Annotated in this window: 54 protein-coding genes and 2 tRNA genes (1 of these 56 only partly in view); 36 read left to right on the top strand and 20 right to left on the bottom strand. The window is 69.5% G+C overall.

From position 1 onward, the window contains the following. Positions 1-532, top strand: partial view of a DMT family transporter gene (locus MHY30_RS03110; protein ID WP_239275042.1) — the 3' portion only. 413 nt of this gene lie to the left of the window's left edge; only the last 532 of its 945 coding nucleotides appear in the window; its start codon lies off the left edge, out of view; its stop codon occupies positions 530-532. Positions 533-554: 22 nt separating this feature from the next. Here MHY30_RS03110 and MHY30_RS03105 read toward each other — a convergent pair whose 3' ends face one another. Together MHY30_RS03105 and msrB are read right to left on the bottom strand one after the other, a co-directional pair. Further along, positions 555-1,124, bottom strand: a complete 570-nt coding sequence (locus tag MHY30_RS03105) for a nitroreductase family protein (RefSeq protein ID WP_239275041.1) — start codon at positions 1,122-1,124, stop codon at positions 555-557. Beyond that, positions 1,121-1,528 carry a peptide-methionine (R)-S-oxide reductase MsrB gene (gene msrB, locus MHY30_RS03100; protein WP_239275040.1) on the bottom strand — a complete coding sequence of 136 codons (408 nt, stop codon included), beginning with the start codon at positions 1,526-1,528 and terminating at the stop codon, positions 1,121-1,123. Before msrB ends, MHY30_RS03105 begins: the two co-directional genes overlap by 4 nt. A gap of 73 nt (positions 1,529-1,601) precedes the next feature. On the opposite strand from msrB, the gene MHY30_RS03095 reads away from it, so the two are divergent. The 5 genes from MHY30_RS03095 to groL all read left to right on the top strand — a co-directional run bounded on the left by MHY30_RS03095 (position 1,602) and on the right by groL (position 5,604). Continuing rightward, a complete protein-coding gene (locus tag MHY30_RS03095) occupies positions 1,602-2,594 on the top strand; it encodes a DUF2332 domain-containing protein (protein ID WP_239275039.1) in 993 nt (330 codons plus the stop codon). A gap of 9 nt (positions 2,595-2,603) precedes the next feature. Continuing rightward, positions 2,604-2,858, top strand: a complete 255-nt coding sequence (locus tag MHY30_RS03090; RefSeq protein WP_239275038.1) for a DUF3263 domain-containing protein — start codon at positions 2,604-2,606, stop codon at positions 2,856-2,858. A gap of 35 nt (positions 2,859-2,893) precedes the next feature. Further along, the gene (locus MHY30_RS03085; RefSeq protein ID WP_239275037.1) at positions 2,894-3,478 is read left to right on the top strand and encodes a LytR C-terminal domain-containing protein; all 585 of its coding nucleotides are present in this window, start codon (positions 2,894-2,896) and stop codon (positions 3,476-3,478) included. A 131-nt stretch (positions 3,479-3,609) separates the two neighbouring features. After that, on the top strand, positions 3,610-3,813 hold the full coding sequence (locus tag MHY30_RS03080) for a cold-shock protein (protein WP_013585848.1): 204 nt from the start codon (positions 3,610-3,612) through the stop codon (positions 3,811-3,813). Positions 3,814-3,984: 171 nt separating this feature from the next. Beyond that, a complete protein-coding gene (groL, locus tag MHY30_RS03075; protein ID WP_239275036.1) occupies positions 3,985-5,604 on the top strand; it encodes a chaperonin GroEL in 1,620 nt (539 codons plus the stop codon). 63 nt (positions 5,605-5,667) lie between these two features. Here groL and MHY30_RS03070 read toward each other — a convergent pair whose 3' ends face one another. The 5 genes from MHY30_RS03070 to MHY30_RS03050 form a co-directional block, all read right to left on the bottom strand. Further along, on the bottom strand, positions 5,668-7,419 hold the full coding sequence (locus MHY30_RS03070) for a cell wall metabolism sensor histidine kinase WalK (RefSeq protein WP_239275035.1): 1,752 nt from the start codon (positions 7,417-7,419) through the stop codon (positions 5,668-5,670). A 73-nt stretch (positions 7,420-7,492) separates the two neighbouring features. Next, positions 7,493-8,185 carry a response regulator transcription factor gene (locus MHY30_RS03065; RefSeq protein WP_128216810.1) on the bottom strand — a complete coding sequence of 231 codons (693 nt, stop codon included), beginning with the start codon at positions 8,183-8,185 and terminating at the stop codon, positions 7,493-7,495. Between the two features lie 69 nt (positions 8,186-8,254). Further along, positions 8,255-9,904: a DNA repair helicase XPB gene (locus tag MHY30_RS03060; RefSeq protein WP_239275034.1), complete on the bottom strand. Its 1,650-nt coding sequence runs from the start codon at positions 9,902-9,904 to the stop codon at positions 8,255-8,257. A gap of 51 nt (positions 9,905-9,955) precedes the next feature. After that, on the bottom strand, positions 9,956-11,677 hold the full coding sequence (locus MHY30_RS03055) for a helicase-associated domain-containing protein (RefSeq protein WP_239275033.1): 1,722 nt from the start codon (positions 11,675-11,677) through the stop codon (positions 9,956-9,958). Position 11,678: 1 nt separating this feature from the next. After that, complete coding sequence (locus tag MHY30_RS03050; RefSeq protein ID WP_239275032.1) at positions 11,679-11,948, bottom strand: multidrug ABC transporter ATPase; 270 nt, start codon at positions 11,946-11,948, stop codon at positions 11,679-11,681. Positions 11,949-12,053: 105 nt separating this feature from the next. Here MHY30_RS03050 and MHY30_RS03045 point away from each other — a divergent pair, with 105 nt between their 5' ends. Together MHY30_RS03045 and MHY30_RS03040 are read left to right on the top strand one after the other, a co-directional pair. Beyond that, the gene (locus tag MHY30_RS03045) at positions 12,054-12,437 is read left to right on the top strand and encodes a cold-shock protein (protein WP_239275174.1); all 384 of its coding nucleotides are present in this window, start codon (positions 12,054-12,056) and stop codon (positions 12,435-12,437) included. Then, on the top strand, positions 12,421-13,113 hold the full coding sequence (locus MHY30_RS03040; RefSeq protein WP_239275031.1) for a DUF3027 domain-containing protein: 693 nt from the start codon (positions 12,421-12,423) through the stop codon (positions 13,111-13,113). Before MHY30_RS03045 ends, MHY30_RS03040 begins: the two co-directional genes overlap by 17 nt. Positions 13,114-13,210: 97 nt before the next feature. Here the strand turns inward: MHY30_RS03040 and serC are convergent, their stop codons facing one another. Further along, positions 13,211-14,332, bottom strand: a complete 1,122-nt coding sequence (gene serC, locus MHY30_RS03035) for a phosphoserine transaminase (RefSeq protein ID WP_239275030.1) — start codon at positions 14,330-14,332, stop codon at positions 13,211-13,213. Positions 14,333-14,428: 96 nt separating this feature from the next. Here serC and MHY30_RS03030 point away from each other — a divergent pair, with 96 nt between their 5' ends. From MHY30_RS03030 to MHY30_RS03000, 7 genes are all read left to right on the top strand, one after another. After that, positions 14,429-15,127, top strand: coding sequence for a metal-dependent transcriptional regulator (locus MHY30_RS03030; RefSeq protein ID WP_239275029.1), 699 nt, complete (start codon positions 14,429-14,431; stop codon positions 15,125-15,127). 370 nt (positions 15,128-15,497) lie between these two features. Next, positions 15,498-16,292, top strand: a complete 795-nt coding sequence (locus tag MHY30_RS03025) for a M23 family metallopeptidase (protein ID WP_239275028.1) — start codon at positions 15,498-15,500, stop codon at positions 16,290-16,292. Between the two features lie 340 nt (positions 16,293-16,632). Continuing rightward, positions 16,633-17,130, top strand: coding sequence for an HNH endonuclease (locus MHY30_RS03020; protein WP_239275027.1), 498 nt, complete (start codon positions 16,633-16,635; stop codon positions 17,128-17,130). 143 nt (positions 17,131-17,273) lie between these two features. Continuing rightward, complete coding sequence (locus MHY30_RS03015) at positions 17,274-18,002, top strand: hypothetical protein (protein WP_239275026.1); 729 nt, start codon at positions 17,274-17,276, stop codon at positions 18,000-18,002. Further along, positions 18,002-19,546: a DNA polymerase Y family protein gene (locus MHY30_RS03010; protein ID WP_239275025.1), complete on the top strand. Its 1,545-nt coding sequence runs from the start codon at positions 18,002-18,004 to the stop codon at positions 19,544-19,546. The genes MHY30_RS03015 and MHY30_RS03010 overlap by 1 nt, the downstream gene beginning before the upstream one ends. Positions 19,547-19,588: 42 nt before the next feature. Next, positions 19,589-23,026 (top strand): error-prone DNA polymerase, encoded by a 3,438-nt coding sequence (locus MHY30_RS03005; protein WP_239275024.1) that lies wholly within the window; start codon positions 19,589-19,591, stop codon positions 23,024-23,026. A 67-nt stretch (positions 23,027-23,093) separates the two neighbouring features. Next, positions 23,094-23,951 (top strand): DUF2510 domain-containing protein, encoded by an 858-nt coding sequence (locus MHY30_RS03000; protein ID WP_239275023.1) that lies wholly within the window; start codon positions 23,094-23,096, stop codon positions 23,949-23,951. Positions 23,952-23,954: 3 nt separating this feature from the next. Here the strand turns inward: MHY30_RS03000 and coaBC are convergent, their stop codons facing one another. Then, a complete protein-coding gene (coaBC, locus tag MHY30_RS02995; RefSeq protein ID WP_239275022.1) occupies positions 23,955-25,157 on the bottom strand; it encodes a bifunctional phosphopantothenoylcysteine decarboxylase/phosphopantothenate--cysteine ligase CoaBC in 1,203 nt (400 codons plus the stop codon). Positions 25,158-25,318: 161 nt separating this feature from the next. Between coaBC and MHY30_RS02990 the strand changes: the two genes are divergently transcribed. The 3 genes from MHY30_RS02990 (at position 25,319) to MHY30_RS02980 (ending at position 27,042) form a co-directional block, all read left to right on the top strand. Continuing rightward, on the top strand, positions 25,319-26,053 hold the full coding sequence (locus tag MHY30_RS02990) for an NRDE family protein (protein WP_239275021.1): 735 nt from the start codon (positions 25,319-25,321) through the stop codon (positions 26,051-26,053). 15 nt (positions 26,054-26,068) lie between these two features. Beyond that, positions 26,069-26,141: transfer RNA gene (locus MHY30_RS02985), tRNA-Arg, on the top strand. A 37-nt stretch (positions 26,142-26,178) separates the two neighbouring features. Further along, entirely contained in the window at positions 26,179-27,042 is an 864-nt protein-coding gene (locus MHY30_RS02980) for a DUF4436 family protein (RefSeq protein WP_239275020.1), read from the top strand. Positions 27,043-27,125: 83 nt separating this feature from the next. Here the strand turns inward: MHY30_RS02980 and MHY30_RS02975 are convergent, their stop codons facing one another. Beyond that, positions 27,126-27,410, bottom strand: coding sequence for a Fe-S cluster assembly protein HesB (locus MHY30_RS02975; protein ID WP_239275019.1), 285 nt, complete (start codon positions 27,408-27,410; stop codon positions 27,126-27,128). 122 nt (positions 27,411-27,532) lie between these two features. Beyond that, a complete protein-coding gene (locus MHY30_RS02970; protein ID WP_239275018.1) occupies positions 27,533-28,384 on the bottom strand; it encodes a LuxR family transcriptional regulator in 852 nt (283 codons plus the stop codon). 138 nt (positions 28,385-28,522) lie between these two features. On the opposite strand from MHY30_RS02970, the gene MHY30_RS02965 reads away from it, so the two are divergent. Together MHY30_RS02965 and MHY30_RS02960 are read left to right on the top strand one after the other, a co-directional pair. Further along, entirely contained in the window at positions 28,523-28,873 is a 351-nt protein-coding gene (locus tag MHY30_RS02965; RefSeq protein ID WP_239275017.1) for a DUF485 domain-containing protein, read from the top strand. Continuing rightward, on the top strand, positions 28,870-30,486 hold the full coding sequence (locus tag MHY30_RS02960; RefSeq protein WP_239275016.1) for a cation acetate symporter: 1,617 nt from the start codon (positions 28,870-28,872) through the stop codon (positions 30,484-30,486). The genes MHY30_RS02965 and MHY30_RS02960 overlap by 4 nt, the downstream gene beginning before the upstream one ends. A gap of 67 nt (positions 30,487-30,553) precedes the next feature. Here MHY30_RS02960 and MHY30_RS02955 read toward each other — a convergent pair whose 3' ends face one another. Then, positions 30,554-31,081 (bottom strand): methylated-DNA--[protein]-cysteine S-methyltransferase, encoded by a 528-nt coding sequence (locus MHY30_RS02955; protein WP_239275015.1) that lies wholly within the window; start codon positions 31,079-31,081, stop codon positions 30,554-30,556. A gap of 200 nt (positions 31,082-31,281) precedes the next feature. Here MHY30_RS02955 and MHY30_RS02950 point away from each other — a divergent pair, with 200 nt between their 5' ends. Both MHY30_RS02950 and MHY30_RS02945 read left to right on the top strand, forming a co-directional pair. Then, a complete protein-coding gene (locus MHY30_RS02950) occupies positions 31,282-34,989 on the top strand; it encodes an AAA family ATPase (RefSeq protein ID WP_239275014.1) in 3,708 nt (1,235 codons plus the stop codon). Beyond that, positions 34,986-35,246 (top strand): hypothetical protein, encoded by a 261-nt coding sequence (locus MHY30_RS02945; protein ID WP_239275013.1) that lies wholly within the window; start codon positions 34,986-34,988, stop codon positions 35,244-35,246. Before MHY30_RS02950 ends, MHY30_RS02945 begins: the two co-directional genes overlap by 4 nt. A gap of 111 nt (positions 35,247-35,357) precedes the next feature. On the opposite strand, the gene mscL is transcribed toward MHY30_RS02945, so the two are convergent. From mscL to MHY30_RS02930, 3 genes are read right to left on the bottom strand one after another with little or no spacing between them, the layout of a single operon-like run. After that, entirely contained in the window at positions 35,358-35,774 is a 417-nt protein-coding gene (gene mscL / locus MHY30_RS02940) for a large conductance mechanosensitive channel protein MscL (RefSeq protein WP_239275012.1), read from the bottom strand. Between the two features lie 34 nt (positions 35,775-35,808). After that, positions 35,809-36,087 (bottom strand): FmdB family zinc ribbon protein, encoded by a 279-nt coding sequence (locus MHY30_RS02935; RefSeq protein WP_239275011.1) that lies wholly within the window; start codon positions 36,085-36,087, stop codon positions 35,809-35,811. 18 nt (positions 36,088-36,105) lie between these two features. Continuing rightward, positions 36,106-36,702 carry a 5-formyltetrahydrofolate cyclo-ligase gene (locus MHY30_RS02930; RefSeq protein WP_239275010.1) on the bottom strand — a complete coding sequence of 199 codons (597 nt, stop codon included), beginning with the start codon at positions 36,700-36,702 and terminating at the stop codon, positions 36,106-36,108. A gap of 66 nt (positions 36,703-36,768) precedes the next feature. On the opposite strand from MHY30_RS02930, the gene galU reads away from it, so the two are divergent. The 4 genes from galU (at position 36,769) to MHY30_RS02910 (ending at position 39,675) form a co-directional block, all read left to right on the top strand. Continuing rightward, positions 36,769-37,659 carry a UTP--glucose-1-phosphate uridylyltransferase GalU gene (galU, locus tag MHY30_RS02925; protein ID WP_239275009.1) on the top strand — a complete coding sequence of 297 codons (891 nt, stop codon included), beginning with the start codon at positions 36,769-36,771 and terminating at the stop codon, positions 37,657-37,659. Positions 37,660-37,673: 14 nt separating this feature from the next. Continuing rightward, on the top strand, positions 37,674-38,297 hold the full coding sequence (locus MHY30_RS02920; protein WP_239275008.1) for a GNAT family N-acetyltransferase: 624 nt from the start codon (positions 37,674-37,676) through the stop codon (positions 38,295-38,297). Between the two features lie 157 nt (positions 38,298-38,454). Further along, on the top strand, positions 38,455-39,519 hold the full coding sequence (locus MHY30_RS02915; RefSeq protein ID WP_239275007.1) for a large exoprotein: 1,065 nt from the start codon (positions 38,455-38,457) through the stop codon (positions 39,517-39,519). Between the two features lie 80 nt (positions 39,520-39,599). Further along, positions 39,600-39,675 (top strand) — tRNA-Ala (locus MHY30_RS02910). A gap of 268 nt (positions 39,676-39,943) precedes the next feature. On the opposite strand, the gene MHY30_RS02905 is transcribed toward MHY30_RS02910, so the two are convergent. Further along, positions 39,944-40,108, bottom strand: a complete 165-nt coding sequence (locus MHY30_RS02905; RefSeq protein WP_239275006.1) for a hypothetical protein — start codon at positions 40,106-40,108, stop codon at positions 39,944-39,946. Between the two features lie 407 nt (positions 40,109-40,515). On the opposite strand from MHY30_RS02905, the gene MHY30_RS02900 reads away from it, so the two are divergent. The 3 genes from MHY30_RS02900 to MHY30_RS15285 are packed head-to-tail and all read left to right on the top strand — an operon-like array spanning position 40,516 to position 44,689. Continuing rightward, on the top strand, positions 40,516-41,757 hold the full coding sequence (locus MHY30_RS02900) for a glycosyltransferase (protein ID WP_239275005.1): 1,242 nt from the start codon (positions 40,516-40,518) through the stop codon (positions 41,755-41,757). Then, a complete protein-coding gene (locus MHY30_RS15290; RefSeq protein WP_239275004.1) occupies positions 41,754-43,610 on the top strand; it encodes a right-handed parallel beta-helix repeat-containing protein in 1,857 nt (618 codons plus the stop codon). Before MHY30_RS02900 ends, MHY30_RS15290 begins: the two co-directional genes overlap by 4 nt. Continuing rightward, positions 43,607-44,689: a right-handed parallel beta-helix repeat-containing protein gene (locus MHY30_RS15285; protein WP_239275003.1), complete on the top strand. Its 1,083-nt coding sequence runs from the start codon at positions 43,607-43,609 to the stop codon at positions 44,687-44,689. The genes MHY30_RS15290 and MHY30_RS15285 overlap by 4 nt, the downstream gene beginning before the upstream one ends. Before the next feature lie 100 nt (positions 44,690-44,789). On the opposite strand, the gene MHY30_RS02885 is transcribed toward MHY30_RS15285, so the two are convergent. After that, positions 44,790-46,142 carry a nitrous oxide reductase family maturation protein NosD gene (locus MHY30_RS02885; RefSeq protein WP_239275002.1) on the bottom strand — a complete coding sequence of 451 codons (1,353 nt, stop codon included), beginning with the start codon at positions 46,140-46,142 and terminating at the stop codon, positions 44,790-44,792. 349 nt (positions 46,143-46,491) lie between these two features. After that, positions 46,492-47,991 carry an amino acid permease gene (locus MHY30_RS02880; protein ID WP_239275001.1) on the bottom strand — a complete coding sequence of 500 codons (1,500 nt, stop codon included), beginning with the start codon at positions 47,989-47,991 and terminating at the stop codon, positions 46,492-46,494. Positions 47,992-48,161: 170 nt separating this feature from the next. Here MHY30_RS02880 and MHY30_RS02875 point away from each other — a divergent pair, with 170 nt between their 5' ends. The 3 genes from MHY30_RS02875 to MHY30_RS02865 all read left to right on the top strand — a co-directional run bounded on the left by MHY30_RS02875 (position 48,162) and on the right by MHY30_RS02865 (position 49,700). After that, positions 48,162-48,509 carry an Lsr2 family protein gene (locus tag MHY30_RS02875; RefSeq protein WP_239275000.1) on the top strand — a complete coding sequence of 116 codons (348 nt, stop codon included), beginning with the start codon at positions 48,162-48,164 and terminating at the stop codon, positions 48,507-48,509. A 4-nt stretch (positions 48,510-48,513) separates the two neighbouring features. Beyond that, the gene (gene budA / locus MHY30_RS02870; protein ID WP_239274999.1) at positions 48,514-49,278 is read left to right on the top strand and encodes an acetolactate decarboxylase; all 765 of its coding nucleotides are present in this window, start codon (positions 48,514-48,516) and stop codon (positions 49,276-49,278) included. An 83-nt stretch (positions 49,279-49,361) separates the two neighbouring features. Beyond that, complete coding sequence (locus tag MHY30_RS02865; RefSeq protein ID WP_239274998.1) at positions 49,362-49,700, top strand: Lsr2 family protein; 339 nt, start codon at positions 49,362-49,364, stop codon at positions 49,698-49,700. A gap of 47 nt (positions 49,701-49,747) precedes the next feature. On the opposite strand, the gene MHY30_RS02860 is transcribed toward MHY30_RS02865, so the two are convergent. Then, a complete protein-coding gene (locus MHY30_RS02860) occupies positions 49,748-50,821 on the bottom strand; it encodes a Glu/Leu/Phe/Val dehydrogenase family protein (RefSeq protein ID WP_239274997.1) in 1,074 nt (357 codons plus the stop codon). Between the two features lie 119 nt (positions 50,822-50,940). Between MHY30_RS02860 and MHY30_RS02855 the strand changes: the two genes are divergently transcribed. From MHY30_RS02855 to MHY30_RS02840, 4 genes are all read left to right on the top strand, one after another. Further along, positions 50,941-51,417 (top strand): YbaK/EbsC family protein, encoded by a 477-nt coding sequence (locus MHY30_RS02855; RefSeq protein ID WP_239274996.1) that lies wholly within the window; start codon positions 50,941-50,943, stop codon positions 51,415-51,417. Positions 51,418-51,551: 134 nt separating this feature from the next. Beyond that, on the top strand, positions 51,552-53,108 hold the full coding sequence (locus MHY30_RS02850; RefSeq protein ID WP_239274995.1) for a carboxyl transferase domain-containing protein: 1,557 nt from the start codon (positions 51,552-51,554) through the stop codon (positions 53,106-53,108). Next, positions 53,108-55,090: a biotin carboxylase N-terminal domain-containing protein gene (locus MHY30_RS02845; protein WP_239275172.1), complete on the top strand. Its 1,983-nt coding sequence runs from the start codon at positions 53,108-53,110 to the stop codon at positions 55,088-55,090. The genes MHY30_RS02850 and MHY30_RS02845 overlap by 1 nt, the downstream gene beginning before the upstream one ends. After that, positions 55,087-55,674: a TetR/AcrR family transcriptional regulator gene (locus MHY30_RS02840; protein ID WP_374204582.1), complete on the top strand. Its 588-nt coding sequence runs from the start codon at positions 55,087-55,089 to the stop codon at positions 55,672-55,674. Before MHY30_RS02845 ends, MHY30_RS02840 begins: the two co-directional genes overlap by 4 nt. Here MHY30_RS02840 and MHY30_RS02835 read toward each other — a convergent pair whose 3' ends face one another. Further along, positions 55,675-56,079: an NUDIX domain-containing protein gene (locus MHY30_RS02835; protein ID WP_239275170.1), complete on the bottom strand. Its 405-nt coding sequence runs from the start codon at positions 56,077-56,079 to the stop codon at positions 55,675-55,677. Positions 56,080-56,121 lie beyond the last annotated feature (42 nt).

Below are 56,121 nucleotides of genomic sequence, written 5' to 3'. Positions count from 1 at the left end.
GCTCCGCCGCGTTGTGGGTGCACTTCTCGCCCTCGCCGGGGTGGGCGTGTCGCTGACCGGGGACCGGGTGGGCGGCGTTCCCGTGTGGATGCTGGTCGTCCCGGTCATCGCCGGGGCGGGCGTCGCGTGGCAGCAGGGGACGAACGGACGCCTGCGGCTGCGCGTGCAGAGCCCGCTCGCGGCGACAGTCGTCAACTTCGCCGGCGGAACCGCGGTGCTCATCGTCGCGGCGCTCACGCACATCGCCGTCGTCGGACCGCCCCGGGCCCTCCCCACCGATCCGTGGCTCTATCTCGGGGGAACGGTCGGCGTCGTCTACATCTTCTTGTCGTCGGTCATCGTGCAGCACACGGGCGTGCTGGTGATGGGCCTCGGCTCGGTGGTGGGGCTTCTTACCACGTCCGTCGCGCTCGACGCCGTCTGGCCCGCACCCGCGGCGCCTTCGACGCCCGTCGCTCTGGTCGCAGCGGGGGTGGCCATCGGCGGCGTCGTCGTGGCCGCCGTTCCCTGGCGACGTCGGCGCCGCGGCTGAGACCGCGGACGCCGACGAGGGATCAGAGGCGGGTCTCGTCGACCTTACGGCGCTTCTTCCCGCCGGGCATTCGCGAGATGTGCTTCGCGGCATCCACGGTCTTGCGCCGCGTGGGACGTGACCGCACCGGCTTGCCGCCGACGTACAGCCACCCCAGGAGCACCTCTCCCTTGCCCAGCCCATGGGCTTTGGCGAGGACCTTGCTCCGGGTGTTGTCGTCGGTGCGCCAGAACACGCCGAACCCGGCCTCGTCGAGCGCCAGGCTCAGCATGTGGGCGACCCCGGATGCCACGGCCTCCTGCTCCCACGCGGGGATCTTCTTCGAGCTCAGGTCGGCGACCACGGCGATGATCAGCGGGGCACGCCGGGGCTTCGACGACAGCCCCTTCTTGCCGTCGGCCTTGTTCAGCGCCCGCGCGAGCACGTCGCGGTCGGCGCCGCGGATCTCGATGAGCCGCCACGGGCGCAACGACTTGTGGTCTGCGACACGGCCGGCGGCCGCGACGAAAGCCTCGAGCTCGGGCCCCGTGGGGGCCAGGTCGGTGACTTTGGACCACGACCGCCGATCGCGCATGGCCTCCAGCGCGCTCATGCCTCGTCGGCGGGAGTGAAGCTCAGCGAGAGGGAGTTCATGCAGTAGCGGTCGCCGGTCGGTGTGCCGAAGCCATCGGGGAACACGTGGCCCAGGTGGGATCCGCAGTTGGCGCACCGGACCTCGGTGCGCTGCATGCCGTGGCTGTTGTCTTCGAGCAGTTCGACGGCCTCGGGGCGCACCGACTCGTAGAAGCTTGGCCAACCGCAGTGGGAGTCGAACTTCGTGCCGCTCTGGAAGAGCTCGGCTCCGCACGCGGCACAGGCGTACAGGCCGGCACGGCTCTCGTCGAGCAGCTCACCGGTCCAGGCGCGTTCGGTCCCGGCCTGGCGCAGGACTGCGTACTGCTCGGGGCTGAGCTCGGCCCGCCACTGGTCGTCGGACTTGTCGACGGCGTAGGTCATGAGTGGTCTCCTTCGTCGCGTCCATTCTCTCGCGTTCAGGGGACGTCGCGCCCGCACGGGCATAATCACCGGGGTGGACCTGGATGCCGTGACCGTCGTCGTCGACCGCTACACCCGCTTCGCCGACCACGAGGCGCCCGGTCGCTCCGAGACCTACGCGAAGTGGGCGCGTCGGGTCGCCGAGGATCCGGCCGTGGCACGCGTCGTCGCGGCGATCCCGGAGACGCATCGACAGCCCCCGCTGGTCTTCGCCGTGATGCGACTCCTCGGGGCGACCGACGACACCGGGGACGCGTGGGCGGACTGGGTCGTGGCGCACGCCGACGCCATCGTCGCCGAATGCGGTCGCCGGAGCGTCCAGACGAACGAGCCGCTGCGTTGCGCGGCGCTGCTGCCGGCGCTGTCGCTCATCGACGGGCCGATCGCACTCCTCGAGATCGGCGCGAGCGCCGGACTGTGCCTCTACCCGGACCGCTACTCGTATCGCTACGTCTCGGCGGACGGGGACACGACCCGCCTCGACCCCGACGGCGGCCGCAGTCCGGTCGTCCTGGACTGCGCGATGGACGGCGACCCGCCGCTACGACTGCCCCGGGTCGTGTGGCGGGCGGGGATCGACCTGCAGCCGCTCGACGCCCGAGACCCCGAGGACCGGGCGTGGCTCACCGGTCTGGTCTGGCCGGGGGAGGACGGGCGTCGTGAGCGCATCCAGGCCGCGCTCGACATCGCCGCCGCCGACCCTCCGCTTCTCGTGGCCGGCGACGGGGCCGGCGCTCTCCCGGCGCTCGCCGCACAGGCGCCACGCGACGCGACACTTGTCGTGACGACACCGGGGGTTCTCGCCCACGTGCCGCGGCGGCACCGCGGGGCGATCATCTCCGCCGCCCGCGCGGCCGGCCGGTGGGTGACCCTGGACGCCCCCGGCCTCCACGAGGCGTGGAAGGGGATGCCGACCCTCCGGCCCGGTGGCTTCGCCCTCGCTCTCGACGGCGACGTGCTGGCCAGCGTCGACCCGCTCGGGGCCTGGGTGGCGTGGCATCCCGGATCGGCGTCCCCCTCGCAGTAGCGTGGCGACGTGCCTCTCTCCGACCGTGACCGTGCATTCCTCGCCTTCGAGGCGGAGTGGCGGCGCCACGGCGGAGCGAAGGAGGAGGCGATCCGCGCCGAGTTCGACCTCGCGCCCGCACGGTACTACCAACTGCTGGGACGCCTTCTCGACGAGCCGGAGGCCCTTGCGCATGACCCGATGCTCGTGCGGCGGCTGCGTCGGCGGCGCGACGAGGCGGCGCAGCAGCATCGCGCGCGCCTGGGCCGCACGGCGACGCGGTGACGGGGCCGCGGAACGCCGCCCGATAGCATCGTCCAATGGCCAGATCGACCTTCCCTCGGGATCGCTTCGACGACCTGCCGGTCGAGGCGGGCCGTGTCGGCGCCCACCGGGCCGAACGTCCGCGTTCGCGGGGCTGGATCATCTTCCTCTGGGCCGCGCTGGCCACCGTCGTGCTCATCATCGTGGGCATCTTCGGTGTGCTCGTGGCGTCCGGTCGCATTTCGCTCGGGTCTGATCCGTCACCGACCCCCACCGCGGTCGAAACCGCTCCGGCGGTCATCGACACGTCGTACTCGGTCGTCGTGCTCAACGGCACCGCGGACGAGGGGCTCGCTGGCAACCTGCGCGACCGCATCGTCGAGCTGGGCTGGCCCGGCGACAGCGTTCAGACCGGTGACTCGGACACGACCGATTTCGCGACGACGACCGTGTACTACCGCACCGCGGACGATGCCGAGGCCGCTCGCGGTCTCGCCGACGCGATCGGTGGTGCCGACATCGCGGAGAGCGACTTCCTGCAGCCGACGGACGATCCGGACACCGCTGACGACGAGAGCGCCGAGAAACGTCTCGTCGTCGTCATCGGACTCGATCGCGCGGCGGGTCAGCCCACGCCCTGAGCCCCGCTGCCCCGCGTGTTTCCGTGGGGTAAAAAGTTGGATGCCGCCGTGTCAACAATGCTCTCCCGGGCCGAATCGGCGCGGGCTCGCGTGCTTACGATGACCTCGTCGTTCAGCAACAGGAGATTCGCATGACGCAGGGCACCGTCAAATGGTTCAACGCCGAGAAGGGTTACGGCTTCATCACCGTGACGGACGGCCAGGACGTCTTCGTCCACTACTCGAACATCGAGATGTCGGGGTTCCGGGTCCTTGAGGAGGGACAGGCGGTGGAGTTCACGGTCGGTTCCGGGCAGAAAGGACCGCAGGCGGAATCGGTTCGTCTGATGGCCTGATCCTCCGGCTCACGCACGCCGCGGTCCCCGTCACGGGGCCGCGGCGTCGTCGTTCCCCCTCCGCACCGGGCGGCTTGCACTCCCCAGGGTCGAGTGCCAGAATGAGTTAGCACTCGCTTTTGTCGAGTGCTAAAGACTGGTAGCCACCCGTCCGGGAGGGACGACACACTTATGGCAAAGATCATCGCTTTCGACGAAGAGGCCCGGCGCGGTCTCGAGCGCGGCCTCAACACCCTGGCCGACGCCGTCAAGGTGACCCTGGGCCCCCGCGGTCGCAACGTCGTGCTCGAGAAGAAGTGGGGCGCCCCCACGATCACGAACGACGGTGTCTCGATCGCCAAGGAGATCGAGCTCGACGACCCGTACGAGAAGATCGGCGCCGAGCTGGTCAAGGAGGTCGCGAAGAAGACCGACGACGTCGCCGGTGACGGAACGACCACCGCGACCGTCCTGGCTCAGGCGCTCGTGCGCGAGGGTCTGCGCAACGTCGCGGCCGGTGCCGACCCGATCTCGCTCAAGAAGGGCATCGAGAAGGCCGTCAAGGCCGTCACCGACGAGCTGCTCGCCTCCGCCAAGGAGGTCGAGTCGAAGGAGCAGATCGCCGCGACCGCGTCGATCTCCGCCGCTGACTCGGCCATCGGCGAGCTCATCGCCGAGGCGATCGACAAGGTCGGCAAGGAGGGCGTGGTCACCGTCGAGGAGTCCAACACCTTCGGCACCGAGCTCGAGCTCACCGAGGGTATGCGCTTCGACAAGGGCTACATCAACCCCTACTTCGTCACCGACCCCGAGCGCCAGGAAGCGGTCTTCGAAGACCCCTACATCCTGATCGCGAACCAGAAGATCTCGAACATCAAGGACCTTCTGCCCATCGTCGACAAGGTGATCCAGGAGGGCAAGGAGCTCCTCATCATCGCCGAGGACGTCGAGGGCGAGGCTCTCGCGACGCTCGTGCTCAACAAGATCCGCGGCATCTTCAAGTCGGCCGCTGTCAAGGCGCCCGGCTTCGGTGACCGTCGCAAGGCGCAGCTGCAGGACATCGCGATCCTCACCGGCGGCCAGGTCATCACCGAAGAGGTGGGCCTCAAGCTCGAGAACGCCACGGTCGACCTCCTCGGCCGCGCGCGCAAGGTCATCATCACCAAGGACGAGACCACCATCGTCGAGGGTGCGGGCGACTCCGCTCAGATCGAGGGTCGCGTGACCCAGATCCGCCGCGAAATCGAGAACACCGACAGCGACTACGACCGCGAGAAGCTCCAGGAGCGTCTCGCCAAGCTCGCCGGCGGCGTGGCCGTCATCAAGGCGGGCGCGGCCACCGAGGTCGAGCTCAAGGAGCGCAAGCACCGCATCGAAGACGCCGTCCGCAACGCGAAGGCGGCCGTCGAAGAGGGTGTCGTCGCCGGTGGTGGCGTGGCCCTCATCCAGGCCGGCAAGACGGCGTTTGCGAACCTCGAGCTCACGGGCGACGAGGCCACCGGCGCGAACATCGTCAAGGTCGCCATCGAGGCTCCGCTCAAGCAGATCGCCCTCAACGCCGGTCTCGAGCCGGGCGTCGTCGCCAACAAGGTCGCCGAGCTCGAGGTCGGCCACGGCCTCAACGCCGCGACGGGTGAGTACGGTGACCTATTCGCGCAGGGCATCATCGACCCCGCCAAGGTGACGCGCTCCGCGCTGCAGAACGCCGCGTCGATCGCGGGCCTGTTCCTCACGACCGAGGCCGTCGTCGCCGACAAGCCCGAGAAGGCCGCGGCTGCGCCCGCCGACCCGACCGGTGGCATGGACTTCTGATCCACGCTCAGGCATGAGAAGAACGCCCCCTCCTTCGGGAGGGGGCGTTCTTCGTTCGCGCCGTCAGGAGTTCCGCGGCTCCGGCGGGGTGTCGCCGAGGCGCACATCGTCGGGGAGGCGTTCGAGCGGCTGCGTGGCGATGAGCGCGTGCTCGCTGGCATCCCGGCGCTCGGCGAGAGGAAGAGACACGCGGAAGGTCGCTCCACCGCCCGGGGTGTCGCGCACATCGACGGTGCCGTGCAACGCGTCCACGATGGATGCCACGATCGACAGGCCGAGGCCCGAACCGCCCGTCTCGCGCGTCCGCGAGGTGTCCGCTCGCCAGAAGCGCTGGAAGATCTGCTCCCGGATCTGCTCCGGCACGCCTTCTCCGTGGTCGATCACTTCGATCCACCCCATGTCGCTCTCGACGTCCACGCCCACCCGCAAGCCGATGGGGGAGTCGTCCGGCGTGAATCGGCGGGCGTTGCCGAGCAGATTCGCCACGACCTGACGGACCCGGTTCTCATCGCCCAGGACGATCGGGGCGAGGCTGGGGATCCGTCGCGGGCCCGTCGTCGTCTCCGGCGGGGCTTTGGGCGCGTTCTCGGTCTCGCCGGGGGTGGCGTCGGGCGCCGTTTCCCGCCTCCGCCGAAGCCGCGACAACGTCGCGCCCGCGATCGCCATGGCCGAGGTCGTCGGGGCGCTTCGACGCCGATGGGGCCCCGAGGAGGCGTCGTCGGCGGCGGGGTCCTGTTCGAGCGTCATCACCGGCAGCACGATGGCCGCGCGGCTCGTGGTGTCGTCGACCGTGACCTCGCGCTGCGGGGACGTGACGCGGAGGTCGAGCGCGGCATCCCTCGCGATCGGGCGCAGATCCAGCGCCGTGATCGCCACGTCTCGCCGCTCGTCGAGGCGGGCGAGGGCGAGAAGGTCCTCCACCAACGCGCCCATGCGGATGGCTTCCTTCTCGATGCGCTCCATCGCCTGGGCGACGTCGTCATCGGAGCGGATCGCTCCCATCCGGTACAGCTCGGCATACCCGCGCATGGTGACCAGCGGCGTGCGCAGCTCATGGCTCGCGTCGCCGATGAAGCGGCGCATCTGCCGCACCGTGGCATCCCGTTGATGGAGGGCGCCGTCGATACGGGCGAGCATCGCGTTGATGGCCGCCTTGAGTCGGCCCACCTCCGTGTCGGGGACGATGTCGGTCAAGCGCTGGCTGAAGTCGCCCGCCGCGATGTCCATCGCCGTCGTCTCGACCTGACCGAGACTGCGGAACGTCAATGTGACCAACGCGCGCGTCAGCAGCGCACTGGCGATGAGGATGAGCAGGGCCACGAAGCCGTAGATGCCGACGTACGCCGCCACGATGCGGTCGGTGGGTGCCAGCGGCTGGATGATCATCTGGGTGTAGATGCCGTTGTAGCCCGGCACCTGGAGCAGCCCGACGCGCGCCAAGAACTTCTGCCCCGAGACAGGGTCGTCCAGCTCGATGCGGCGGTCGACCTGACTGTAGGTCTGCTCGACCGAGAAGGTCTCCGGAAGCTCGGGAACCGTCCTCATCGTGGTGCCGTTGTAGAAGGCGACCCGCTGGCCGTCGGGCCCGTAGACGACGACCATCGAGCCGATCTGCGGGGCGTTGTCGACCTGCGCGAACGACAACTGCCCGTTGACATCCTCGGTGACGAAGACGCTGTTGGCGATGTTGCCCGCCGCCTGCTGTCCGAGTTGCTCGTCGAGGTTGTTGATGAGGGTCGTGCGCAGGAAGATGAGAGTGCCGACGCCCGCCGCCACGAGCCCCACGGCCAGAAGCGTGACCGTGACGCCGGTCACCTTCGTGCGGAGGCTGAGTCGACGCCACCAGTGCGTCAGAGCGTCGTCGGAATTCTCCAGGATGGATCCCCGCTCAGGCGGTCTTGCCGGACTTCAGCATGTAGCCGAAACCGCGCTTGGTCTGGATGAGCGGCTCGGAGGAGTGCGGGTCGATCTTTCGACGCAGATAAGAGATGTAGCTCTCGACGATGCCGGCATCCCCGTTGAAGTCGTACTCCCACACGTGGTCGAGGATCTGCGCCTTGGACAGGACGCGGTTCGGGTTGAGCATGAGGTAGCGCAGGAGCTTGAACTCCGTCGGGCTCAGGTCGATCGAGACGTCGCCGACGCTCACGTCGTGCGTGTCCTGATCCATCGTGAGTTCACCGGTGCGGATCACCGACTCCTCGTCCGCCTGCATCGTGCGGCGGAGGATCGCCTGGATGCGCGCGACGATCTCGTCGAGGCTGAAGGGTTTGGTGACGTAATCGTCACCGCCCGCGTTCAGGCCGGTGATCTTGTCCTCGGTTTCGTCCTTCGCGGTGAGGAACAGGATCGGGGCGGTGTAGCCGGCCCCGCGAAGCCGCTTGGTGACGCTGAATCCGTTCATGTCGGGCAGCATCACATCGAGCACGATCAGGTCGGGTTCCTCTTCGAGAACCGCGGAGATGGTCTGCGCGCCGTTGGCGACGGCCCGGACCTGGAATCCGGCGAAACGCAGGCTCGTGATGAGCAGGTCGCGGATGTTGGGTTCATCGTCGACGACGAGGATGCGCGGTGCTGTCATGCGCCCATTATCGTGACTTCGTTCAAGGAAGTGCTGGATATCGCGAGAAACGCCGAGTCCTGGTAGGGCTCACGCGGCCGCGGCACCGATTCCCTCGGCATCCAGGATCGTGTAGGCGTAGCCCTGCTCGGCGAGGAACCGCTGGCGGTTCTGCGCGAAGTCCTGGTCGACGGTGTCGCGCGCGATGAGCGTGTAGAAGCTCGCGGTGTGCCCCGACTGCTTGGGACGCAGCAGCCGACCCAGACGCTGCGCCTCCTCCTGGCGCGACCCGAACGACCCCGACACCTGGACGGCGACGGATGCCTCGGGGAGGTCGACGGAGAAGTTGGCGACCTTCGACACCACGAGCAGCGAGATCTGTCCCTCGCGGAAGGCCTGGAACAGCTCCTCGCGCTCCGCGACCGGGGTGGACCCGGTGATCTTGGGGGCGTTGAGGGCCTCGGCGAGCTCATCGATCTGGTCGAGGTACTGCCCGATCACCAGCACGCGCTCACCCGGATGCCGATCGACCAGCCGCCGCACGACGTCGATCTTCGCGGGCGCTGTGGCTGCCAGCCGATAGCGCTCCTCGTCGGCTGCGGCGGCGTACTCCAGCCGTTCCTCGGCGGGGAGGTCGATGCGCACCTCGTAACAGGCCGCGGGCGAGATGAAGCCCTGCGCCTCGATCTCCTTCCACGGCGCGTCGAATCGCTTGGGCCCGATCAGGCTGAACACGTCGCCTTCGCGGCCGTCCTCGCGCACGAGAGTGGCGGTCAGGCCCAGTCGGCGGCGCGCCTGAAGGTCGGCGGTGAGCTTGAATACCGGCGCGGGCAGCAGGTGCACCTCGTCGTATAGCACCAGGCCCCAGTCGAGGGCATCGAGAAGTGCGAGGTGCGCGTACTTGCCCCCGCGCTTGGCGGTGAGGATCTGGTACGTCGCGATCGTGACCGGCTTGATCTCCTTCGACTGGCCGGAGTACTCGCCGATCTCCTCCGGCGTGAGGCTCGTCCGCCGCAGGAGTTCGTCACGCCACTGACGGGCGCTGACGGTGTTCGTGACGAGGATGAGCGTCGTCGTCCGCGTCTCGGCCATCGCACCGGCGCCGACGAGCGTCTTGCCGGCGCCACACGGCAGCACGACGACGCCCGAGCCGCCCTCGGAGAAGGACTCGACCGCCTGACGCTGGTACGGCCGCAGCTGCCAACCGTCCTCGTCGAGGTCGATCGGGTGCGGCGTGCCGGGGGTGTAGCCGGCGAGATCCTCGGCGGGCCAGCCGATCTTCAGCAGCTCCTGCTTGATGTGGCCCCGCGCCCACGCGTCGACCGTGTAGCTGTCCGGCGTCGGGTGACCGATGAGAAGCGGCGAGATGCGCTTGTTGCGAGAGACCTCTCCCAGCACCGCCGGATCCGTCGAGCGCAGCACGAGCGCGCCCTCGTCGTCTCGCTCGATCACGAGGCGGCCGTACCGCCCGACGGTCTCACGGATGTCGGTGCTCACCGACGCGGGCACCGGAAAGCGCGACCATTTGTCGAGGGTCTGCAGCATCGCGTCGGCGTCGTGTCCGGCCGCGCGCGCGTTCCACAGCCCCAAACGCGTGATGCGGTAGGTGTGGATGTGTTCCGGCGCGCGCTCCAGCTCAGCGAACACCGCGAGTTCGTGTCGCGCGGTCTCCGCGTCGGGGTGCGCGACCTCGAGCAGCACCGTGCGGTCGCTCTGGACGATGAGGGGGCCGTCAGCCATAGCGTTCCATCCTACCCGTGCGCCGGAGAGGCGTCATCGCCTCGCGGCGGCTCACGCGACGGGGCTCACCGAATCGATGTGCGACAGCGGCAGCGTGCGTTCCACGTCGGCGGCGCGGTCGCGACCGCGGAGACGTCCACCGCCGAGTCCCGTCGCCTCGAGCCGGAACACACGGGCGGACCCGTCGGGCAGGCGCACGGTGACATCGACCACGGCGCGGGCGCGCACCGCCTGATCGAGCTCGCGCTCGAGCCAGGCGGCATCCGAGTCCTCCCCGCCCGAACGCAGACGATCGATCAGGGGGCCGTACACCTCGAGCGGTTCTTCGGGCGTGGCCGCCGGTGCCAAACGCGCGCGTTCGACCGTACGCGGGCGTCCGTCCGGGTCGACCGCTACGGCCGGGTACCGTGCGTCACTCAACGCCCAGAACACGACATCGACCGAGACGTGCGTGAGGAGTTCGTCGTCGGAACGGGTGAGCGCGACCGAGCGCAGCGCGGTGTCGACCTCCATGGCACGCAGGAGCGTCTCATCGTCGGTTCGCACGGTGGTCAAGCCGGATGCCGCGTCGGCCGTGACCCGCACCCGACCATGTTCGGCGGAGGTGCGCTCGATGACGTACGCGAGCGGCTGCGGCAGGCCCGTGAGGGAGATGCCGGTGAGGAAGTCCCGCAGGCTGTCGGCGGTTTCGCCTCCCGTGATGGCCGCGCCGATCGTGGCCGCGCTGAAGCGATAACTGGACGCCTGCGCGCGAGACTCGCGCGCCGCCATGCTGCGCAGGCGCACGTCGAGGTGAGGAGCCAGCGGCCCCGGCGCGATCGCGGTGAGATCGTTCTGCAGGTACACCCGGTCGACCTCGGGCGGCAGGAGGTCGCGCAGCTCATCGATGTCGGCATCCGCTCCTTCTGCGAGGCCACGGCCCCACGGTGGGACGGCCCCGTCTGCGTCGAGCAGACCCCACGCGCGCAAACGGTGGGTCCACCGCGCCGCGCGCTCCGGCCCGGCGGGATCGAAGGGTGTCGCGCCCGCCCACGCGGACGGCGGCAGCCATCCACCGTGGGGCGCGCGGTACGCGCGGGGGAGGGCCTCGCTCAGGGCGCGCGCCATCGACGCCCACCGTTCCAGCGTCGGCAGTCGCAGCCAGGAGCGCCCGGCGGCGGTCACGAGCCATGCCCGGCCGGTCGAGCCGAGGAGCCCCGTCCGGGCTGCCATCCCGACGAGCAGGTCCGCTTCCTCCGCCGAGGCAGCCGCCCCCGCCTCGACGAGGCGACGTCGTTCCCCGGCGCCGAGCGAGCCCGATCCGATGCGTCCGAGCGGCGCCTCGAGGGTGAGCATGAGCACGTCCGCCAGCGCGGCGGCGGTGGTGAAGGCCGCTTCCGCAGTGGATGCGGTGTCGGCGCCCCCGCTCGGCGGGGCCATCGGCACGTCCGGGAGGCCGTCGGGAGCTGCGTCGCGGACGGCTGCGGAGACATTGGCGTAGGGGTGGCCGTCGTCGTCGACGAGTGCGCGTCGACGGAGAGCGTCCCGGATGCCGTCTTCGGCCGGAACACCGTCGAAGACCGCGGCGACGAGTGCCTGCGCCTCCGCGCGATTCAGCAAGGGGAGTGCCCGCACGATCGACGCGGGGTCCAGGAGCGCATCCGCCGCATCGAACATGTCGCGCCAGGTCGCGGATACCGAGACGTGGCGATCTGCCAGAAGTCGGGCGAGGACCTCGTCACCGAGAGCGCTCAGCGAGACCGCCAGTGCGCGTTGGTCGGAGGTCTCGGCCATGTCAGCGACCCCTGTTGGCTCGTGCCCTTCGCACGAAGCTCATGATGAGCACGGCCATCATCAGGAGGAAGGCGACCGGCAGGGCGATCAAAGGGAGCACGACCATGGTCGGCCAGATGCCCTCGGAGAAGTTCGTCACACCCGCGGGGCGGGCAAGGATCACGACGAAGAAGCAGACGATCGACACGACTCCGAGCCCCAGCGACATGAAGGCCAGGATCCGGTCGATACGACGGATCGGGACGTCGCCGTCAGGGGTGCGCGTGCTCATCGTCGTCAGCCTACTGCCTGGCGGGCGTGCCGTAGGCTGGGAGGCCGGGATCCGTTCGGACCCGTGTTCCGCCGCGCGATCGCGCACACACTCAGCGAGGTGTCCATGCCCACCGGCAAGGTCAGGTTCTACGACGACGAGAAGGGCTTCGGCTTCATCACCACCGATGACGGCCAGGACGTGTTCCTGCACGCCACGGCCCTGCCCGCCGGGACCGCCGCGCCCAAGGCGGGCACACGTCTCGAGTTCGGTGTGGCCGACGGCAAGCGCGGGCTGCAGGCTCTCTCGGTGCGAGTGCTCGACGCCCCCGTGAGCCTGGCGAAGCGGGCGCGCAAGCCCGCCGATGACATGGCCATCATCGTCGAGGACCTCGTCAAGCTCCTCGACGGCATCGGCGGAGACCTCCGTCGCGGCCGGTACCCGAGTGGTGCGCACGCCAAGAAGATCGCTGCGGTCCTGCGTAAGGTCGCCGATGACTTCGAAGCCTGAGCCCGTCGCCGACGAGCGACTGCTCCACGCCCACGATCTGGCTCTCGCGGCGCTTTCCGAAATCACCCCGGCCGACACCGTCGGCCCGGCGGCCGGTCACATCGTCGAGGATGACGGCGTCGTCTCGCTCCGATTCCACACGCGGCTGCCCGGCTATCCGGGGTGGCACTGGACGGTGAGCGTCGCCGTGGTCGAGGACGCCGAGCCGACCGTTCTGGAGGCGGAGCTCTTGCCCGGTGACGGTGCGCTTCTCGCACCGGACTGGGTTCCGTGGGCGAAGCGACTTGCGGAGTACCAGGCGGCACAGTTGGCCGCCGCGGAGGACGAGTCCGATGAGGACATCGACGACGACCTCGACGGCGACGATGAGTCCGACGAGGATGCCGATGACGACGATGACGAGGACGATGACGACGAGCCGAAGGCGCGGCTGCACGCCGGAGACCTCGACGGCGTCGACATCGACGAGTTGGACGAAGATTCCGACGACGATGACGAGGACTCCGTCGACGGCTCCTACAGCGACGAGGACTCCGGCGACGACGACTCGGACGACGACGACTCGGACGACGACGACTCAGACGACGATGACTCCGACGACGACGACGATGACTCCGACGACGACAACGATGACTCCGACGACGACGAGGACGACGAGCGCGAGCGGAGTTACTGACGCCGCGCAGCCGTCCATCGGCGGCCTCGCGCCTCACTCAACGCCCCGATGACGAAAGCCGCCCCGCTGTGCGAGGCGGCTTTCGTGTGGGGACGTGTCAGGTGCGCGGCAGGCGCTCGATCGTGTAGTCGATCGCCGCGATGAGCCGGCGCACGTCGTCGGGCTCGATCGAGACGAACGTCGCGATGCGCAGCTGGTTACGCCCGAGCTTGCGGTACGGCTCGGTGTCGACGATGCCGTTCGCGCGGAGGCTCTTGGCGATGGCGGCCGCGTCGATCGTGTCGTCGAAGTCGATCGTGACGACCACGGGGGAGCGGTCCAGCGGATCGGCCACGAACGGTGTCGCAACCTCGCTCGACTCCGCCCAGTCGTACAGCGCCGACGACGACTCGGCCGTCCGGGCGCCGGCCCACGAGAGCCCGCCGTTGTCGAGGATCCAGCCCAGCTGCTCGTCGAGGAGCAGCAGGGTCGACAGGGCCGGGGTGTTCAGGGTCTGCTGCAGCCGCGAATTCTCGACCGCGTTCTTCAGGCTGAGGAACTCCGGGATGTACCGTCCGGAGGCCGCGATCCGCTCGATTCGCTCGATTGCGGCGGGGGAGACGGCGGCGTACCAGAGCCCGCCGTCCGAACCCAGGTTCTTCTGCGGTGCGAAGTAATAGACGTCGGCCTCGGCCACGTCGAAGTCGATGCCGCCGGCGGCGCTGGTCGCGTCGATGACCGTGAGGGCTCCGGCATCCGCCTTCACCCGGGTCACGGGCGCGGCGACACCGGTGGACGTCTCATTGTGGGGCCAGGCGTAGACATCGACGCCCTCGACGGCCTCGAAAGACGCACGCGTGCCCGGCTCGGCGCGCCGAACGTCCGGCGCCTGCAGCCACGGCGCTGCCGCGGCGGCAGCGAACTTGCCACCGAACTCCCCCGAGACGAGGTTCTGGCTTCGGTTCTCGATGAGTCCGAAGGCCGCGGCATCCCAGAAGGCGGTCGATCCGCCGTTGCCCAGGATGATCTCGTACCCCGCGGGCAGGCGGAAGAGCTCGGCGAGGCGCTCACGAGTGCTGGCAACCAGGTTCTTCACCGGCGCCTGGCGGTGTGAGGTGCCGAGGATCGTCGCGCCGCGCGTCACGAGCGCCTCGAGCTGCGCGCCGCGCACCTTCGAAGGGCCGCACCCGAAGCGGCCGTCGGCGGGCAGGAGGTCGGTGGGCAGGTCCACGTGCGGCATGCGTCGATTCTAGGGCGGGGGTCGAGCACGTCCCGTCCGTGTGTCGGAGGGGGTCGGTAGGCTGGGAACACCGCCGAGACGCCCGAGGACTGCTGAATGACCGATCTCATCGACACCACAGAGATGTACTTGCGCACGATCCTCGAACTCGAGGAAGAGAACATCGTTCCCCTTCGGGCTCGCATCTCGGAGCGCCTGGGCCACTCGGGCCCGACCGTTTCGCAGACGGTGGGTCGCATGGAGCGTGACGGCCTCGTCGTCGTCTCCGAAGACCGTCGCCTTGAGCTCACCGACGATGGCCGGCAGAAGGCGGTCGACGTCATGCGCAAGCATCGTCTCGCCGAGCGGCTGCTCAGCGACGTGATCGGTCTCGACTGGGCCTACGTCCACGACGAGGCCTGTCGCTGGGAGCACGTCATGAGCGAGCAGGTCGAGCGTCGTCTGGTCGAGCTGCTCGGGCATCCGACCGAGTCGCCCTACGGCAACCCCATCCCCGGTCTCGACCAGCTCGGCGATGTGGCGAGCGCCACTTTCGAAGAGGGCGTGGTCGGGCTCGTGCGCAAGCTGACGGATGCCGGTGGCCCGATCTCCGGCACCGTCCGTCGTCTTGCCGAGCCGGCGCAGGTCGACCCCGAGCTCCTGCAGCAGCTGAAGGCAGCCGGTGTCCTGCCCGGCGCCCGTGGCCAGTACCGCTTCAACGAGGGCTACGTGCTCGTCGAGATGGACGGCATCGACGAGGGGCTCGAGCTGCCCGTCGAGGTCGCCTCGCACATCTTCCTGGTCGACGAAGCCTGAGTGCGCACGGCGGCGGTGTTCGCGTGTGCGCCCCGTCGTATCCCGGACATCGGCTCTTCGTCTCGGCGCTGAGCGTGACAGTTTCGTTATCTTCGGGTAGCCTCTGAGGGTCCACAGGCGAGAAGCCCGCCGTCGGACCCCTCGCGGTTTGCCTCATCGGCTCGTCGTCCGCAGAGGGTGAAGCCCGCACATCGTGCCCCATCGAGTGCTGACGAGCCAGCGTCGACGACGCAGAGGCGCCGGAGGAAATTTGGCTGAACACAACGATCCCGCCGCAGGCCTGCCCGAGGTCCCCGCGACGGGTCAGACTCGAAAGAGCGCGCGCGCCGCGGTCACCCGACCCGCACGGCGGCCTCGTCAGACGCCCGTCGTGGCTTCGTCGACGGTGGCACGCCCCGCTCCCGCCCCGCGCTCGACGTCATCCTTCCGCCGTGGCGCGAAGCCGCTGCGCAGCGCCGTCATCCTGTCGATGGTCGCCGGACTCGTCGCGACCGTGGCGATCCCGGCGTACGCCGCGACGATGCCCGCGGCCGAGACCATGACCCTGCAGGAGATGTCGGCTCCCGACAACCAGTCGCTCGTCGTCGCCTCGGATGCCACGGCCGAGACCCTCGACCGCAGCAGCTACTCGGCCACCACCGCCGAAGAGATCCAGAAGAAGAAGGAGCAGGAGGCCGCCGCGGCGGCCGCTGCCGAACGTGCGCGTGAGCTCGCCGCCCGCGCGAACGTCGCGGTCTCCTCGGTCGATCTGAACATGACCGCTCCCGGTTCGGGCGAAGTGCGGTGGCCGCTCAGCAGCTACACGCTCGGTCGCGGATTGTGGGACTCCGGCTATCACCAGGGAGTCGACCTGCTCGCACCCGGTGGGCAGCCCATCTTCGCGGCCGCGGGCGGTGTCGTGAAGGTTTCGTCCGAGAGCTTCGGCGGATACGGCGTGGGTGTCGTGATCGAGCACGTCATCAACGGTCAGCGCGTCTCCACGACCTACGGGCACATGACGTACGGCAGCCGTCAGGTCCAGGCGGGCCAGACCGTCGCCGCCGGCCAGCTCATCGGTATCGTGGGCTCGACGGGGAGTTCGACGGCCAATCACCTGCACTTCGAGGTGCACATCAACGGATCTGTGGTCGATCCCTACGCCTGGCTGCAGCAGAACGCGGGCTGAGCATCTTTTTTGCGGACGGCGTGCCGGAGACGATCGTTCTCCGACACGCCGTCTGTCGTTTCCCTGGGCGGCGGACCTCGGGCGTGTCGCGGTGGGTTAGCCTGTTCCCGACGTCGGGAGAACCGGAGGGAAAGTCGATGGACACCATGCCTCGCATCCGCACCATGGATGCGCTCGGGCTGCTCGTCCTTCGGCATCGTGTGAGCGGATGCCGCGGCCTCACCGCGACTTCGAGGGCGCTGTCTGTATAGGCAGCGCCTTTTTTCATGCCCCTACGCCGCTCCCGCCGTCACGAGTCGAACATCCGAGAAGCCGTCTCGGCCATTCGAGAGGAAACGGAATGCGCACACTGGTGCTGAACGCGGGCTACGAGCCGCTCGCCGTCGTGTCGTTCAAGCGGGCCCTCGTGCTCGTGATGAACGAGAAGGCCACCGTCGTCGAACGTGTCGACGGTGATCCCGTCTGGGCAGCGGCGGGGACGTACGACCGCCCCGCGGTGATCATCCTCACGCGCTACGTGCGCGTTCCCGGTGCCCGCCGCGTACCGGTGACGCGTCGTGGCGTGCTGCGTCGTGACGCGCACCGCTGCGCGTACTGCGGCAAGGCGGCTTCGACGATCGACCATGTGCTGCCGCGCTCGCGCGGGGGCAAGGACACGTGGGAGAACCTCGTGGCCTGCTGCCTCCGCTGCAACAACGTCAAGGGGGATCGCACGCCCCAGGAGATGATGTGGGAGCTGAGGGTGATTCCCGGTCCGCCGCGGGGATCGTCGTGGACGGTGCGCGGCGTCGATAAGTCCGATCCGCGCTGGGAGCCGTATCTGGCGCTCGCGGCGTGAGGTATTCGGTGAAGGGGCGTGGGGAGTCCTGCGCGATGGGGGAATGATCGGGTAACCCGAACCGTCTCGGCGATGTCGGAGGGTGATCGTATCTTCGAACCACAGGGATTGAGAGTGTAGAACACATGTTCTAACCTGTGGGAGTGAGGGCGATCGTGCGAGACCAGGCGCAAGCCGTACCTGACATCCACGCGCTCCGCGATCGGCTCGAGCGGATGCAGGGGCGCCGCATGGATGCTCCCGTGCTGCCGACGCACCCCGCCTTCACCTCTCTGCTCCCCGGGGGAGGTCTTCGCTCCGGTTCGGCGTATGCGATCGCCCGCTCGATGTCGCTGTTGCTGGCGCTCATGGCCCGACCGTCGCAAGACGGGGCGTGGTGCGGGGTCGTCGGCATGCCTGAGCTGGGAGCCGAAGCCGCCGAGAAGTACGGCCTCGACCTCGATCGGCTGGTCTTCATCCCCGACCCCGGGCCCCGATGGCTGGCGGTGACGGCCACGATCGCCGAGGTCCTGCCGGTCGTGGCCGTGCGTCCCCCGGCAGGGGCGAACAGCGCGCGCGGCGGTGCCGAGGCCACGCGACTCGCCGCACGACTGCGCGATCGTGGCACTGTGCTGCTCGTGCAGGGGCCATGGCCTCAGGCCGAGGCCGTGATCGATGTCGCCGACCCGCATTGGACGGGCCTGGGGCAGGGGCACGGCTATCTCGCCGGGCGTGAGCTGACGGTATCGGTCCGAAGCAAACGCACGCCGACGGCGCGGCGCGCTCGTATGCTGCTTCCGGCCGCCGACGGGTCGATCGAGCTGCTGGGCGCGCCGACCGAGAGGCTCGTCCCGCGGGAAAGTGCGGAGTATCGACAGCGGGCGGCAGGATGATGCGCGAACCCACGCGCAGCCTGGTGCTGTGGTTTCCGGACTGGCCGGTCCTGGCGTACCGTCGCGAGGCTGCGCGGCCCCCACGAGCGGATGCCCCCCTCGCGGTGTTCGAGAACAACACGGTCGTGGCATGCTCCGCCGCCGCGCGCGCTCACGGGGTGCGGCGGGGGCAGCGGCGTCGCGACGCCCAAGCGCTCTGCCCCTCGCTGGTCGTCGTCGCGGCCGACTCCGTCCGTGACGCGCGCGTCTTCGCTCCCGTGGTGGCTCTGGTCGAGGAGCACGCCCCCGGCGTGCAGATCGTGCGACCGGGACTCTGCGCTCTCCGTGCGCGCGGCCCGGCGCGGTACTACGGCGGAGAAGAAGAGGCGGCGCGCATGCTGGTGCGGCTGCTCGCGGCCGAGGGGTTCGACGACATTCGCGCGAGCGTCGCCGATGGCGTCTTCACCGCCGAGCACGCCGCCCGCGTCACCCGCCCCGACGATCCGGTGCGCGTCGTGGCCGGTGGACAGGCCCCGGCCTTCCTCGCCCCGCTCCCGGTCACCGCGCTCGATGACGTCGATCTGGCGAGTCTCCTGGCGCGCCTCGGGGTGCACACCCTGGGAGAGTTCGCCGCGATGCCGGTCGAACGTGTCCGTGAACGGTTCGCTGAACGGGGGGCGCGATTGCACGCCCTCGCCTCCGGCCGCGACTCCCAACCGGTACAGCCGCGCACACCACCGCCCGAACTCCGCCGCGAGGTCGCATTCGAGCCGCCGCTGGAGCTCGCCGATCAGATCGCGTTCGGTATGCGAGTGGCCGCGGAAGAGTTCATCGCGCGCCTGGGGGCGCTGAACCTGGTGTGCACCGAGCTGCGCGTGGTGCTCTGGGGGGAGCGAGGGGAGCGCAGCGAACGGGTGTGGCTGCACCCCGGGTCGTTCGACGCCGGAGCGGTGGTAGACCGCGTGCGGTGGCAGCTCGCCGAAGACGGCCGCGGCATCTTCGGCAGCGGAGTGGCCGGAGTGTCCATCGAGCCCGAGGCCGTCGACGACGCCGCCCATCACGCCAAAGGGCTCTTCGGTGCAGGGTCCGATGAGAGGGTGCATCACGCGCTCTCTCGCGTGCAGGCGATGCTCGGACACCGCGCCGTCGTCACGCCTGTCATCGGCGGCGGGCGGTGGCTGGCCGAGCGGCAGGTGCTGGTGCCCTGGGGAGACCGTGCCGTGACGGCGAAGGAGCGCTCGCGCCCCTGGCCGGGGAGTCTCCCCGACCCCCTCCCCGCGACGGTGTATCCCGAGCCGCGTCGGGTCGAGGTCACCGATATCGCCGGAGCGCCGGTGACGGTGGGGGAGCGCGACGCGATGAGTGCTCCGCCCGCGATCCTCGAGGCCGGCGATCGACGCGTGCGAATCCGTGAGTGGGCGGGGCCTTGGCCGATCAGTGAGCGCGGGTGGGATCCTCTGCGGCGGCGTCGTGCCCACCGCTTCCAGGTGGTCGACGCCGACGGAGGTGCGTGGTTGCTCGTGGTCGAAGAAGGGGAATGGCGCGCGGAGGGACGCTATGACTGAGCGGATCATCGCCACAGCCCTCGTCAGAGTGAGGACGCGCTGATGGGCTGGCACAACCCCCCGGTGAAGTGGTCCGAGCTGGAACGCGCCCTGAGCGACGCGCGCCGTCCGACGACGGCACCGCCCCACGCTGACGGGGGCGACAGCCCGGCATGGTCGCACAAGCGCGGACCCTACGTCCCTCCCTCGATCGAACGCCCCGCCGACGTCGTGCCCTACGCCGAGCTGCACGCGCATTCGTCGTACTCCTTCCTCGACGGGGCCTCCTCGCCCGAAGAGCTCGTGGAAGAGGCCGAGAGGCTGGGCCTCCACGCCCTCGCCCTCACCGACCATGACGGCTTCTACGGCATCGTGCGCTTCGCCGAAGCCGCGGAAGCCCGTGCCGTGCACACCGTGTTCGGTGCCGAGCTGTCGCTCGGGCTCCCCGGCCCGCAGAACGGCGAGGCCGACCCCGCGGGGTCGCACCTGCTCGTCCTCGCCCGCAAAGAAGAGGGATACCACCGACTCGCCGCCGCGATCACCCACGCCCAGCTCTCCGGTGGTGAGAAGGGGCGACCGGTCTACGACCTCGCCGACCTGGCCGAACGCGCCGGAGGGCCCGCCGACCCCCACTGGGCGGTGCTCACCGGATGCCGCAAGGGGACGGTCCGTCAGGCTCTGGCATCCGAAGGGCCCGCGGGGGCGGCTCGCGCCCTCGACGACCTGGTGAGGTTGTTCGGGCCCGACGCCGTGTACGTCGAGCTCATCGACCAGGGCAGTCCGCTCGACTCCGCCCACAACGATCTGCTCGCGACTCTCGCTGCAGAGCGCGGACTCCCTCTGCTCGCGACCAACAACGTCCACTACGCCGCGCCGAAGAAGGAGCTCTTGGCCGCCGCGGTCGCCGCCGTGCGCGCCAACCGCAGTCTGGATGAACTCGACGGCTGGCTTCCCTCGCATGCCGGTGCCCACTTGCGTTCCGGCGCCGAGATGGCAGCGCGGTTCGCCCGCTATCCGGGGGCGGTCGAGCGCACGGTCGCCCTCGCGGACGAACTGGCCTTCCCCCTCCGACGGGCCAAGCCCGCGCTCCCGAAGCAGACCGTTCCCGAGGGCCACACCCCCATGTCCTGGCTCCGGCACCTGGTGTGGGAGGCGGTGCCCCGCAAGTACCCGAACCTGTCCGCCGACGACCGCGACCGCATCGAGCGTGAACTCGCGGTCATCGAGATGAAGGATTTCCCAGGCTACTTCCTCATCGTGTACGGCATCGTGGCCGAGGCTCGGCGCCGCGGCATCCTGTGCCAGGGGCGAGGATCGGCCGCCAACAGCGCCGTGTGCTACCTGCTCGACATCACCGCGGTCGATTCGATCTTCTATCGGCTGCCCTTCGAACGGTTCCTGTCGAGCCTGCGCGACGAAGAGCCCGACATCGACGTCGACTTCGATTCCGATCGCCGCGAAGAGATCATCCAGTGGGTCTACGAGACCTACGGCCGTGATCGCGCCGCGCAGGTGGCGAACGTCATCCAGTACCGGCCCAAGAACGCCGTACGCGACATGGCCCGTGCCCTCGGACACTCGCCCGGCCAGCAGGATGCCTGGTCGAAACAGGTCGAACGATGGGGAGCGACCCTCGAAACCGGTGCCGACCACGACATCCCGGACGAGGTCATCGAGTTCGCATCCGAACTCCTCAAGGCCCCCCGGCATCTCGGCATCCATTCCGGCGGGATGGTGCTCACCGATCGGCCCGTCGGCGAGGTGGTGCCGATCGAGCACGCGCGCATGGACAACCGCACGGTCATCCAGTGGGACAAAGACGACGCCGCCTGGATGGGCCTGGTGAAGTTCGATCTGCTCGGGCTCGGCATGCTCGCGGCCCTGCAGTACTGCTTCGACCTGATCCGGGATGCCACGGGCGAGGAGTGGGAGCTGGCGACGCTTCCGAAAGAAGAGAAGGCGGTCTACGACATGCTGTGCCGTGCCGACTCGATCGGGGTGTTCCAGGTCGAGTCGCGTGCCCAGATGGGGCTGCTGCCGCGTCTGCAGCCCCGCCGCTTCTACGACCTGGTGGTGCAGATCGCGCTCATCCGTCCGGGGCCCATCCAGGGCGGCGCCGTGCACCCCTTCGTGCGGCGCAAGCTCGGGCAGGAGCCGATCACCTACGTGCATGAGAAGCTCCGACCGGTGCTCGAGCGCACGATGGGTGTGCCGGTGTTCCAGGAGCAGCTGATGCAGATGGCGGTCGCGGTGGGCAACTGCACCGCGGAGGACGCCGATCTGCTCCGGCGCGCGATGGGCTCCAAGCGAGGGCTCGAGCGCATCGATTCCCTCCGCGAGAAGCTCTATGCCGGCATGGCCGAGAACGGCCTCGTCGGATCCGTGGCCGACGAGCTGTACGCCAAGATCCAGGCGTTCGCGAACTTCGGGTTCGCCGAATCGCATTCGCTGTCGTTCGCGCTCCTGGTCTACGCCAGTTCGTGGATCAAGCTGCACTATCCGGCGGCGTTCCTCGCGGGGCTCCTGCGCGCACAGCCGATGGGCTTCTACTCGCCCGCGACGCTGACCGCCGATGCGCGTCGGCACGGCGTGCGGGTGCGACGGCCCGATCTGCACCGTTCGGATGTCGAGGCGGGTCTCGAGCCCGTCGACGACGAGACGAGCGAGACGGATGCCACGACTTCTCGCCGTGCTCCGACGGGGCTCGACACCTGCTCGCTCGCCCATCAGCCCCCGACCGGCGATTTCGACCGGTTCGCCCCCGACGACACCGAGGCCCACCGACGTGACGGCGCGTTCGCGGTTCGCCTGGGGCTCGCCGGTGTCACCGGCATCGGCACGAAGGTCGCCGAACGCATCGTCGCCGAACGCGAGCGCGGCGGTGCCTATCGCGACCTGCGCGATCTCGTGCGGCGCACCGGACTGGTCACCGCTCAGCTCGAAGCGCTGGCCACGGCTGGAGCATTCGAGTGCCTGGGCCACTCGCGACGCGAAGCGATCTGGCTGTCGGGCTCGGCGGCTTTGGACCGACCGGAGTTCCTCCCCGACTCCGTGGCTTTCGTGCAGCCCCCGCTGTTCACCGATCCATCCAGCTACGAGGTGCTCGCCGCCGACCTGTGGGCGACGGGACTCTCGACCGACGATCACCCGCTCACCCATTTCCGGTCCGCGCTGGATGCTCGCGGTGTACTGACATCGAGGGAACTGCGCACGGCCGAGGTCGACCGTCGCGTCGAGGTGGCGGGGCTGGTCACTCACCGTCAGCGTCCCGCGACGGCATCCGGGATCACGTTCCTCAACCTCGAGGACGAGCACGGTCTCATGAACATCGTGTGCTCCGTGGGGGTGTGGAACCGGTATCGACGTATCGTGCGGGAGTCGCCCGCGCTCATCGTCCGAGGAATGCTCGAACGGTCGGTCGAGGGGGTCACGAACGTCGTCGCCGACGGGTTCACCGATCTTCGGGTGGGTGTTTCGCACGCCTCCCGGGACTTCCGGTGACGTCGGAGCCCCTCACTAGACTCGGGGAAACGTGCACGGAGCACCGAAGCACCACAGGGGGAACGACATGACCGACACGCCCACTCCGCCCGACGGCTGGTATCCCGATCCCGCCGGGGGCGGCGGACTGCGTCGCTGGAACGGCACCGCGTGGACGGACGAGGTGCGACCGGCCGCCGGCGGCTCCTCGGCTGAACAGTTCTCGAGCCGCCCGGAGACTCCCGCGGCCCCGCCCGTCCCGCCGACCCCGAACACAGACGTCCCGGCGTCTCCCGCCGCATCCGCGCCGCCCGTCCCGCGCGCGGACGCCCCGGCGTACGCGAGTGGCCAGAGCGCCCCGGACCACGCCGCCGCCCCTGCTCGCCCCGCACCGAGCGCGCCGGCGTATCCGACCGCGCCCGCCGCGCCGTCGGCCTCGGCCCCCGCGCGCCGCGACATCCCCACCAACACCGTCTGGATCTGGCTCGTCGTCGCCCTGCCGCTCGTCTCTCTGGTGACGCTGTTCCTCTTCGACTGGACGACCTACATCCAGGAGTCAATCTACGCCTCGCTGTATCCCGAGCAGGCGCCGTACGCTGCGGCGGCGTCGCTGGCGGTCACGGCCGGCGCCTCCGCTTTCAGCTTCGTCATCGCCGCGCTCACGGTCCTGTTCTCCTTCCTGGACTGGAGGCAGCTGCGCGCCCGCGGCATCGACAGGCCGTTCCACTGGGCGTGGAGCTTCTTCGTCCTCGCCATTTCGAGCGGCGGCGTGTACATCATCGGTCGCGCGGTCATCCTGCGGCGTCAGACCGGCAAGGGGATGGCTCCGGTGTGGGGGTGGATCGCCCTGACCCTCGTCACGATCATCGCCGTCGCGGTGTGGGTGGCGCTGCTCCTGAACGCACTGCTTCCGCTGATCGAAGAGCTGCAGTACTACGGGTACTGACCCTCAACGCGAGCGGATCGCCAGGATCGCGTCGAGGAGCGCGTGGGCGGTGTCGTCCTTGGACCCGGATGCCGAGGCCACGACGTCACCGTCCCGCCCGACGATCGTGAGGGCGTTGTCGGCCGTCTCGAAACCGCGCGTCCAGCCCACGGCGTTCGCGGCGAGGAGGTCGACACCCTTCCGGGCGATCTTGGTGCGGGCGCGTTCGATCAGCTCGTCCTCGCCCTCGACGGTCTCGGCGGCGAACGCGACGACGGTCTGCCCGGCGCGCCGCGCAGCGACGAGCCCCGCGACGATGTCGCGGTTCTCGACGAGATTCAGCGTGAGTCTCTCGGGGGCATCCTGCTTCCGCAGCTTCTGCTCCGACACCGCGGCAACGGAGTAGTCCGCCACCGCTGCGGCCATGATGATCACGTCGGCCTCGGGGGCGATGGCATCCATCGCCCGTCCGAGCTCGTCCGCGGTTCCCACCGAGATGACCTCGACGCGCGGGTCGGGGTGCACGTTGGCGTCGAGGTGCGCCGCAACGAGGGTGACCGTCGCGCCGCGATCGGCGGCGGCGCGCGCGATGGCGACGCCCTGCCGTCCACTCGAGCGGTTGCCCAGGAATCGCACGGGGTCGATGGGTTCTCGGGTGCCCCCGGCGCTCACGACCACGGCGAGCCCCTCGAGGTCTCTCGGACGCTCGACCAGCGCGAGCGCCGCCGTCGCGATCTCCTCCGGTTCGGACATGCGACCGGGACCGCTGTCGCCGCCGGTCAACGCGCCGTCGGCCGGGCCCACGACGTGCACTCCCCGGGCTTGCAGCACCTCGATGTTGTGCACCGTCGCCGGGTGGCGCCACATCTCGGTGTGCATGGCGGGGGCGACCACCACCGGGGCGGTCGTCGCGAGCAGCGTGGTGCCCAGCAGGTCGGATGCCAGTCCCGCGGCCATCGACGCCAGCGTGTTCGCCGTGGCGGGGGCGACGATGACGAGGTCGGCGGACTGGCCGAGCGCGACGTGCCGCACGCGTGCGACGTCCTCGTGGACCGATGTCGTGACGGGGTTGCGGCTGAGAGCCTCCCACGTGGGCAGCCCGACGAAACGCAGCGCGTCGTCGGTGGGGACGACGTGGACGTCGTGCCCCGCCTTCACCAGCAGCCGGACCAGGGTCACGGTCTTGTAGGCGGCGATGCCTCCGGTCACTCCCACGACGACGAACATGGCCCCAGTCTCCCAGGTGCCGGCCCGCCGAGCGCACCGATATCGAGGGAGGCGGCGGCACCGACGAGTCATCGGCCTGATCCCGTGCGGCCGGGGCATCCGCTGGACAGCGGGCCTGCGCGGCCACCCGACCCGTCCCACGCGCCGGTACCGTGAGAGGAATGTGCACCGTCGTCGTCGATGTCCCGCGCGAGAGTGGCGAGCCCGTTCGCATCCTGGCCGTCCGCGACGAGGACCGGCATCGGCCCTGGCGGGGCATCGGCCAGTGGTGGCCCGAGCGGCCGGGCGTGCGGGGCGTGCGGGACGACCGTGCCGGCGGCGCGTGGTTGGCCGTCGACCCCGACGCCCGACGGCTCGCGGTCCTGCTCAACCGCGAGGACCTGTCGCAGCGCGCGGACGACGAGGTCATCAGCCGCGGTGGCATCCCCCTGCAGTCCGTCGCGGGCACGCTCGCCCCGACCCCGGCGACCCGCGGATTCAATCTGGTCGAAGTGGATGCCGCTGGCGCCACGGTCGTGGAGTGGGACGGTCTCACCGTCCGCCGTACGCGCCTCGCACCCGGAACGCACATGATCGCTCACCACGGCCCCGATGACCCGGCGACGCCCCGAATCGGGCGCTGGCTCGCGGAGTTCCGCCGCGTCGGTGTCGCGCCGGGCGCGGGCTGGTGGGCGCCGTGGCTCGAAGTCGTCGCGGCATCCACGGCCGATCCCTCCACCTCGGTCCTGCGCCGCGACGAGCACGACGGCCTCGTGCTCGAGTCGTTGCTCGTGTGCGCGGCATCGGTGGGTGCCGACGGCGTGGATGTGCGCGAGGCCGCACTTTCCGAGCCGGGGGAGTGGGACGACACCCTCGCCGATCGCCTCCGCGCCGGCATCCCGGCTCGCCCGCAGTAGGCTGGAAGGAGCCCCGCCTCCGTAGCTCAGGGGATAGAGCGCCGCACTCCTAACGCGGGCGTCGCAGGTTCGAATCCTGTCGGGGGCACCCTTTTCCCGCATCGCGGCTCTGCCACACTGGCTCCGTGAGCAGTCTCGCGCCGTCCCGTCGTCGCCCGATCCTCTGGATCGTCGTCTGTGTCGTCGTGTTCGCGGCGCTCTACGGCACCGTCGTGGGGCTGTACGCGGGCAGTGGTGATGTCGTCACGACCGGCGAGGCCGAAACGTCGGGTGAAACCGTCGCGCTGTCGATGACGCCCGAGAAGATGGATGCCACGACCAATCGACTGACTGTCTCCGTCGTTCCCACCCAGGGCGAGGACGGGACGGTCACGAACGGGCTGGTGGCGTGGCGTTCGTTCGGTGTGCTCATCTCGGCGGTCGCGGGGTCGACGGCGACCGAGTACGCGGCCGACGACCTGATCGCGCCGATCCAGACGTCGTTCGTCATGGAAGGGCGGATCGAGAACTGGCCCTTCGACCGTTATGCGGTGCGCTCGGTGATGATGGCGATCGAGGAGGACGCCGACGGGGAGTCGGTCCCGCTTCCCACGACGGTGCACACGTCCAAGCGGGGGATACCCGGCTGGGACATCGCGGTGACGGAGACGCAGCTCGGAGATGGCGTCCTCGCCGTCGACATCGCCGTGACGCGTTCGGGTTCGACGATCGCGTTCGGGATCGTGCTGCTCTCGCTCATGGTCATCATCCCCGTCCTGGTGTTGACGGTCGCGATCGTCGTGCTGCGCGGGCGGCGCAAGGTCGAGGTGACGGTGATGGGGTGGATCGGAGCGATGCTCTTCGCCACCATCCCGTTGCGCAACTTCCTGCCCGGCTCTCCTCCCATCGGGTCGTGGATCGACTACCTCATCGTCCTCTGGGTGCTGGCCGGCCTCGTCGGGGGGCTCGTGCTCTTCGTCATCGCCTGGTTGCGACGCGGTCCCGCGTGATCCGTTCTGTGTGAGCAGCGCCCCCCGAAGGGCGCGGATACGACGATGCCCCGGCGCGCGGCCGGGGCATCGTCGAAAAGTCGTCAGGCCTGGGCCGTGACGGCGAACTGCACCGCGCCCTGGCCGTCCATCTGGGCGTCCAGCACACGATCGTCGAGGACCTCGGCGGCATCGGCGTCGAGGAAGACGCGAGCTCCCGCGTTCTCGACGACGGCGTCTTCCGGCGCGGGGCCATCGACGACGGACAAGCGGAACTGCGATTCGGGCGAACCGGCGCCCTCGATACGTACACCGCCCTGCGCGGCATCCGGCAGCTGGGCGGCGATGGTCTTGACGGCGGTGGTGGCCTCTTCGGTGAGCGTCAGCATGGGCTCTCCTTCTGTGTCGACGTCAGGGGCCAGCCACGATTCCGAGAATCGACAGCGGTCACAACCTCAGAGCGTCTTTTCCAGGGGATTCTCACGGACCGCTCAGCGCGCGCGTCGCTGGCTCAGGGGAGCAGCCCGACGCGCCGCGCCCGTGCGACCGCGGCGTGGCGGGTGGAGGCATCCAGCTTCGACATCGCCGACGCCAGGTAGGACTTGACGGTCGTCTCACGCAGGTGGAGGGATGCCGCGATCTCCCCGTTGGTCGCGCCGACCGCGGCGCACGCGAGGACATCGAGCTCTCGACGGGAGAGATGGATGCCGGCACCCTCGGACGTCGGCGGGGCATCCCCCGACAGCGCGGCCAGGCGGCCCTCGAGCTCTTCCAGGCGCCGACGCACGCTCTCGTCGTCCACCGTCGCGGCGATGCTGCGCAGCTGCGCGTAGCTCTGCCGGATCTCCTCCCGAGCGCCCGCGCTCATGCCCTCGTCGCCAACGGTGACGGAGGCGAGGCGGCGGTCGACCTCGTCCCGCACGCGCAACTCCGTCCCCAGCTCGCCGGCGATGTCGAACGCAGGGCGTGCTTCCCGCTCGCCGAGGGGCGCCTGCGCCCACGACCCGCAGTAGAGCACACCGCGGGCGTCGCCGCGCACGAGGACGGGGACGGCGAAGAGCGTCGCGATGCCCTCGCCGAGGATGGCGCGGTCGTAGTCGTGGGTGATGGTGCGGGCCGTGCGGTAATCCAGCGCCAGGCGCGGCCGTCGTTCGACGAGCGCACGTCCGCCCAGCCCGCGCTCAGCGTGCACGACGAGCCCCTCGATACTCCGGGTGCGCGCACCAACGACGGTGGATACGTGGACAGCGCCGTTGTGCTCGAGGCCGCCGAAGGCGACGGGGAAGTTCGTGCGGCGTGCGAGCTCGGTGACGGCGTGCGACACAAGCGTCGCGTCGTCACGGAGTGCGGCCGATGCTCCCACGAACTACCTACTTCCGGGGGTGACGGCTACGTCGCCGCCTTTCGTAGCGTCGACCCTACCACCGGGGGGTCGTCCCCACCCGGTGATTTCCCCCTTCCGGTGCCGCATGGCACCGGTCTCATGAGGCAAGGAGGCCACATGACGAACAGAAGGATCGACGGCGCCGCCAGCGGCGTCGACTACATCGCGGTCGAGGAGTCCGCGCCCTTCCGGGAGCTGAAGCGGCGCCAGCGCAGCTTCGTCTTCCCGATGGCCGTGGCGTTCCTGGTCTGGTACTTCGTCTATGTATTGCTGTCGTCGTTCGCGCCGGACTTCATGGCGCAGCGGGTGTTCGGCGCCATCACGGTCGGACTGGTGTTCGGACTCGGACAGTTCGTCACCACGTTCGCCATCACCATGGGGTACGTCGCGTACGCGAACCGCCGGCTCGACCCGGGAGCGGAGCAGCTGCGCGAGGAACTCGAGCGCGCGGAGCGGGGTGAGGCATGAACGAGGTCTTCGGCACCGTGCACGCGGCCGTTCAGACGGTCGAGAACAACCCCATCCTGAACATCTCCATCTTCGGCGCGTTCGTCGCGGTGACGCTGTTCATCGTCATCCGCGCCAGCCGCAACAGCAAGACCGCGGCGGACTACTACGCAGCCGGACGATCCTTCACGGGACCGCAGAACGGTTTCGCGATCGCGGGCGATTACCTTTCGGCGGCATCGTTCCTGGGTATCTGCGGCGCCATCGCGATCAACGGCTACGACGGCTTCCTGTACTCGGTGGGGTTCCTGGTCGCGTGGCTCGTTGCCCTGCTCCTTGTGGCAGAGCTCATGCGCAACACCGGGAAGTTCACGATGGCCGACGTGCTGTCGTTCCGTCTGAAGGAACGCCCGGTGCGGATGGCGGCCGCGATCACGACGCTCGCGGTGTGCTTCTTCTATCTGCTCGCACAGATGGCCGGTGCCGGTGGCCTCGTGTCGCTGCTGCTGGGAATCACGGAGCGTGTGGGCCAGTCGATCGTCGTGGCGGTCGTCGGCATCCTGATGATCGTGTACGTCCTGATCGGCGGCATGAAGGGCACGACGTGGGTGCAGATCGTCAAGGCGTTCCTGCTCATCGGTGGCGCCGTGGTCATGACGATCTGGGTGCTCGCCATCAACGGGTTCAACCTCAACACCCTGCTCGAGAGTGCTGTCGCGGCGTCGCCGAAGGGCGAGGCGATCCTCGGACCCGGTCTGCAGTACGGCGCCAATCCGTGGGACTTCATCTCGCTTGCACTGGCCCTCGTGCTCGGAACCGCCGGTCTTCCGCACGTGCTGATGCGGTTCTACACCGTGCCGACGGCCAAGGAGGCGCGGCGATCGGTCGTCTGGGCGATCTGGCTGATCGGCCTCTTCTATCTCCTGACCCTGGTTCTGGGGTACGGCGCCGGCGCTCTCGTCGGGCCGGAGGCGATCCTGGCCGCTCCCGGCGGTGTGAACGCGGCGGCGCCGCTCCTGGCGCTGTCGCTCGGCGGGCCGATCCTCCTCGGCTTCATCTCCGCGGTCGCGTTCGCCACGATCCTCGCGGTCGTGGCAGGCCTCACCATCACGGCCGCGGCGTCGTTCGCCCACGACATCTACGCCAATGTGGTCAAGAAGGGGAACGTGCCGCCCGACGGTGAAGTGAAGGTCGCACGGCGGACGGTGATCGTCATCGGCATCCTCGCCATCGTCGGTGGCATCGGCGTGCAGGGGCAGAACGTCGCGTTCCTCGTGGCGCTCGCCTTCGCCGTAGCCGCCTCGGCGAACCTGCCGACCATCCTGTACTCGCTCTTCTGGCGCCGATTCACCACGCGTGGTGCGGTGTGGAGCATGTACGGCGGGCTGGGGTCGGCGCTCGTGCTGATCCTCCTCTCCCCGGTGTTCTGGGGGACGCCCACCAGCGTGTTCGCCAACACGGGCGTGGCGATCTGGCCGCTGAACAATCCCGGCATCGTGTCCATCCCGCTCGGATTCCTCCTCGGATGGCTGGGGTCGATCACCTCGAGCCGGAAGGAAGACCCGCGCAAGGCCGCGGAGATGGATGTGCGCTCGCTCACCGGCTTCGGTGCGGAGAAGGCTTCGAGCCACTGACCCCCGTGCGTCGCCCGGCCCGGCACCTGCCCGGGTCGGGCGACGCCGCGTCAGCGAGCGGGGCTATTCACGCGGGCGTGCGCAGGCCTCCGGCGACGCTGTTCTCCAGATCGAGCAGGAAGTGCTTGACCTCGGGGTGCCCGCCGTACTCGCCGATCGAGCCGTCGGCGCGCACGACGCGGTGCACCGGCACCACGATCGAGAACGGCGTGTTCGCGCACGCCGTCCCCACCGCCCGTGCGGCACCGGGGGAGCCGGCCATGATCGCCACCTCCCCGTACGAGGCGACCTCGCCGAAAGGAATCCGTCGCGTCGCCTCGAGCGCCGTGCGCGTGAAGCCGCCGACGAGCCGCCAGTCGAGGAGGATCTCGAAGGCGCGGCGTCCCCCGGCGAAGTATTCGTCGAGTTGGGTCACCGTCTCTCGGGCGGGTTCCGGATCGGTGTCGGGCACCACGCCCAGGCGGCGAGCGATGCCCTCGCGCGCCGCGTCGACGCCGTCGTGCGCCACGTCGAGACGAACGAGGGCGTCGTCGACGAACGTCAGCAGGATCGGGGCGAACGGGGCGTCGTAGACGGTGCTGGTGACTGTGCTCATCTCTTCATCCTCCGCACGCGGCGAGACGGTCGCAGGGCCCGGTGCCCCAACTGTGGATGCCATGCCGCACTCGGCCGCGGGGGAGAAGGCGCCGATGCGCCCGGCGTGTCGCGCAATCACGCGAAACTCGCGCCCGCTGCGCGTCATCCGACGGTGCCCGGCTTAGTCTGGCAGGTGTGTGGCGAGCTGAGGACGGCGTCGTGACGGGCGCCGAAGGCGACGTTCCGACGTCGATCGATCCGGGCGAGCTGCGACTGTCGGAGCCCGGCATCGTGGTTCGTCACGTCGCCGACCCCGAACGCGACCGTATCCGCGCCGAGGCCGCAGCGCTCGGCGGGCGGTCGACACTCCTGCGATTCGACGACACGCAAGACGCGGGCATCGACATCACGAAGGCCCACCCGGGTTCGCTTCCGCAGTTCATCACGGGCCGGGCGACGCTGCTGTCGAACCTGTTCCGCGACGAGGTGGCATTGCGCACCGCGCGGCTCGCGGCCGAACGGATCACGGCGAAGAACGTCGAGCTGCGGACCGCGCGAGGACTCGAGCCGGTTCACCTCGCCGTGGGCCTGGCCGCCTGGAAGATCGGCGGAGTGGAGTGGTCGGCGCCCGTGCTGCTGCGGCCCCTGGCCATCCGGCGTCACAACGGCGATTTCGAACTGAAGCTGCACGGCGCGTTCGTCATGAACCCCGAGCTGGCCCGCGCTTTCCGCACGCATCTCGGCATCCCGATCGACAGCACGGCTCTGGCCGGCCTCGCGTACGACCAAGGCGTGTTCAAGCCGCAGCCGGTCATCGACCACCTGCGCCGGTTGACCACGCACGTCCCGACCTTCGTCGTGCACCCCCGTCTGGTCATCTCGTCGTTCGCAGATGTCGGGTCCGGGATGGCTCGCGACACGCAGCACCTGGACGTCCCGCTGCTCAACGCCCTCGCCGGACACCCCGACGACCGCGCGCGTGTCACGGTGCGGCCCGCCGATCCGGTCGTCGCCGGTCCCGACGAGCGCACACCCGCGGCCGACACGCTCCTCCTGGACGCCGATGCCGAGCAGGAACAGGTGCTGGCGCGGATCTCCGCCGGACACTCGCTCGCGGTCCACACCCTGCCGGGAACCGGCGGAACCCAGACGGTCATCAACGCGATCGGCCAGTGCGTCCACGCCGGCAAGCGCGTGCTCGTGGTCAGCGCGCGGCGCTCGACCCTCGACGGCATCCGTCACCGCTTGGCCGGTGTGGGACTGACCGGACTCGCGGTGTCGCCGACCCACGTCCGGCGTGATCTCATCCGCGCGATCGGCCGCAACGAGAAGGCCGAGCAGCCCAAGGTCGCCGAGATCGACGACGCTCTCGTCCGGTTGCGCGCGGTCCTGCGCGACTACCGCTCCGCGGTCACCGAGCCGCATCTGGCTCTCGGTGTCTCGGCCCTCGACGTCTTGCGCGCGCTGACCGCGCTGGCATCCCTGTCTCCGGCGCCGTCCACCACCGCGCGGTTCGATCTCGACACGCTCGAACGTCTCGCCGGACGTCGTGATGCGGCGGCGAGAGCCCTCGCGACCGCGGCCCGTCTCGGCGAGTTCCGCTTCGGGCCCGACGACTCCCCGTGGTACGGCGTGAGCTTCACCCGGACCGAAGACGCCCGCGCTGCCCACGATCTCGCGGGCAAGCTGCACGCGCAGGACGTCCCGCGCCTGCTCGAACGCGGCTACGAACTCATCGCGCAGACCCGCATGCGCCCGTTCCAGACGGTGTCCGAGCTCGGCGCGTATCTCAAGCTCCTGCACGGCATCCGCGAATCGCTCGACCGCTTCAGCCCCACGGTGTTCGAGCGTCCGTTGGGTGAACTGATCGACGCGCACTCGCCGCGCCGGGACTCGTCGGCGATGAGCGGCCCCAACCGCCGACGCCTGCGCCGCCTGTCGAAGGAGTACGTGCGCCCCGGTGTGCACGTTCCCGACATGTACGAGGCGCTGGTGCGCATCCAGCAGCAGCGCACCGAGTGGCAGCGGGTGGTCGACGCCGGAGTCACGCCCGAGGTGCCGCTGGGGCTCGCCGACGTGCACGTGGCGTGGCAGCGCGCCGACGCCCTGCTCGGCGACCTCGATCAGATCCTGGGACGTCAGGGGTCCGAACGGCTCGCGACCCTGCCCGTGCAGGTCCTGGTGCGGACGCTGGCGGGACTGGCTGCCGAGTCGACGTTCTTCGACAACCTCGTCGAGCGGGCGCAGCTGCGCGGAGAGTTGGCGCGTCTGGGGCTCGAGCAGCTCCTCGTCGAGCTGTCGGTGCGGCACGTTCCGGAAGACCGGGTCGGCGACGAGCTCGAATTCGCGTGGTGGCAGTCGGCTCTCGAACACCTGCTCCGCACCGATCGTGCCCTCCTGGGTGCGAACACGAGCGTGGTCGACCGGCTCGAGCGCGACTTCCGTCTCGTCGACGAGGCGCACGCCGCCGCGGCGGGTCCGCTGCTGGCCGCGGAGCTGGCGAAGCAGTGGCGGATCGGCATCGTCGATCATCCCGACGAGGCATCCGCGCTCCGAGGCGCGCTGAAGGACGGTCTGCACAGCGCTCACGAGATCGCCGACGCCGCGCCCACCCTGCTGCGCACGCTCGCCCCGGTGTGGCTGGCATCCCCCTACGAAGTGCCCGATGTGCCCACGGACCTTGCCTTCGACACCGTGATCATCGCGGATGCCGCGGCCCTGTGCCTCGCCGAGGCGGTTCCGGCTCTCCTCCGCGCACGTCAGGTCGTGCTGTTCGGTGACCCGGTGGTGCAGAAGCCCACGCGGTTCCGGGTCAGCGCGTCGATCGCGCCGGTCGCGGACGACGAGGCCGACGACATCCCCTTCGACGAGACCTCGGTCTTCGAGCGCCTCGCGGAGCTGCTGCCCGTCGAGACCCTGACTCGCAGCTACCGTGCGGGCGGTGAAGACCTGGCCGAGCTCGTCAACGACGCCTTCTACGGCGGTGAGATCGTCTCGCTGCCGTGGGCGGGCTCGTACCTGGGACGCGGCAGCTTGAGCGTGGACTACGTCGAGAACGGCGTCGGCGCGCCCGATCCCGTGAGCGGTGCGGTCGAGAGTCCGGATGCCGAGGTGGCACGCGTCGTGACCCTCGTCGTCGAGCACGCGGTGAACCGCGCATCCGAATCCCTCATGGTCGTCACCGCCAGCCGCAAGCACGCGGAGCGCGTGCGCGCGGCCGTGGAGGCGGCGCTGGCCGGTCGGTCCGACGTCGCCGCGTTCATCTCGCGCGATGGTGCGGAACCTTTCGCGGTTCTGACGCTCGAGGAGTCCGTGGCCGAGAGCCGCGATCGGGTCGTGTTCTCGCTCGGCTTCGGACTCACCCGCCACGGTCGGGTGCTCAGCGACTTCGGCGACCTGTCGACCCCCGACGGGGAACGACTGCTCACGGTCGGCATGACGCGAGCCCGCCGGTCCATGGTCATCGTGTCGTCGATCCGGCCGTCGGCGTTCGACGACGGCCGTCTGGAACACGGCGCGGCGACGCTCATGGGCATCCTCGGCAACCTCGCCGGCCGTGGTCGCGAGTCACGTCTGGAAGATCTGGTCGATCCGCTGACCCGTGCGCTCGCGCGCGAGCTGCGCCGGCTCGGCGTCGAAGTCGACCTCGACTACCGCGGACTCCTTCCGCTCGTGGCGCGGTACCGCGGGAAGGCGGTCGTCGCCGAGAGCGATCCCGAGACCATCGGCGAGTCCCTCCGCGAAACGCTGCGGCTCCGTCCGCAGATCCTGCGGAGGCTGGGCTGGCACTACGTACGCGTCCACGCGTTCGACCTGTACAGCGACCCCGCCGGCGTGGCATCCCGTATCGCCGAACTCCTCGGGCTCGCGCCGGAGGATCCCGCAACGCCGGGGAACACGACCGAGCCCCTCGACCTGCCCGGGTGAGCGTCGTGGGGGAGACTCCGGATGCCTCCGACCCCGTCGACGCATCCACCGACACCGCGACGGCGTCGGACGGCCGGACCGATCGCCAGCCGATCGTGAAGGTGCGGGGATCGCGGCGGGCCCGGTTGCTTCCGGCCCCGGGGACGAGCGCCGAACCGGCCCCGGCCGATGACCGCACGCGGGAGCGCCCCGCGACGCCCTCGGCCTCCGGCCCCAACGACGCGCAGCTGTTGCGCGACGTCCCTCCGCACTACTGACGTTCGCCGGTGTCGTCGCGCGCCCGGCGCGGAAACGAGCCTCCCGCGGAGAGCGCCGTGATGTGGCGCGCCCTCCGCGGGAGGCGGGTGTCGATGTGTGCGCGGCCGCGCTCAGCCGCGGGGCTGGCGCTCGAGAAGGTCGCGGATCTGCACGAGCAGTTCCTGCTCGGTCGGGAGCGAGGGCTCCTCGGCTTCGCCCTGCACGCCGGCCTTGGCGGCGGCTCGCGCCTTCCACCGGTTCATCGGGAAGACGAACACGAAGTAGACGATCGCGGCGACCGCGAGGAAGTTGATGACGGCGACCAGGATCGCCCCAAACTGGAAGGTCGACTCCCCGCCGAACAGCGTCGGGATCGTCACGTCGAGGTCGCTGAGGTCGCCGATCTGGAACAGGAACCCGATCAGCGGGTTGATCAGGCCCTGGACCATCGCGTTGACGATCGCTGTGAAGGCGGCTCCGATCACCACCGCGACGGCGAGATCGATGACGTTGCCGCGGAGGATGAACTCCTTGAAACCCTTGATCACGACGTGGCTCCCTTTCTGCCGCGTCGCTCACGGATCAGGATGCCGGGGCGGACGCGGTCTTCGTCGATTCCGAGGACGATGATGTCGAAGAAGCGCCCGAGGTGCCGGATGCCGCGCCGGTCGACGTTCCATTCGACCCGCGCGAGTCGGTGCGGTAGAACCCGGAACCGTTGAAGGTCACGCCGATCGAGCCGTACTGCTTGCGCAGCTCGCCGCCGCAGGCGGGGCACTCGGTGAGAGCAGCATCGGAGAAGGACTGCACGGCGTCGAAACGGTGACCGCACTGCTTGCAGGCATAGGCGTAGGTGGGCATTCGGGTTCCTTCGGGTGTTCAGGCGGCGGAGCCGTCGATCGCGACGGTCCGCGTGGGGGTCACGACGCCCGAAACGGGTTGATCGTGCACGTCCTTCGGAACGTCGTCGACGAACTCGGAATCGAAGATCACGGCGTACACCGGCGGGCACTTCTCCATCGAACCGATGGTCTTGTCGAAGTAGCCGCGGCCCCACCCCAGCCGCATCCCGCGCCGATCGACGGCGGCCGCCGGGATGATGAGCAGGTCGACGTCGTTGACGGCGATCGGCCCGAGCACGTCACCGACGGGTTCGGGCAGCCCGAACAACCCCTCGGCGATCTCGGCATCCGGTGTGGCCACCGTCCAGTCGAGCAGACCGTCCTCGCGAGTGATGGGGAGAAGGACCCGGATGCCGCGGGCCACCGCGTCGGCGACGAAGGCGTGCGTGCCCGGCTCGCTGGTGGTCGACAGGAAGCAGGAGATGCTGCGGGCGCCGAGACGCTCGACGAGCGCGTCGAGCTGGGCTTTGACTCCCGCCTCGGCGGCTTCGCGACCCTGCGCGGAGACGGTTTGGCGTCGCTCGCGCAGATCGGCGCGCAGAGCGCGCTTGGCCTGCTCGATACTGTCGGGCATGCAGTAAGTGTACGTGCGTGCGCGATCCGTAATGGCGCTGTCGCATGGCACCAGTAGGGTATGCCCATGCCTAACAAGCCCTTCAAGGCCGTGATCCCGGCCGCAGGACTCGGTACTCGCTTCCTTCCGGCCACCAAGGCCATGCCGAAAGAGATGTTGCCGGTCGTCGACAAGCCCGCCATCCAGTACGTGGTGGAGGAGGCCACCGGAGCCGGAATCGATGACGTGCTCATCATCATCGGGCGCAACAAGAACAACATCGCCAACCACTTCGACTCGATGCCCGAGCTCGAGACCAAGCTGCGTGAGAAGGGCGACCACGACAAGCTCGCCAAGGTCGAGCACTCGTCGGACCTCGCCGACGTGCACATGGTCCGCCAGGGCGAGCCGAAGGGACTCGGTCACGCGGTGCTCCGCGCTCGCAGCCACGTCGGCGACCACCCGTTCGCGGTGCTCCTGGGCGACGACCTCATCGACGAGCGCGACCCGCTGCTCGAGCAGATGCTGGCCGAGTACACCAAGCGCAACGCGACGATCATCGCCCTCATGGAGGTCGACCCCGAGCACATCCACCTCTACGGCGTCGCCGCGGTCGAGCCGACCGAGGACGAGGGCGTGGTCAAGGTGAACCAGCTCGTCGAGAAGCCGAAGGCCGAAGACGCGCCGTCGAACCTCGCCATCATCGGTCGTTACGTGCTCGGACCCGACGTATTCGGCATCCTGGAGCACACCGAACCGGGCAAGGGCGGCGAGATCCAGCTGACCGATGCGCTCGAAGAGCTCGCCAACGGCGGTGGCGACGGCGGGGGCGTCTACGGTGTGGTGTTCCGCGGGCGTCGATACGACACCGGCGACCGCGTCGACTACATCAAGGCGATCGTGCAGCTCGCGTCCGACCGGGAAGACCTCGGCCCGGCGCTGCGTCCCTGGTTCAAGGAGTTCGCGGCGGGTCTCTGACCCGACCGGATGTCATGGATCTCACCGTCCCGCGACGGCACGGCGAGGTGTCGATCCGCCTCATCCGCAACCGCGACGCGCGCGTCCTTCAGCAACAGCTGATCGACAACCGCTCGTGGTTGCGGCCGTGGGAGGCGACCAGTCCAGACGGACCGGTCTCCTTCGACATGCGGCTCGGCATCCGTCGTCTTCTGCAGCAGTATCGCGACGGCCTCGGCGTGCCTTTCGTCATGGAGTGGCAAGACCAGGTCGCGGGGCAGTTGAACGTCTGGGGTGTGGCGCGCGGGTCGCTGGCCTCGGCGACGATCGGCTACTGGGTCGCCGAGGAGTTCGCGGGCCGCAACATCACCACGATCAGCGTCGCGCTGGCGACCGATGTCTGCTTCACGGCGCTGAACCTGCATCGCGTGGAGATCTGCATCCGCCCTGAGAACCACGCGAGTCTGCGGGTGGTCGAGAAGCTTGGGTTCCGGTACGAGGGACTACGCCGGCGGTACATCCACATCGACGGCGACTGGCGTGACCACTACGCGTTCGCGCTGGTCCGCGAGGAGGTGCCGCACGGCGTGCTCGACCGGTGGGAACGGGGTCAGGTTCCCCCCGACGCCGCGCGCGTCCCTCCGGCGGATCGGCTCTAGTCGGCAGCGCCGGGGGTTGATTCGCGAGACTTCATCGCCCCGACGACTGCCGCACAGAATGTCGCTGCGTCGTCGCCGCGATGAAGTCTCGCGATTCACGGGCGCGACACGCGGACGGATGCCGAGGTGTGACCTCGCCGTGACCTACCGTGGTGCCATGGGTGGACAGGTTCTCGGCGGCGGGGTGATCGTGTTCGTCGCGGTCGCGCTGTGGTTGGTGTACCTGCTGCCGTCGTGGCAGAGCCGTCACCGCTTCACATCGGCGGAGCGGAACGCCGTGCGGCTCAACCAGGCCCTGCGTGTTCTGGCCGAGACGGCCGAGACCCCGCGCGAGGTGCATCTCGAGCTCACGGCGCGGACCGCGCACCAGCAGCAGAAGATCGCGCGCCAGGTGCAGGCGCAGAAGGCGCAGACCGAGCTCGCCGAGGCAAAGGCCCGCCTGGAGGTCGCGCGTCTCGAAGCTGCCCGCGACCGTGATCTCGTCAAGGAGCAGCGCGCGGCTGCGGTCGAGCTCGCCCGCGCGGAGCGCGCCGCTGCCGTTGAGATCGCGAAGGCCGAGCGCGCCGCCGCCCTCGAGAAGGCGCGCGCCGAACAGGCCGCCGCGGTCGAGCGCGCTCACGCCGAACGCGCGGCCGCGGTTTCCCGCCCCGAGCTCCGACGCGCTCGCGCGCGTCGCCGATTCCGTCTGGCCACGACCTCGTTCGCCGCGCTCGCACTCGTGGCTGTCGTCGCCGGTGGCATCCAGGCCTTCTTCGGTGCTGCTCCCGTGCTGCTGTCGGCCGGGGGAGTGGTGCTCGTCCTGGCGCTGATCGTGCTGCAGCGGCTGTCTCGCGTCGCGGCCCGGGCGACGGCGCGACCCGTCGTTGTCACCGCCGAGCGTGCGCCGATCGAGGTGCAGGACTTCGGTGCCGCGGCTCCGGCTCCGCGCCCGACATGGACGCCGCGCGAGCTTCCTCGGCCCCTCGTCGCCTCCGCGGGCTCGCGAGCAGCGGCCGTGGTCGACGAGCAAATCGCCCGCGAGGCGTTGCGCGCCGCCGCACGGGAGCAGGTCGCCCGCGAGATCGCCGCCGCGCAGGCGCCCACGCCGATCGAGATCGCGCGGCCCGCCGCCGAGGCATCCCGCCCCGCTCCCTCGCCCTACGCGGCCATGGGGTACGTCGACGACGCCGAGATCGAGGGGCACGTCCGCCGGCTCCTCGAGCGCCGCGCGTCGGGTCAGTGACGCACCACCGCTACGGCACGCCCGAGGGTCGCCCGAGTCGGGTGGCGCGCGAGCGTCGTGATAGTGTTGTGGAGTTGTCCGGGCCTGTGGCGCAGTTGGTAGCGCGCTTCGTTCGCAATGAAGAGGTCAGGGGTTCGAATCCCCTCAGGTCCACCACATGACGCGCGGCGTCTCTCCCTCGGGAGTGGCGCCGTTGTCGTTTCGTTCAGGGTGCCGATCGCTCCGCGGGCATGAAATTCTCGCGCGCCAACTCGCCGAGCCGACCCAGCACCGGCAGCCGTGGGAATCCGGTGTCCGTGAGGGCGTAGGACACCGAGACGGTCGGGCAGACGCCGTGGCGTTCGGCCGCCGCGCGAGGCCACGCCCACTGACGGAGTCTCCCGGGCCCGAAGAGGAGAGACCTCGTCGAGCCCGTCGGCACGCCTCAGGTCGTCCGGCGACGTGAGCGACTTCGGATGATCCCGAAGATGACTGTCCCGAGGAACAGGACGATGCCGATGATGGCGAGCCACAGCAGGCCCTCGAACGCGAACCCCACGATCGAAAGCACCGCCCAGGCGACGAGCAAGATGATGAGTACGGTCCACATGCGCGGAACCGTACGTCGAAAAATCCCGGTCCGATCGTCCATTGACGGATGTCGCATTGTGTGAGTCCCGCGGGCGCGCGCCAGCACCTGAGCGCCCATAACGCGCGGGCGCCCTCGCGCGGCTGCGCGCCCGCGAGGCTACGTTGCGCCCGTCGCCCTGTCGACCCCCAAACGGATCGACTCCGGCATCCCCTTCACTTGCCGCACATCGCAGATCCCGAACGTGATTCCCGAAACGGTTCCAGCTCTCGCCCGGGTGATGGTCGCCGTCGCCCAGCGACGGTTCTCGCTGACCGCCGCGTGATGACCCTGTCCCTTCGCGAGAAACGACGTCCCCGATGACGCCTGTGATTTTTTCCGCTGCCTTTCACCCTCAGGCCGCGACCTCCACCGCCGTATGGCAGACCGTGCAGTCCCTTTACGCGGACATCAGCGGGTACTTCCCGCTCGCCATAGCCGGAGTTGTGGTCTGGGGCCTGTGGCTGTATCGCTTCATCCTGTCCAGACGAGCGCGCCCGATCGAGTCCGATCATCGGACGACGACCTCGGTCATCGTCCCCTCGTACCACGAGGATCCCGACATCCTGATGCGGTGTCTGGAATCCTGGCGCGCGCAGAGCCCGACCGAGATCATCATCGTCCTCGACGTGCAGGATCTCGAGGCCTACGGCCGGATCATCGCGCTCGACGACGCCAGCGTGCGCCCCATCCTCTTCCATCACGTGGGGAAGAGATCAGCGCTCGGCGCAGGTATCCGACTCGCGGTGGGAGAGATCATCGTGCTCACCGACTCCGACACATGGTGGCGCCACGGACTTCTCGTCGCGGTGCAGAAACCGTTCGTCGACCCCCTGGTCGGCGGCGTGGGGACGCATCAGAACGTGTTCCAAGCGCGAACGAGCGTCTGGCGACGCATCGCCGACTGGATGGTCGATCTGCGCTACTACGACTACGTACCCGCCATGGGCCGCGCCGGCGCCGTCCCCTGTCTGTCCGGGCGGACGGCCGCATACCGGCGTGACGCCGTGATGGCCGTCCTCGAACACCTCGAGAACGAGTTCTTCCTCGGACGCCGCTGTATCGCGGGCGACGACGGTCGGCTGACGTGGTTGATCCTGGCATCCGGGTACAAGACGGTGCACCAGTCCTCCGCCCGTGCGCTGAGCATGTTCCCCGACACCTTCCGGGCTTTCGTGAAGCAACGTGTCCGGTGGAGCCGCAACTCGTACCGCTGCTACCTGACGGCGATCGCCAAGGGGTGGCTGTGGAAGGTGCCCTTCGTGACGAAGGTCACTGTTCTGCAGATCCTTCTGACGCCCGTGACGATGGGCCTGACGATGTTCTACCTCGTGTTCAGCCGCCTGGATCTCTCGATCATCGGCGTGCTGGCCGCCGTCGGCTGGGTGCTTCTCGGTCGCGGCATCCGCGGAATCTCTCACCTTCGACGTAACCCCGCGGACCTCTTGATCCTGCCGCTGTACGCGATCGTCGTGATCTTCGTGGCACTGCCGGTCAAGCTCTTCGCGTTTTTCACCATGAACAAGCAGGGCTGGCTGACCCGCCACGCGAACCAGATCGGCGGAGACGGCCAGACGGCGCGCACGCTCGACGCCCCGGCCGTCGCGCTCGAGCCGGCGGTGGCGTCGTGAGGGGCCGCGCCGTCATCGCCCTGGTCGCTGTGGCCGCCCTCGTCGGGGGTGGAGCGGCCGTGACAGCGACGACCCTCCTCGCCGACTCGGGCGAAGAAGAGGCGTATGGCCTCAACGAGATCGCCCGGAACGGCAACGTCCAGGGCAAGCTCTACCCGGGGGATCCGACGAGCGAAGCTCGACTCGTCGAGCAAGAGGCGCAACGGGTGGTGTACATCCGGAAGGTGGCCTCCGCCGCCTATTGGGCACTGTCCGTCGACGAGCCGTACCGCTTCCAGACCGGCGACCGGTACACCCTGGTCCTCCCCGAAAGGCCGGAGCCCTACACCCTCGATGACCTCCGCGCGCTCGGGCCGGACTCCCTGACGCAGAACGCAGATGGGTCCTACCTCCTCACCGAGGACGTCGCCGTCATGCAGGGAGCAACCCTGTCCCTCGGAGCGATCGATCTGCGTCTGGAGAGCTCCCCGACCGGTTTCACCTCGATCGTCGCCTTCGGGGGACGGCTCGAGATCGCCGGAACCCCGGATGCCACGGCCTCCCTCACCAGCTGGGACAGCGCCGCGGGCGCTCCCGACACCGACACCCGCGACGGGCGCGCATACGTGCGGGTGATCGGCGGGACCGCCGATGTGGCTCACGCCGCGCTGTCGTCCCTGGGCTTCTGGAGCGGAAGCACCGGGGGATTCGCGATCACGGGAAGCGACGATCTGGATGATCCCGCGCTCGCCGGTGCGATGCAGACCGATCGGCAGGGGGTGGCGCCGCCGGGCGGTGCGCCTGTCGTCGACGCCGCGAGCGCGATCGATGTCCCGGAGGGAACGGATGACGCAGCGCCGCCGGCGGCGGCCGGCCTCGCGACCGCGACGATCGCGGACTCGACGATGACCGACAACGCCTTCGGCATCTTCGTCTCCGGCGCCCAGGACGTGACGATCACGCGTACTTCCGTCACCGGCAGCCTCGTCGACGGCATCACCTTCCACCGCGCGGTGTCGGCGAGTCTCGTGCAGGACACGCAGTCCCTCGACAACGCGGTGGACGGCGTCACGATCGGCCGTTCCACCTCGGGCATCACCCTGCAGAACGTCATGGCCGCTCGCAACGGCCGAAACGGCGTATCGATGGACGGGCAGTCGCTCGCCGACGGGCCGAGCGCCTCGGGGACGACCGTGGAGAGCTTCGGCGACAACATCCTCGACGGGGGACACGTGGCCGAGAACGGCCGCTATGGCGTCGAGATCATGGGCGGCAGCGGCATCCAGGTGACGCAGACACGTTTTGTCGGCAACCCCGACGGCATCGTGCTCGACCGCGGCGCCGCGAGGGTGAGGGTCACGGGCAACGAGTTCGTGGATCAGACCGCCAAGTCCGTCGCGGTGCGCGAACAGGTGACGGATGCCATCGTGGCCGGCAACACCATCACGGGGTCGGATACGGCCGTGAACGTCCGCAACGCCGACGCCGACATCACGGGCAATGTGGTTCGCGGGGTGTCCAATCATGCGGTCCTGCTCGTCGGCGATGTGACGGGGACGACGGTGGCGGACAACGATCTCGGCGGCGATGGCGGCACCGCCGTGCGGTCCGAGGACTCCCGAGGCGCCGTGATCGGTGACAACGTCACCGACCGGTGGCATCCGGCCGCCACGGTCGAATCGGTGCTGCGGTTCGTCTTCCAGCCGTTGACGGTGATCTGGATCGGGCTGGGGATCCTGCTCCTCGTCACGGCCGCGACCAGGAAGGATCGTCACTTCGGCGCGTTCCGCCATCCCTACGAGGAGCACGTCCCGCTCACGTCGCTCAGCCGCGGGATCGTCTCCCCGGACTCCCTTCGCCGCGGGTCGCCGTGAGTCGCCGTCGCACCGCGGTCATCGCCGTCGCCATCGTCCTCCCCGTCACCGCGATCGTGGTCGTCCTGGTCGTCGTGGCTGCCCTCACCACGCCCCGCTCCGCGGGACCCCCGCCGACGACCGACGAGAGCGGAGCGGCCTCCGCGTCGCCGCAGCCCGGCCCTGAGGCCGGAGGCATCGAGTGCGCGGAGGCCACGGTGGTGGTCGCGACGACGTCGGAACTGCAGGAGGCGCTGGACGCCGCGGAACCGGGGACTTCCATCCGCCTGCAGCCGGGCGTGTATCCCGGCGAGTTCACCGCGACGGCGCGCGGCACCGCTGACGCGCCCATCCGGCTCTGCGGCGCCCCCGACGCCATCCTCGACGGGGGGCGCGTGGACGGCGGCTACGTGCTGCACCTCGACGGTGCGTCGCACTGGCACATCGCGGGCTTCAGCATTCGCAACGGGCAGAAGGGGTTGATGGCCGACGGCGTCACGCACACGACCATCGAAGGCCTGACGGTCTCGGAGATCGGCGATGAGGCGGTGCACCTGCGTGCCCACAGCACCGACAACCTGGTCATCGGCAATGTCATCCGCGACACGGGCAAGCGGCGTGCGAAGTTCGGCGAGGGCGTCTACATCGGCACGGCCGAGAGCAACTGGTGCGACGTCACCGACTGCGAGCCCGACCGCAGCGATCGGAACGCAATCGTGGGGAACCGCATCTCCGCGACGACGGCCGAGAGCGTCGACGTCAAGGAAGGCACCACGGGCGGGCGCGTCGAAGACAACATGTTCGACGGTGCACAGCTCGTGGAGGACGACGCCGACTCGTGGGTCGACATCAAGGGCAACGATTGGCTGATCCGGGGCAACACCGGCACCGCGTCACCGGGCGACGGCTATCAGACCCACGAGATCCTCGACGGCTGGGGGCGGGGGAACGTGTTCCGCGACAATGTCGCCGATGTCGACGGCCCGGGATTCGGCTTCGCCGTCACGGCGCGCCTGGGCAATGTCGTCGAGTGCAGCAACTCCGCATCGAACGTCGGCGAGGGCCTGAGCAACGTCGACTGCTCGCCGGTCGCGCCCTGAGCGCGAACTCGGATAGGCAGGTGTCACGCCGCGGCGGGGCGGAGCCGGGGTCGTCCCGCGGCTCCGCCCCGCAACAGCACGCGGTTTCCCGCGATCCGGCTCAGCCCGTGCACGTGATGTTGCTCAGCCCCTTTGCCGCAGCGGACGGAGCGCATGCGACGACGGTTCCGATCGCGCCGGACTGCACGGACACCTCGTAGCCGGGGATGCCTCCGGTGACGCTGTTGTTCCGGAACACGTTGCCCTGGCCCCACCCGGGCAAAGCGACGTGCACCTGGAAGGCGTCCAGGAGCGCGCCCGACCCGCGGTTCTCGATCAGCTGATATCCGTTGCCCTTCACATCGACCCAGGAATCGCCGTAATTCTGCCCGGAGTAGCCCGCATCGGTGAAGGTGTTCCCGCGGACGACCCCTCCCGTGGTGCCTTCCTTGATGTCGATACCCTCCGCGGAGGTGCGCCAGATCGTGTTCCCGATGATCTGCGCACGATCCGACCGATCGGGCGTGCTCGCGGAGCCCATGATCGACGACCAGTTGCTCTTCGCGCTGCCGACGTAGATGCCCTCCCCGTAGCCCGGTTTGTCCAGTCCGGTGTCGTGAATACGGGAGTTGCGGACGGTGACGTTCGCGCTGCCGGTGCGCAGGTGCACCGCCTCGGCGCCGATGGTGCCGACATCAACGCCGTCGATCACGGTATCGCTGGAGCCGTCCAGAACGATCCCCTTGGCCGCCCGCGTGACCGTCAGCCCGAGCACGTTCCAGTGGTCGCCCGTGATGTGGAGGGCGTAGCCCGAGGTGATCTTGCCCGTCGTCAACACGGCCCGGGAGGAACCGATGAGTGTGATCGGCTGCGACGCCGACCCCGAGGTCGCGGCGACGAACTGCCCCGTGTATGTGCCGTCGTTCAGACGGATGGTCTGCCCCGCGGCGGCTGACTTCAGGGCCGCTGTGAGCTGCGCCGATGTCGAGACCGTGACGATCGAGCCGCCCGAACCCGTGGCCGGCGCGGAGGGGGCCGGGGCGGGAGCCGGCGTCGTCGGAGCCGCTGTCGGTGTGGTGGGGGAGGGAGTCGGTGTCGCCGGCTTCGTGGCGGCGGCGGCTGTCACCGTGAACGTTGCATTCGTTTCGTGGCGACCGGAACTGTCCTCCCACCGCACGTTGAGCGTGTGCGCGCCCGCCGACGTGCGAATCGGCCACGTGTACGGCGCGGTCGCGTCTTGACCGAGGTAGGTCCCGTCCAGCCGGAACTTCACCGTGACGCCGGCCGGCGCACGCACCGCGAGGTCGAAAGTGCCGCTGGATCGGATCGTTCCCGCCAGCGCAGCACCGTCGACGGTGACGTCGGCGACCGTCAGCGCGGACGCGGCGGGCGAGGCGGCGATCGCCCCGATCATGGCTGTCGTGGCCACGGCGACGCGTGCGACCGTGCCGATGTGCTTCCTCGGGTTCTTCACCTTCGTGCCGTCTTCCTCTCCGAGCGGCGGATGGTCGAACCCGCCGTTACGATGTTGTCAACCCCCTGGCGCGAAGATTCAAGCAGCTGGTGCGTGGCGTCCAAATCTTCGGCGCTCTGCACGCAAATTTTGTCCCTGATGCGAACATGTGTTCATTCGGGGCGAACGAGTCGCCGTCCTCGGGCGCGACGGCACCCCGTCCGCCTCGAGGCGGGCGTTGGTCGCCGATCGCTCGTACCGGATCGCGTCGATAACCCTCGCGCGGACGGCGACAACGGCGGATTCCCGAGGGCGGAAACCACGGATGCCACGACCCCGGCGTGGGGACGTGGCATCCGTGGTCCGACGATCAGCGGCGCGGAGGGCCGACCACTCGGGGTTTCGACGGGTCGAGGAAGTCGCCGGTTCCGAGGCGGGCGTGCCGACGGGAGTACGCGAAGTAGATCGCGAACCCGAGCGCGAGCCAGATCAGGAATCGCAGCCAGGTCTCGACCGAGAGGTTGAGCATCAGGTACGTGCACACCAGGGCGGACACGATCGGCAGCACCGGGCTCCAGGGCACCCGGAACCCGCGCTTGAGGTCGGGGCGCGTGCGGCGCAGCACGATGACGCCGATGGACACCAGGACGAAGGCGGACAGGGTGCCGATGTTGACCATCTCTTCGAGCACGCCCACCGGGGTGACTCCCGCGACCACGGCGACGATGACCGTCACGACAATCGAAATCACCCAGGGGGTACGGAAACGGGGGTGCACCTTCGCCAACCGCTGCGGCAGGAGGCCGTCGCGTGACATCGCGAAGATGATGCGTGTGGCACCGATGAGGAGGGTGAGCACCACCGTGGTGAGCCCCGCGACGGCGCCTGCGGAGATCACCGTGGCCATCCACCCCTGGCCGTGATAGACGAAGGCGTTCGCCAGCGCAGCGGCCGGGTCGAGGTCGCGGTACGACACCATGCCCGTCACCACGAGGGCCACGGCGCAGTAGAGGATGGTGCAGATCACGAGCGAGGCGATGATGCCGATCGGCATGTCGCGCTGCGGCTTCTTCGTCTCCTCCGCGGTCGCGGCCACGACGTCGAATCCGATGTAGGCGAAGAACACCAGGGCGGCGCCGGCGAGGATGCCGCCGACCCCGAACGTCGCGGGCTCGAGGCCGGACAGGAACTGCAGCAGCGGCTGCGTCAGGCCAGACGCGGCTTCGGTCGGCTCGCTCGCCGGGATGAACGGCTGGTAGTTGGCCGGGTTCACGAACATCAAGCCGGCGATGATCACGAACAGCACGATGAAGAGCTTCACGGCGACGAGGACGAGATTGACCCGGAGCGATTCCTTGATGCCGAGAGTCATGAGGCCACCGAGCACGAGAACGAGGAGCACCGCGGGGATGTCGACGACGCCGCCATACGACAGCTCCGGGGGGAGCACGATGCCGAGCTGGCCGAGGAAGGCGCCCAGGTAGGCGCTCCAGCCCTGGGCGACGACACTCGCCCCCAAGAACATCTCGAGAATGAGATCCCATCCGATGATCCAGGCGGAGAGCTCCCCCAGGGACGCATAGGAGAAGGTGTATGCCGACCCCGATACGGGCACCGTGGAGGCGAATTCGGCGTAGCACATCGCGGCGAGTGCGCACGCGATCGCCGCGACGACGAAGCTCAACACGATCGCGGGGCCGGCGACATCGTGCGCGGCGCGTCCGGTCAATGTGAAGATTCCCGCGCCGATGACGACGCCAACGCCGAACACCGTGAGATCGAGGGCGCTGAGGGATTTCTTGAGCCGGAACTCCGGCTCGTCGGTATCGGCGATGGATTGCTCCACCGACTTGGTGCGAAAAAGACTCACTCGACACTTCCTCCGTCGGGGCGTTCCAGGAGCGAACGCCACCCCGGCACGATAGTGCCTTCGTCGTCGAGGCACGACATCCGAGTCGCTGGACGAACCCGGACGAAGTCGAGGGGCGAATCGTATGGCATCCGGGTTGAAAGGGATGCAAGGTGTAGGGTTCATTCACCATGGCCACGAAACACATCACACATCTTGTTGACGATCTCGACGGAACCGTCCTCGAAGAAGGCGACGGGAAGCAGATCACTTTCTCGATCGAGGGTCGTTCCTACGAAATCGATCTGTCCGACCGGAATGCCGACAAGTTCTATGCGGCAGTCGCTCCCTTTGTCGACGCGGCCCGTCCCGTCGGTCGCACAGGTTCCGGCTCCGGGCGCGCCCGCCCGGCTCGCCGGTCCAGCGATCTCGACCTCTCGGCCGTGCGCGAATGGGCCCGCGCGAATGGGCACACCGTGAGCGACCGCGGTCGTGTGCCGGCCTCTGTGCTCGAGGCGTACGGCGCCGCGCTCTCTTGACGACGTGGCCGCGTTCTCCGCGCGCACCGCGGGAGCGGTGCATCCCGGTGCGGTGACGCAGTTCGCCGTTCTCGATGCACTGATGAACGGCGTCTACTCTTCGGGCGTCCCCGTCGCCGATCTCCCCGAATGGGGAGACCTCGGGATCGGTTGCTGCGAGGGCCTCGGCGGCGAGGTGATCCTCGTGGACGGCGAGGCGTTCGAGTGCACGGCGGATCAGGCTCCGCGTCGTATGCGACCGACGGAGACTCTCCCTTTCGTCGACCTCTGCTTTCCCGGTGACAGCAACCCGACGCCGGTGCGAAGGGTGGACTTCGCAGGCGTCACGAGGACGGTGGAGGAGCGCCTCGTCAGCCGCAATCTGTTCCACGCGATTCGACTCGATGGTGTGATGGCTCGCGTGCGTACGCGCGTCACCGCGCGGCAGGATCCCCCGTCGCGTCCTCTGGCGGAGGTCGCGGCCGAGCAGATCGAGACCGAAACGGTGCAGCGAGCCGGCGTGGTCGTGGGATTTTGGATGCCGCACATCTATCAGGGCATTTCGGTTGCGGGGCTGCACCTGCACTTCTTGAGCGAGGATCGCCTCATCGGCGGGCATGTTCTCGACATCGAGATCGATGAGGCCGTTCTCCGAATGTCGGCTTTCGCGCAGTTCTCTCTTCGACTTCCCGTGGATGAGCATTTCCTCTCCACCGAACTCACCCACGGCGATGATCACCGCATCGTCGCGATCGAAGGGGGTGCACGTCCCGCCTCCGGTAATGATTGACCCGCTCCAGGCAGGGTTATCGGCGGGGTGAAGTCGCTGCCTTCTCAAGGAATTCCTAGAAGGTGTAGTCGTACAATGGCGCTATGGCGAAAAAGCAGATCACGCAGCTCATCGACGACCTCGACGGGACTGTCATCGACGACGGAACCACATTGCATTTCTCGGTCGAGGGGCGCGCGTACGAAATCGACCTTTCTGCTGACAACGCGACCAAATTCCGAGAGGCGTTCGAACCCTACGTGTCGGCGGGACGTCCGCTGGGCTCCGTCCCGGCGAGCTCGCGTCGGTCGAGCAGAACGCGATCCGCGGCGTCGCGCGACCTCGCCGACGTGCGGGCGTGGGCCGAGGCGAACGGGCACGCGGTGAACTCTCGGGGCCGCATCTCCGCGACGGTCCTCGAGGCTTACGACGCCGCCCACTGAGGGAGAAAAGAGCCCCGGATGCCATGGCATCCGGGGCTCGTGCGTCCTCAGACCAGGGCGGCCGAATCGGCGCCGATCCGCAGCCGCTCTGCCGCGATGCCCTCGGCGGCGGCGAGCGGGGTCACCCCGCGCGCGGCGGCCTCATCGAACACGCGGCGCAGCGTGTCGCCGATCCCGGCGACGCGCTCCATGATGCTGTCGCGCGAGCCCCGCTGTTTCGCCTCCATGTCCAGGTAGATCACGCCGCCGGCGTTCACGACGAAGTCCGGGGCGTACAGCACGCCGCGTGCCGCCAAGCGATCGGCGCCCGAGCGGTCGGAGAGCGGGTTGTTCGCCGGTCCGCAGACCGCACGCGCGTCGAGCGCATCGATGACCTCATCGGTGAGGACACCCCCGATTCCGGCGGGAACGAAGACGTCCGCGGGAACGAGGTGCGCCTCGCTCGGTTCGACCCACGCCGCGCCCAGACGCGCGGCCAGCGAACGCTTGGCGGGATTGACGTCGGTCACCGTCAGGATCGCCCCCTCGCTCGCCAAGCGCTCGGCCAGGCGGCCACCCACCTGACCGAGACCGGCCACCGTGATGCGACGCCCCGTGATGTCGCCGGAACCTGCCGCCCGCTCGAGCGTCGCCACCAGCGATGCATACACGCCGAGGCTGGTGGGCCCGGCGGGCTCTCCCGAGCCACCGACGGTGTCGGGGAGACCGACGACGTGCGCGGTGCGTTCGCTCACGACGAGCATGTCCTCGGTGGTGGACCCCACGTCTTCTGCGGTGCGGTACAGGCCACCCAGGCTCTCGACGGCGTCGCCGAGGTCCAGGAAGGCCGCGCGGCGACGATCGTCGTCGAGAACGGCACCCTCGGGAAGGCCGATGACCGACTTGCCGCCGCCCGCGTCCAGACCGGCCGCCGCGTTCTTCAGCGTCATCGCCGCCGACAGGCGCAGGGCGTCTGCGAGCGCGTCGCTCCAGTGCGGGTAGGTCCACAGGCGGGCACCGCCGAGCGCGGAACCGAGCACGGACGAGTGCAGGGCGACGGCGATGAACAGGCCGCTCCGACGCCCGGTCACCACCTCCACGCGCTCGTGAGAGAAATCGGGCAGGGCAAGGGCGTTGGTCATCGCGATCCTTATCGTCGGCCGCCTTGTGGGCGGCGCTGCGGTGGATGCCGCTGCGTTGTGGCATCCACCCCCATTGTGACCCGCCGAGGCGGTGGGGGCGAGCACTCTAGGCTGACGGCATGAGCGAGTCCCTTCCTACCCGCAGTCGCGCGGTCGCGGCCGCCCTGAGAAGCGCGGGCATCGAGGGTGAGATCGTCGTGCTCCCCGACGCGGCCCACACGGCCGCGCTGGCCGCGGCAGCGCTCGGAGTCGAGGTCGGTGCCATTGCCAACAGCCTCGTGTTCTGGAGCGACGACGAGCCCCTCTTGGTTATGACCAGCGGCGCGCACCGCGTCGACACGGCGGCGCTCGCCGCACGGCTGGGGCGCGGTGGCATCCGCCGAGCAACCCCTGAGCAGGTGCTCGCGGCGACGGGGCAGCCCATCGGGGGTGTCGCGCCGAGCGGGCACCCGTCGCCGCTGGCGACGATCGTCGACGAGGATCTCGCGGCTTTCCCGCGGATCTGGGCGGCCGGCGGTACGCCGCACACGGTGTTCCCGCTCACTTTCGACGACCTGGTGCGTCTGACCGGCGGAACTGTCGCGAAAGTCGACTGACACCGCGGCCCGCCGCCCCGCCGCCCCGCCGCCCGCCACACCCCGGCGCCGGAACCGCACGGGGCCTCGACAGCTCGGTTATCGATCAGTAACCTGCATTGGGTTACCGTTCGATAACCCGATGGGGAGTTGTCATGGCACACGCGTATCGCGCTCTCGTCGACGACCTGCGCGAGCGGCGGGCGAGGGTGGCGGCGGGCGGGCCGGAGAAGGCGCGCGAACGCCACGTGGCCCGGGGCAAGATGCTCGCTCGCGATCGCATCGACGCGCTGCTCGACCGGGGGAGCCCGTTCCTCGAGGTCGGGCCGCTCGCGGCGTACGGGATGTACGGCGGTGACTGCGCGGCCGCGGGCGTCGTCGCGGGCATCGGCCTCGTCCACGATCGTCACGTGATGGTCGTCGCCAACGACGCCACCGTCAAGGGCGGCACCTACTACCCGATGACCGTGAAGAAGCACCTCCGGGCGCAGGAGATCGCGGCCGAGAACCGTCTGCCCTGCATCTCCCTCGTCGACTCGGGCGGCGCGTTCCTGCCGATGCAGGACGAGGTCTTCCCGGACCGCGAGCACTTCGGCCGCATCTTCTACAACCAGGCACGGATGTCGCGCGACGGCATCCCGCAGATCGCCGCCGTGCTCGGTTCGTCGACCGCGGGCGGCGCGTATGTCCCGGCGATGAGCGATGAGACGGTGATCGTCCGGAACCAGGGCACGATCTTCCTCGGCGGACCCCCGCTGGTGAAGGCCGCGATCGGAGAGGTCGTGAGTGCCGAAGACCTCGGCGGGGGCGCCGTTCACACGCGTGTCTCGGGGGTCACCGACCACCTCGCCGAGAACGATGCGCACGCGCTCGAGATCGTCCGCAACATCGTCGCGACCCTGGCCCCGACGCCCCCGCTCCGCGCAGAGCCGCAGCCCGCCGTCGCGCCGGAACTCCCGACGACCGAGCTCGAGGACGTCGTCCCGGTAGAGCTGACCACCCCCTATGACGCCCGTGAGATCCTCGTCCGCATCGTCGACGCCGGCAGCATCCACGAGTTCAAGCGCGAGTACGGCGAAACGCTCGTGACCGCATTCGCGCGCATCGAGGGACACCGCGTCGGCATCGTCGCGAACAACGGCGTGCTCTTCGCGGAGTCCGCGCTCAAGGGCGCCCACTTCATCGAGTTGTGCGACCAGCGCGGCATCCCCCTGGTGTTCCTGCAGAACATCACCGGGTTCATGGTGGGGCGCGAGTACGAGGCGGGCGGCATCGCGAAGCACGGGGCGAAGATGGTCAACGCCGTCGCGTGCGCCTCGGTGCCCAAGCTCACGGTCGTCGTGGGCGGGTCGTTCGGCGCCGGAACCTACTCGATGTGCGGGAGGGCGTACTCCCCGCGATTCCTGTGGTTGTGGCCGGGCGCCCGGGTCTCGGTCATGGGCGGACCGCAAGCGGCATCCGTGCTCTCCACGGTTCGGCGCGACCAGATCGAGGCCGCCGGCGGCGAGTGGTCGGCGGAGGACCAGGCCGCCTTCGAGGCGCCGATCCGTGCGCAGTACGAGGAGCAGGGGAGTCCGTACTACTCCACCGCGCGGCTGTGGGACGACGGCATCATCGAGCCGGCCCAGACCCGCGACGTGCTCGCCCTCGCGTTGGACGTCGTCTCCCGCACCCCCCTCGACGCGCCGGGTTACGGCGTCTTCCGGATGTGATCGCCGTGTTCGACACCGTCCTCATCGCCAACCGGGGCGAGATCGCGTGCCGTGTCATCCGCACGCTCCGCCGTCTCGGCATCCGCTCGGTCGCGGTGTACAGCGACGCCGACGCCGACGCGCGGCACGTGCACCTCGCGGATGTCGCGGTGCGTCTCGGCCCCGCCCCCGCCGCGCAGAGCTATCTCGACACGGATGCCGTTCTGCGTGCGGCCCGCGCGACGGGAGCCGAGGCCATCCACCCGGGGTACGGATTCCTCGCGGAGAACGCCGGGTTCGCTCGCGCGTGCGAGGACGCCGGCATCGTGTTCATCGGCCCGACCGCGGATGCCATCGCGGTCATGGGCGACAAGATCACCGCCAAGCACGCCGTCGAACGTCGAGCGGTGCCCACGGTTCCGGGCGTGGCTCGCGCGGGCATGAGGGACGACGAACTGATCGCCGCCGCCGACGGCGTCGGCTATCCGCTCCTGATCAAGCCGTCGGCCGGAGGCGGCGGCAAAGGCATGCATGTCGTCGAACGGGCTGCCGACCTCGGTGCGGCGGTCGCCGCCGCACGTCGCGAGGCCGCCGCGAGCTTCGGCGACGACACGCTGTTCCTCGAGCGGTACCTCCCTCGGCCGCGGCACATCGAGGTGCAGGTGCTCGCCGACGCCCACGGCTCCGTCGTGCACCTGGGCGAGCGGGAGTGCTCGCTGCAGCGCCGTCACCAGAAGGTCATCGAAGAGGCACCGTCGCCGCTGCTCGATGAGGCGACCCGGGCGCGGATCGGCGAGGCCGCGTGTGAGACGGCGCGCAGCGTGGGGTATCGCGGCGCCGGAACGGTAGAGTTCATCGTCTCGGCGGACGCCCCCGACGCCTTCTTCTTCATGGAGATGAACACGCGGCTGCAGGTCGAGCATCCCGTCACCGAGCAGATCACAGGGCTCGATCTGGTCGAGCAACAGCTGAGGATCGCCGCGGGCGAGCCCCTGGGCCTGACGCAGGATGCCGTGACCCTGACCGGTCACGCGTTCGAGGCGCGCGTGTACGCCGAGGACCCGGCATCCGGTTTCCTCCCCACGGGAGGGCGGGTGACGCGCGTCCGGCACCCCGGCGGGGAGGGGGTCCGCGTCGACACGGCGATCGAGGACGGTCTCGACGTCTCGGTCGACTACGACCCGATGCTCGCGAAAATCATCGCGTGGGGGCCCGACCGCGACTCCGCGCGGAAGCGGCTCGTCGCGGCGCTCGGCGACACGGCGGTGTTCGGCTTCCCGACGAACGTGGAGTTCTTGCGGACGCTGCTGGAGGTGCCGGACGTGGTGGCCGGCACGATGGACACCGGTCTCATCGCGCGCGAGGCCGCGGCTCTCGCGCCCGCGGCCGTCGACGAGCGGACGTTCCTCGAGGCGGCGCTGCTGCTCGACGGCGCTCACCCGGGCGCGCGCGGACCGTGGCAGCGAGGTGACGGCTGGCGGCTGGGCCCGGCCGCGCCGCGCCGGTTCCGCCTGCGCGTGGCGGGGGAGGAACGCGTCGTCGAGCTCGGCGGTTCGCCGCGGCATCCGGTGGTCCGCGACGGGCAGCGGCCCGCCCGCGTGCGTGGGGGCGCCGACGGCCGCGCGTCGATCGACATCGGCGGGGACGTGCGATCGGTCGTCGCGGACGTCGATGCGGACGGGGTCTGGCTCGCGCACGAGGGGACCACGCGGCGCGTCGAGATCGCGCGTGCCCGGCACGCGGCGGACGTCGCCGTCGACGCCGACCCGCGGGTGCTGTCGCCGATGCCCGGGAGCGTCGTGCTGGTGAGCGTCGCCGACGGCGATCGCGTCGCGATCGGCGATGCCGTCATGGTGGTCGAGGCCATGAAGATGGAGCACGTGGTCCGCTCGACCGTCGCGGGTCGCGTGGCGCTGCACGCGCGCGTCGGCGATGTGGTCTCGCGCGGCCAGACGCTCGCCGTGGTCGGTGCCGATGGGGACGACCCGTCGAATCTACGATGAGTGTCGTGACGGCGACGTGGCGCGCGACGCAGAAGGCGAACCGCCGGGCGTCGCTGATGACGGCGGCCGCGCGGCTCTTCGCCGAACGCGGTTTCGCGGCGGTGTCCACCGTCGACCTCGGTGAGGCCGTGGGCATGAGCGGTCCGGCGCTCTACAAGCACTTCCCGAGCAAGGACGCACTGCTGGCCGAGCTGCTGACCGACGCGAGCGAGCGGCTGCTCGAGGGCTGCCGCGAGATCCTCGCGGAGCGCATCTCGCCCGACGAGGCGCTCGCCCGGCTCGTGCGGTTCCATCTCGATTTCGCCACGGCGGATCCCGACATCATCCGGTTGCAGGACCGCGAGCTCGCGCACCTCGCGACCGATGTGAACCACGAGGTCCGACGCCTGCAACGCGCGTACGTGCAGGAGTGGGATGCCGTGCTCGAGCGGCGGCGTCCGGAACTCGACGCCGACGAGCGGCAGACGCGACTGCTCGCGACGTTCGGGTTGCTCAACTCCACGCCGCACAGCGCGGTCGCTGCGAACGCGCCGGACATCCTCGCGGGCATGGCGCTGCGCGCGCTGGCCGGCGCGGACGCCTGATCAGGCGGGAAGAAAGTACTCGCGCGCGAGCGGGGCGACCTCGATATCGGATGCCGTCGCCGCGGTGACCCAGCGGAGTTCCGCGATCTCGGCATCCGGGGTCGGTCGTTGGTCGCCGATGTCGACGCGGAACACGTCGGCGACCACGGCGAAGCCGGGCTCGTTCGCGGCCGTGGCGGTGAAGGAGCCGAGCGGCTCGAGCGTGCCGGGTTCGACCCGCAGCCCGACCTCTTCGGCGAGCTCCCGCGCGAGGGTCTCCGCGGGCGTCTCGCCGGGCTCGGGCTTGCCGCCGGGTTGCATGAACGCGGTGGTGCCGGCCTTGCGGACGAGCAGCAGGCGCCCTTCGGTGTCGGTGATCACCGCGGCCGAGACGCGAATGAGGCGCGGGGCGTCGGCATCCAACATCACCCTCCGCACGCTAGCACCGCCCCCGCCCCCGTCCCGTCC

The organism is Microbacterium sp. ACRRU (assembly GCF_022346945.1).
In the GTDB taxonomy this organism is placed as follows: domain Bacteria; phylum Actinomycetota; class Actinomycetes; order Actinomycetales; family Microbacteriaceae; genus Microbacterium; species Microbacterium mcarthurae.
Note: the sequence above shows the minus strand (reverse complement) of the source record. Positions and strands in the feature narration are given on the sequence as shown.

What these genes read in the sequence shown, in the direction of transcription:
- MHY30_RS03105 (WP_239275041.1), bottom strand. Translation starts at nt 1,124, where the DNA reads ATGAGCGCGCTGGAGGCCATGCGCGATCGGCGGTCGTGGTCCAAAGTC.
- msrB (WP_239275040.1), bottom strand. Translation starts at nt 1,528, where the DNA reads ATGACCTACGCCGTCGACAAGTCCGACGACCAGTGGCGGGCCGAGCTC.
- MHY30_RS03085 (WP_239275037.1), top strand. Translation starts at nt 2,894, where the DNA reads ATGGCCAGATCGACCTTCCCTCGGGATCGCTTCGACGACCTGCCGGTC.
- MHY30_RS03080 (WP_013585848.1), top strand. Translation starts at nt 3,610, where the DNA reads ATGACGCAGGGCACCGTCAAATGGTTCAACGCCGAGAAGGGTTACGGC.
- groL (WP_239275036.1), top strand. Translation starts at nt 3,985, where the DNA reads ATGGCAAAGATCATCGCTTTCGACGAAGAGGCCCGGCGCGGTCTCGAG.
- MHY30_RS03065 (WP_128216810.1), bottom strand. Translation starts at nt 8,185, where the DNA reads ATGACAGCACCGCGCATCCTCGTCGTCGACGATGAACCCAACATCCGC.
- MHY30_RS03060 (WP_239275034.1), bottom strand. Translation starts at nt 9,904, where the DNA reads ATGGCTGACGGCCCCCTCATCGTCCAGAGCGACCGCACGGTGCTGCTC.
- MHY30_RS03055 (WP_239275033.1), bottom strand. Translation starts at nt 11,677, where the DNA reads ATGGCCGAGACCTCCGACCAACGCGCACTGGCGGTCTCGCTGAGCGCT.
- MHY30_RS03050 (WP_239275032.1), bottom strand. Translation starts at nt 11,948, where the DNA reads ATGAGCACGCGCACCCCTGACGGCGACGTCCCGATCCGTCGTATCGAC.
- MHY30_RS03045 (WP_239275174.1), top strand. Translation starts at nt 12,054, where the DNA reads ATGCCCACCGGCAAGGTCAGGTTCTACGACGACGAGAAGGGCTTCGGC.
- MHY30_RS03040 (WP_239275031.1), top strand. Translation starts at nt 12,421, where the DNA reads ATGACTTCGAAGCCTGAGCCCGTCGCCGACGAGCGACTGCTCCACGCC.
- serC (WP_239275030.1), bottom strand. Translation starts at nt 14,332, where the DNA reads ATGCCGCACGTGGACCTGCCCACCGACCTCCTGCCCGCCGACGGCCGC.
- MHY30_RS03030 (WP_239275029.1), top strand. Translation starts at nt 14,429, where the DNA reads ATGACCGATCTCATCGACACCACAGAGATGTACTTGCGCACGATCCTC.
- MHY30_RS03020 (WP_239275027.1), top strand. Translation starts at nt 16,633, where the DNA reads ATGCGCACACTGGTGCTGAACGCGGGCTACGAGCCGCTCGCCGTCGTG.
- MHY30_RS03010 (WP_239275025.1), top strand. Translation starts at nt 18,002, where the DNA reads ATGCGCGAACCCACGCGCAGCCTGGTGCTGTGGTTTCCGGACTGGCCG.
- MHY30_RS03005 (WP_239275024.1), top strand. Translation starts at nt 19,589, where the DNA reads ATGGGCTGGCACAACCCCCCGGTGAAGTGGTCCGAGCTGGAACGCGCC.
- MHY30_RS03000 (WP_239275023.1), top strand. Translation starts at nt 23,094, where the DNA reads ATGACCGACACGCCCACTCCGCCCGACGGCTGGTATCCCGATCCCGCC.
- coaBC (WP_239275022.1), bottom strand. Translation starts at nt 25,157, where the DNA reads ATGTTCGTCGTCGTGGGAGTGACCGGAGGCATCGCCGCCTACAAGACC.
- MHY30_RS02990 (WP_239275021.1), top strand. Translation starts at nt 25,319, where the DNA reads ATGTGCACCGTCGTCGTCGATGTCCCGCGCGAGAGTGGCGAGCCCGTT.
- MHY30_RS02975 (WP_239275019.1), bottom strand. Translation starts at nt 27,410, where the DNA reads ATGCTGACGCTCACCGAAGAGGCCACCACCGCCGTCAAGACCATCGCC.
- MHY30_RS02965 (WP_239275017.1), top strand. Translation starts at nt 28,523, where the DNA reads ATGACGAACAGAAGGATCGACGGCGCCGCCAGCGGCGTCGACTACATC.
- MHY30_RS02960 (WP_239275016.1), top strand. Translation starts at nt 28,870, where the DNA reads ATGAACGAGGTCTTCGGCACCGTGCACGCGGCCGTTCAGACGGTCGAG.
- MHY30_RS02955 (WP_239275015.1), bottom strand. Translation starts at nt 31,081, where the DNA reads ATGAGCACAGTCACCAGCACCGTCTACGACGCCCCGTTCGCCCCGATC.
- MHY30_RS02935 (WP_239275011.1), bottom strand. Translation starts at nt 36,087, where the DNA reads ATGCCCACCTACGCCTATGCCTGCAAGCAGTGCGGTCACCGTTTCGAC.
- MHY30_RS02930 (WP_239275010.1), bottom strand. Translation starts at nt 36,702, where the DNA reads ATGCCCGACAGTATCGAGCAGGCCAAGCGCGCTCTGCGCGCCGATCTG.
- galU (WP_239275009.1), top strand. Translation starts at nt 36,769, where the DNA reads ATGCCTAACAAGCCCTTCAAGGCCGTGATCCCGGCCGCAGGACTCGGT.
- MHY30_RS02920 (WP_239275008.1), top strand. Translation starts at nt 37,674, where the DNA reads ATGGATCTCACCGTCCCGCGACGGCACGGCGAGGTGTCGATCCGCCTC.
- MHY30_RS02915 (WP_239275007.1), top strand. Translation starts at nt 38,455, where the DNA reads ATGGGTGGACAGGTTCTCGGCGGCGGGGTGATCGTGTTCGTCGCGGTC.
- MHY30_RS02905 (WP_239275006.1), bottom strand. Translation starts at nt 40,108, where the DNA reads ATGTGGACCGTACTCATCATCTTGCTCGTCGCCTGGGCGGTGCTTTCG.
- MHY30_RS02875 (WP_239275000.1), top strand. Translation starts at nt 48,162, where the DNA reads ATGGCCACGAAACACATCACACATCTTGTTGACGATCTCGACGGAACC.
- MHY30_RS02865 (WP_239274998.1), top strand. Translation starts at nt 49,362, where the DNA reads ATGGCGAAAAAGCAGATCACGCAGCTCATCGACGACCTCGACGGGACT.
- MHY30_RS02860 (WP_239274997.1), bottom strand. Translation starts at nt 50,821, where the DNA reads ATGACCAACGCCCTTGCCCTGCCCGATTTCTCTCACGAGCGCGTGGAG.
- MHY30_RS02855 (WP_239274996.1), top strand. Translation starts at nt 50,941, where the DNA reads ATGAGCGAGTCCCTTCCTACCCGCAGTCGCGCGGTCGCGGCCGCCCTG.
- MHY30_RS02850 (WP_239274995.1), top strand. Translation starts at nt 51,552, where the DNA reads ATGGCACACGCGTATCGCGCTCTCGTCGACGACCTGCGCGAGCGGCGG.
- MHY30_RS02840 (WP_374204582.1), top strand. Translation starts at nt 55,087, where the DNA reads ATGAGTGTCGTGACGGCGACGTGGCGCGCGACGCAGAAGGCGAACCGC.
- MHY30_RS02835 (WP_239275170.1), bottom strand. Translation starts at nt 56,079, where the DNA reads ATGTTGGATGCCGACGCCCCGCGCCTCATTCGCGTCTCGGCCGCGGTG.